Below are 53,249 nucleotides of genomic sequence, written 5' to 3'. Positions count from 1 at the left end.
GCGGTCATTTGTCCGCTGTCAACACGAATGCGGACAAATGACCGCGAACGCCGCTTAAGGCTTTGTGCCGAAAGTGGTTTTTTCTTGCTTTACTGAGGGGTGATTCGTGGTCGCGGCGCTCTAATCGCGCAAGAGTCGTTCAATCGGCATCTGTTTTCCGTAGATGCGGCTGTAGATTTTTTCCGCCTGATTTATGGCGGTGCGACGGTCTGAGTTCGTAAGGGGCTTACAGTCTGCTTCGTAGCTCCAGCGGTCGGCAGCATCTTTCTCATTCTCTGCCGCCTGGATAATCATGCGCCAAGAGCACGCTCCGACGGCGTCGATTTTTGTCGACCCGTCGCAGCCGTTTTTAAGGCAGAAGGCAACATTCCGTTGACTTCCATAGTCTCCATTGTTCGCCCGCTTCCAGTCGCTCGCCATCTGTTTTGTCTGCGCCATACAAACGGTATGGTCTAGGGAGGTGCTACAGTCCGCCTTTTGGAACCTAGTGGCCTGCGCAAATGATGCGGCTGGGAAGATGGCTAATGCAGCAATGGCAATCAATGCGCTGGATCTCATCTCAGACTCCAAAAAGCTCGTTCATTGTAAGGACTTTATGCATCGAGATGAGGGTTGCTCTCGAAATCTCGATTTCTGCCCTCGGATTGTGTTTTTGGATAACAATCCAATCGGTTGAGCGTCGAAGAAAGATGCCGATCGTCGCCTCTATCGCACCATTTCCGGTTAGCTGGCTTTGTATAACCACAGGGTCGCCGACTTTGACTGGTTTATGCGGACTGATGAACAGCAAATCGGCGGGCCAGAACTGAGGGACCATCGACTCGCCCTCAACATACAACGAATAGATATCCCTCGCACCCATGAGAGCGGGCGGCCTCCTCACAAAATCAACCGGGTCTGTTGTCAGCTGGAACGCGCCGCGCAAATGTGATCCTGCTGCGGTGCCAAGTACTGGCACGTCGTTCGGCATTTCGTGCCGATCCGGTATTCTGAGGGTTTTGTAGCCGTTCTCATTCTTGTCGGAAGATCGGGCGCCTCCAGAGAGTCGGTCTAGCGGAACATCAAGGCCGAGCGATATTTTCCGCATTGTGTCGAGCTTCGGCGTAGTGCCTCGCTCGAAAAGCTTCCGAAAATAACTCCGCTCAAGGCCGCTGCGCTTGGCGGCTTCCTCGGGTGTTATGCCAAGCTCATCAATGACTTGTTTGATTGTATCTAACACTTCGTTCTCCATGTGCGGATTATCAGCCGCGATGCGGTCAAACAAAAGCGGTCTTTTGGTCTTGACATTTGCGGACAAAAGACCGCATTTAGCCCGCATGGCTATGAAAGATCAGATTGTCCGCATCGCAGACTTGTATGCAGCTTCCGCCGGTATCGGCCGAAAGCGCTTGTCAACGATTGTCTTCAATCGCGGCGCAAAGCTCGACGGCATAGCCAGTGGTGGCGATCTTGCGACCGGCACCTTTGAAAAGGCGATGCAATGGTTTTCCGATCATTGGCCCAAAGATGTTGCGTGGCCCGCTGATGTGCAGCGGCCTGAAGTGACTAGGACGCAGGAGGCCGCAGAATGATTGCGCTCCAGTTTTTCCGCAGCGTAGGGAAGCGGTCATCCCGCGTGGTTCATACCCACGATGTCGCAGGTTCGAATCCTGCCGCTGCAACCAATCCCGGCGCTTTCCCGGCAGTGCGCGCACGGGATACCGGACGGATGGAGCTTCTGACCATTCCGCCATCCGTCCGGATCGTTTTTCCTGTTGTGCGAGGGTTACTCCTTTCCCCTCTGCGCACCCGCCGTGACGCCTTTCCTCCCGGATCCGGCGGACTTTTTCTTTCGTTGCGTTCATCTTTGTCTCTCCAGCTTACGCCACCGCTGATGTGGCGGGGCTGTGGTTGATCTGATGGGCAACGAATAGGCCGCGCCCGCGCGGGCTTCACCGAATCCTTTTCCGTTTTTCTTTCCTTGACGCGTTTTCAGGGGTGTTTTCGTGCGCACTATTTCCGAAGAAGAAATCCGCAGCCTGAAAGGTGCGACAGACGCCAGCTACAAGCTGGGGGGCGGCGTGACCGATTTCCCGCTGCTGACCCGCGTCAATGTCTCGACGCTCTCCAAATATGCCAGCTTCAACGATGAAAACCGCGAGGCTCTGATTCCGGTCGATGTCGCCATCGAGGCGGACCGTCGCGCGAAAAGCCCGGTCATCATCGGCGCCATGGCCCGCAAGCTTGGTTACCGGCTTGTCGTTGATGACGAGCGTCAGCCCGAAGCGCGACCGATCAATGAAGCCGACATGATGGACTTGATGTCGGAGTTTGCCGATGTCATCAAGGTTGTTCAGGAAGCCAAGCAGACCGGAACCCTCGGCACGGCTGCCGTAACGAAGCGCATCACGAAGGAAGTTCACGAGCTTATCCGTGAATTGAAAGAGCTGATGGTCAATGCGCCGCAGAGGCCGGACCTATGACGCTCTGCATCGCCGAAACCAGCCGCTCCAAACTCGTCCATGAGGCCCGCACCGCGCGGGTGATGGAGCTTTGGCGCGCTGGTCAATCCACCCATGAAATCGCTGAAACGCTGGACCTCGCCGAATGCGAGGTTTGCCGCATTGTCGAGGAGGCAGGACATTGAGTGCCGCTGTTTCTCTTTTCACCCATCCGCTTTCGGATCGTGATCGCGGTTTTCTGCGACACGTCGCCCAGGCAGACGACTGGCGCGAGATCCGCCACGGCGAAATGCTGTCCGCAGTCCAGTGCATGCGCGCCGGATACATCCGTCTGTCCAACGACAAGCGGCAGGCGATCATCACCAGCAGCGGGCAGGCCTATCTCCGCCAGTTGAGAGGGGTCCACTGATGGAACTGTTCGATACGCTTCCGGCCCCGATCCGCACGGCAATAAATGATGCCGGTTTCGAGTTCGTGCCGCGCTTCGCTGCTCGACTGCTGGCGCGCGGCGTATCGGTGGAACGTGCCACCGAGATCATCCGCGAAACTGATCTGCGCCTAATGCGCAAAGGCGGTGCGGCATGACGCTCGGATCCCATCAAAGATCGGTCGGCAAAAGCCAGACGCATTTGACACCCCCATTTATTCTTGAAGCGCTTGGTGCATTCGATCTCGACCCATGCACACCGGATACTATGCCATGGGAAACGGCAGTCCGGCGCTATACCAAGGCGGATGACGGTCTTGTTCAGCCATGGTTCGGCAGGGTCTGGCTCAATCCCCCATTCGACCGCCGCATCGTCGGACGGTTTATCGATCGGCTCGTTGCGCACGGCGATGGTATCGCCCTGGTGCATGCTCGGACAGAGGCGGAATGGTTCATCCCCATCTGGAAAGCGGACGCAATTCTTTTCCTGGCGGACCGAATTCATTTCTTTGACAAGGACGGGGTGAGGCAGAAAGCCAATTCGGGTGCGCCGCTGGTTCTGGCTGCATTCGGGCAAAGCAATGTCGATGCCCTTCATCGCTGCGGCCTTGGCGGTCACCTGGTTGAAAAAGCCGTTCGCATCGGCGCCGCGAAAGGCGGTGCGGCATGACCACACCATCTCTCCAGATGCCGAAAGACGCCGGACTGAACATCATCGCATCGGCGCTGCGCGAAGGCGAATACCGCTGCCAGACATCACAGGAAGTGCGCACCGCCTGCTCGGCAATGGCCCACCGCTATCTCACGCGCGATCCGAAGGACGGCAATCTGTTCCGTCCGGGGGACCGGGCGGCTGCTGTCATCGAGCGCGCGAAAACCGAAGGGAAGCTGCCGGAAGAAAATACAAGCCGCATCGTGGTGACGGGGCCTTACCAGCTTCTGCCACCACTCTCCGATGACGACTTCAAGGCGCTTTACGATGATATCGCAGCGCACGGCGTCAAGGTGCCGGTGGAATATGATGAGGCCGGTGAAATCCTCGACGGTCACCACCGCGTCGCCATCTGCAAGATGCTCGGTATTACCGACTGGCCGCGCTTTATCCGCAAGCAACTGACGGAAGAAGGCAAGCGATCTTTTGCTCGCTCCCTTAACTTCGCGCGCCGTCATCTTTCCGGTGCGCAGCGGCAGGCAGTTATTCAGGAGCATCTGAAGGACGCACCGACTGCGTCCAATCGTGCCATAGCCGCGCAGCTTGGCGTCGATCACAAGACGGTATCGGCGGCGCGAAAACGCATGGTTGATGGTGGGGAAATTCCCCACCAGACGACAATTGTGGGCCGTGACGGCGTTTCGCAGCCGGCGGTAAAGCCGATCCGTACGATGTTCCTGCCGGAACCGGCGAACTTCCGGGAATTGAAGACAGTTGCCAAGATCAAGCGCGCCGAGGATCAGAAGATACGTCACGCGGTTCGTACCGATCTCGCCGTCCAGATCGCCGCGCGCCAGAACGTTGCACCATGGTGGCAAGGTGTCGGGCAGGGTGAGGGCAGGGCGTTCCCGATCATTTACGCGGATCCGCCGTGGCGTTTCAAAACCTATTCTGAGGTGACCGGCGGCGAAAAGAGCGCCGAGAACCATTATCCGACCATGTCGCTCGACGACATCATGTCGCTGGGTTGCCCGGGCGCTCATAACTCGGCGATTTTCATGTGGGTGACGGATCTTGCCAATGGCGTCAGGGCGCTGGAGCGCTGGGGTTATGCCTACAAGAGTTATTGGGGCTGGAAGAAAATCTACCCCGGCGAGCAGACAGGGACCGGATACTGGAGTTTCGATAACCTCGAACTTCTGTTGATCGGCACGCGCGGCGATTTCCCCGCACCCATTCCCGGCACCCAACCCATCAAATGCACCGAACATCCGGTCGGACGCCACAGCGAAAAGCCCGCCTGGTTCGCCGAACAGATCGACCGGCTCTACCCGAGCATGCCCAAGCTCGAAATGTTCCAGCGCCGCGAAAGCCTGGCGGATGGCGACGTGCGCCTGAATGGAACGTGGGAGTTCTGGGGAAATCAGGCCGGCGCGCCGGAAGGCGGTGCGGAATGAGGTCTTTGAGAGTCCTGATTGCTTGCGAGTTTTCTGAGACTGTCAGGAATGCTTTCCTTGATAGGGGGCACGATGCCTGGTCTTGCGATTTGTTGCCAGCTGACGATGGAAGTAACCGCCACATTCGAGGGGATGCGCGCGAACTGTTGCACGAAGGATGGGATTTGCTCATCGTTGCCCATCCACCATGCACGCGGCTCTGCAATTCCGGAATCGGCTGGCTCACTCATGCGCCAAAGGGCAAAACGGTTGATCAGGTTTGGCGAGAATTGGATAGCGCGGCTGATCTGTTCTCTGCATTCTGGAATGCGCCTGTTGATCGCATCGCCATCGAAAATCCGATCATGCATCGCCATGCTCGCGAGCGCATACGGGGCTATGCGCCGCCAGCACAGACTGTAGCGCCTTGGCAGTTTGGTGAGCCACTACAGAAGAAAATCTCTCTTTGGCTTAAGGGTTTGCCGGAGTTGACGCCGACAACCGTCGTCGACATCCCGGAACCCAAATTCTGTATACGCAAAACCGGCCCAAGAGCGGGGAAGCCGTATCGATATTATTTCCATCAAGGAAAGTCAGGCCACGAACGTTCACGCTTCTTCCCCGGTATCGCCGCTGCAATGGCAGATCAGTGGGGCGGATTTGCGATGGAGGCTGTGGCATGAGGGCGCTCAAGGTTCTGGTTGGCTGCGAAACCTCCGGCGTCGTTCGCCGCGCCTTTGCGGATCTGGGCCACGATGCCTGGTCCTGCGACCTGCTGCCAGCTGATGACGGCAGCAACCGGCATATCGTCTGCGACATCCGCGACCTTTTGTATGAGGGTTGGGATTTGCTCGCCGTCATGCATCCTCCCTGCACTCGGCTTTGCAACAGTGGTGTTCGCTGGCTGATGGAGCCGCCGACCAATCCGCCAGGTGAAACGACCGACGCGGAGAAGCAAGCGTGGGCATCATTCAGCCGCGAAGAGAAGCTGTCAATCATGTGGCGTCTACTGGATGAGGGTGCAGCGCTGTTCTCGGATTGCTGGAACGCGCCGATACCGCGCATCGCCGTGGAAAATCCCGTCATGCACCGGCATGCGAAGGAGCGGATTCGGAACTATCACAAGGCCGCGCAGACGGTGCAGCCTTGGCATTTCGGCGATCCGTCCTTCAAGGCAACATCCTTTTATCTTCGGGGCCTGCCGTCACTGGTGGCGACAAACAGGCTGGTTCCGCCCAAGGCGGGAACCGACGAACACAAGCGATGGTCCGTTGTTCATCGAGCATCGCCAGGGGCTGACCGCTGGAAAATCCGGTCGCAGACGCAGCCGGGTATCGCTGCCGCCATGGCGCTGCAATGGGGCGGATACGCCCTTGAGGTGGCGGCATGACGGTGCGCGAGCAGGAAAACCGCCAGCGTGAAAAGGCTCGCGTCGCGCGGCTGGAGGATATCACCCGACGCTGCAAGGGCGACAGGTGGCGGTTCGATACCGATGGCGACCAGACGCATATCATCGCGCGGCGCTCGACTGGTGAGAGCGTCATCCTCGGCACGCTCTATGCGGAAGCCCTGCCGGACGAAATCGAGCTACTGACCGGGGCGCTGGAAAATACCATCCTGTTCCTGACCCTGCGGGAGCGCGCCAAGATTGCCTTCCGAAGCGGTCAAAGCCCGCCGCCAGATCGACAGCAGACGAGCCGCTTGCGCGATGGAGACTTCGCCGCGAACGCGGCCATGTTGTGCGCGGACACGCTGTTTCATCGATTTCTTGAACGGCGGCAGCATCCCTCCCAGTCGCACACCATTCACAACAAGGAACACGCCGATACGGTCCTGAAAAGCCTGATCGGCATCACCAGCAAGACACAACTCAATCGTGAGGAACGTGCGCAGGCGGCGTTTATCGACCTGCGCTCGGATTTCGAATTATGGAAAGGGGGCCGGTCGTGACGGGGATTTCGCCGGTTATCGAACAGTTACAGGATTGCAGGACGGATGCGGAGCGGGCGCGGTGGCTGCTCAACATCCCGACGTTCACCTTCTATCGCGAGCAGACCGCCATATACCGTGCCCTGCGAAAGGCCGGCTTCATGCGTGGTGAGCAGCTTGTCGATCTGGAAATCTCGGCGCTGCTGACGGTGCGGGACCGCTTCGGGCGCATGCCGGCCGATGTTGAGGACCTGCTCAACGCTGCTCGCACCTTCATGGAGACGCTGGCGCGGAAAGGTGGTGTGAAGTGAGCATTCTCATCATGAGTCGCCTGTTTCGCGCGCAGCTTGGCTCCAGTAGCCGCAAGATGCTGGCGGTACGGCTTGCTGACTTCGCCGACGATAACGGCAAGGGCATCTGGCCGTCCGTGGAGACGCTGGCGCAGGAAACAGAATTGTCAGTCCGGACCGTGCAGCGCCTTCTTGCCGATTTCGTCAATGAAGGCCTGTTGATCATCGTCAGGAAGGCCACCGGTCGCCCTGGTGAGGCGACACGATATGACTTCGATATGCGAGCCATTGATCGCCTTCCGGACGCAAAACAGCCGGAAACGACGGGTGACACCATGTCACCCGTCGACCCGGCAGAACAGACGGGTGACACCATGACACGGGTGACACCGACGACGGAGACGGGTGACACTGACTGCGTAGAGGGGTGTCACCATGTCACCCGAACCGTAATAGAACCATCAATAGAACCTTCAGTAGAGAGAGATGCGCCTGCGCGCGGCAATTTGGGGGATGAGGAAGAAAATCCGAAAGCGATCGAGACGGCGTTCAAGCGGTTCTTCCTGTCGTGGAAGACGGCGATCCACGACAGCGAGCCGGATGCGCGCCGGGAGTGGGGCGCATTGTCGCCGGATGAGCGGGTAAGAGCGCTTGCTCACTCGGAGAGCTATCAGGCCATCGCCCTGTCCACCGGTCGAAAATATCTCTGCTCTGCCGCCAAATACCTGAAGGAACGCCGTTGGGTGAAGCTTGCGGAACAGAGCGTGCAATCACCGCAGACCGAAACGACGGAGATGGTCTCGGTGTTTTCCCGCGCTGGTCGCGCTCTCCTGATGACGAAGCTTTTTCTTCCTGTCCGGGCGCTCTCCCTGACGCCTATCGAGCAGAATATCATCGAGACCAAGCCGGAAAAGAAGGACCTGATCTGGCGCGACAAGAAGGAAAAGCAGGGTTGGCCGGAGGCCGTCCAGCTTATCGAGCGGAAGCGCTTTACGGTAACGAACCGCATTGTCGAGATCAGCAAGGACTTTGAGCGGGTCGCGGTCAACGGGCCTGTATGGGAGGCGTGGAAGCGCGCCTATGCGGAGCGATGCTGGCCGTGGCCGCTTGCTCCGGAACGTCTGGAGTTCGCCCAGTTCCCGCCGATACCCGCTGACGTGAACGACCTTGACGAGGCCGTATCCATCGCAATCGAAAACTTCCAATCCAGACTGAACGAGGGACGGAACGATGATGCAGCATAAGTTCGAAGATATCTGCGGTTACGTCTCACCCAAGGGCTTAGCGAAGCTAGACCGCATCGCGCAAGAGGCGGCGAGAGTGGCCCATGAGCGCGAATCAGCATCAAAGGAAAGGGCGCATGGTGTCTCTGATTCGAGATGGATTATCGCTCGGGTGGACTATGGGCGCGAAAAGGCTGTTGAAAATGCAATGATCGAAGCCGGTATTGAGGCGTGCGTCATCATGCGAATGGGGCCAGAAAGGAAGAGGCATAGACGACGCCTTCCTGCTATCAAGATGCCAGTGTTCAATGGATTGCTGTTCGTGTTTTGTGTGCCAGACAACCATGCGCTTCGAGGTATCCTGTCATTCGATTACGTCAAAAGCATCGTTATGGGTGGCGATAAAGCCATCAGGCTAAGTTGCGAAACAGTCAATGAATTCAAAGAATTGGCTGAGAGCGGCGCATACGATTATGGGCGTCGATCAGATGCAATCAAAAAAGGCGACAAGGTCAGGATCACAAGCGGTCCATTCGTTGGTTATGAGGTATCGGTTGATGCGTTCGGTGAGGCTGGGCAAGGTGACGTGGTTGTCACTATCGTGATTTTCGGAAGACCGACAGTATTCAACATGCCGCTTGCAATGCTTGAGAAAGTGTGAGTACAAATCTGCCCACGGTCGATGCGGTTCTTAGTGGCGGTTACGCTCGCGCCCGCACCCAGCCCTGACGGTCTCCCAAGCGAGACACCGATTCAGGGTCAGTGCTACAGCTATGAGATGATGGATGACAGGGCGGCCAGATGGTCGCCTTTTTACATTGTAGGTATGGGCGACATTCTCGCCGCAGAATTACCAGCCCGCCTCGCTCTGGGCAGATGCCTGTGAATGACCGATGGTTTGAGCCTAACGTTCAACGGTCGCCATCGCCATGGCAGGATTGAGCAACCCTTGGGCAAGGCATCCTCATGACCGTCGAGGAGAGGGACGGATGCCACCCCCCCTGGGTCAAGGGACCGTACCGGGCTTTCTCCCCCTGCGGGCCGGGACGACCCCGAAAACCCGCCAGTCAAACAGTTGAAAAAATTGGGTTAACGGGGTTAACGGCGTTAACGCATGGGTTAACGAACGGGTTAACGATGAGCGATGTGATGTGGTCCATCGCGCAGATTGCTGCGCGGGACGGTGTTTCCAAGGCTGCCGTTTCCAAAACCGTAAAAAAGCTGGCGGAAGATCGCCCGGACACTCCGATTGAGCGTGGCTCACAGGGGCAGGTGGTCGCTGTATCTCTTGCCCACTATGACCACTATCGCCAAAGGCATGTGAACCCTGCCAAGGCAACTGCGCCACTTCGGTCTCCAGATGGTCGGGCGGAGGGTAAGTCTCCTCCAGATCTGCCGTTCCGCGATGAGAGCAGTTTCGATGAAGCGCGCCGGCAATCGGAATGGCTGAAGGTCGGGCGCGAAAAGATCCGGCATCAGGAAGATTGCGGAGCCCTTATCCGCAAAGACAAAACCGACCAGGCGGTTGCGATGATCGGTGGAGAAATTCAGTCCATCGTGAAGCGCCTTCCCAATCGGGCTGACACGATCGCCTTGGCTGTTTCGAAAGAGGGGGTCCATGGGGTCCGCGTTCTTCTCAGGCAGATCGCGATCGATATTTGCAATGACATCGCCGACAAGCTGGAAGCACTGGCGGAAAAAGCGCCCGAGAGCGACCCGCTGATTGAGGATGAAGACGCATGACTGTGCATCCCGGCGCCTTTCGTGTTGTTTCATCGGCCTTGGCACGAACAGTCCGGAGCGAGCCTCCGGTTCCCTTTGATATTTATCTTCCGCAGAACATCGTTCTTGTGGATGGTCCGAAAAAGGGAGATTTATGGTCGGCCGAAGACGCACCGTATCTTGTCGAAATCGCGCAGTGCCTCAGCCTGGAGCATCCATGCACAGAGGTGACGGTTCGAAAATCGCAGCAGACCGGTGTTTCAATTCTGGCGCTGGCGTGGATGCTCTACATTGCAGAGACCTGCCCGGACAATTCGATTTACGGCGTGCCCGGTCTCGATACCCTGCAGGATATCAATTCCGGCAAACTTCAGCCGCTCATTGATGCATGGCAGAAGCATACCGGAAAACAGATCATCATGCCGACGACCAGCCGGTCCGGCGTAGGGTCGACGACCTACGAGAAGAAGTTTCCCGGCGGTTCGCTGTATCTGGCGAACGCCAATACCGTCATGGACCTTTCGGCCAAAACGACCCGCTTCGGGGTCAAGGACGAGGTTTCGAAATGGCAGACGCTTCCTAACGGCGCGGATCCGGAAAACCTGTTCTTCGGCCGCTTCACGGCGTTTCGTCGGCAGAAAACCTACAAGATATTCGGGCTTTCGACACCGGAACTCGATAGCGGCGACGCGCTCGGAGAAGGTCCGGGCCATTGCCGCATTGACCGAGATTTTCGCCGTTCGGATCAACGTTTCTGGTACATCCGCTGCCCGGAGTGCGGTACCGAGCAGGTTCAGGAAGACGCCAATCTCCTGATTGATCGGGAGCATCTGCATAAGACGGTTATGCGGTGCATCAGCTGCACGCATCACATTTCGGAAATGGAGCGTGTCCCTGCCGTGCAGCAAGGGCGCTATATTCCGACGATGACGGGGCCGGACAGGCATCCCGGCTTTCATGTCGACGCCTTCATGTCCTTGATGATGTCATACGAGGCAATCGCGGAGGACAAGATCAAGTACGAGGCGAAGGGCGAGGCGGGTGCAAAGGATTATTCCAATCTGATTTGCGCCAAGCCCTACCAGATGAAAGGGAATGCTCCCGATCATCAGCGCCTCATGGAACGCCGCGAAGAATACCTCGCAGGCACAATACCCGCCGGCGGCTTGCTGTTCGTTGCTGGCGCTGACGTGCAGTCCTACGGAATCTACTGTGAGGGCGTTGTCTTCGCGGAAGATCGCCAGAGCTGGAATGTTTTTGCCGAGTTTTTTGAGGGGGCAACCGACAATCCGCAAGCCGGTGCGTGGCTCCTCCTCGAAGAGTTCTGCGAACAGGAATTTCCTGATAGTCACGGTGTCCTGCGCAAGATTGAGGCCCTGGCTGTCGACAGCGGTTATCGGCCCACGCAGGTTCTGGAATGGTGCCGGCGGCGTCCGAATGCATATGCGATCAAAGGGATGCCGGGACGTGGTGTGGCCGCGATCAGCCCACCAGTGCGCAAATCGGTAAACAAACGCGGCAAACGCAAGAGGCACGGTTCGGCTATGTCGTGGCCGGTTGGCACTTGGGCCTTGAAAGCGGAGTTTTACGGAAACCTTCATAAATCCGGGTTGCGCTCGGGTGAAGCTACCGATCCACCTGGTTATTGCCATTTCCATATGGATCTGGGTGAAGAATACTTCCAGCAGCTTACTGCGGAGTATTTCAGCCAGAAGATGGTGAAGGGCAGGTTGCACGAAGAGTGGATGCCTCGTCGAGAGCATAACCACTTTCTCGATTGCCGCATCTACGCGATGGCGATGGCTGAACACCTCGGCATTTCTCGCCTGACCAAAAGCCAGTGGGCTGCGCTCCGCGCGAAATATGAACCTGCAACACCGGTCGACCTTTTGTCGCCGGAAAGCCAGCAAGTGGCAGAGAGGGTGTCGTCGGAGGAATCTCCCAGCGTGCCTCCTCCGTCGGTGAAGAAACCAGTCGAAAACAGGTGGGCGAAAAGACGATGACGGAAAAGATGCGGGTACGGGTGAAGGCCGGCAGTGTTGCTGTTCCTGCCGGAAATCCGTCCCGTCATCAGGCTGGTTATCTCCGCGATACACAGTCCGGCATCATAGCTTCCCGTCCTGCATCGCTGAGAGAGCATCGGGATGAGATCCGCCGCGTCTGGTGGAGGGCCGCAGCCCTTGCCATGGATATGCTGCAGAATTCCGGAAGGTTGCGCGGCGCGGCTGACCAGATCCTTGCCGACACGGTCGGCGTTGAACTGCAGTTGAACCCGCGTCCCGACCTGACGAAATTCGGTTACGACCGTGCCGAGGCTGTTTCCTGGACACGAATGGTAAAGGGGAGTTTCAAGGTTTGGGCATGGAACCCGCTGGAATGCGACTTTCGTGCGAAATTCACAATCCCGCAGCAGACCGATGTGGGCCTGAGACACTGGCTCGCATTCGGAGAAAGTACGGGCATTGTGTCCTATTTGCCGGAAGCGCAAAGACTGCCGGGAACCAGAACAGGCACAAAGTTTCTGCTCGTTTCCCCGCAGAAACTGGTGCAGGACACGAACGAAATCGAAGGGATGTATCAGGGCGTCATCCATGATGCCTATGGACGCCCGACGCATTACCGCTTCCAGGAGCGCCGCGATGGCATGACGACGAAAATCGATTATGCCGCACGGGACGCAGACGGGCGACAGCTCGTTATGCATGCGTTCGACCCGTTCTCTTCGGACGATGTTCGCGGCCTGTCCCCTCTCGCCACAACATTCAGAAAATATCTGATGGCGGAGAACACCGATGACGCTATGGCCCAGGTCCATTTTTTGCAGACGATTTACGCTGCTATCCTGAAAAGCGACAAGCCGAGCGCGGAAGCGTTCGAGGCGCTGGAAAGCATGAAGGAAAGCGGCGCCACCGGTGTGGAAGATATTGCGTCTGACTTTGCGCAATATTTCAAGGCGCAATTGGATCGTGCTGCGGAATCGGAAATTCGCCTCGGTGCCGGAGCTGGCGTTTCCCATCTCGCTCCGGGTGAAGATCTTGAGTTCAAGTCCATTTCCACGCCTGGAAAGGAATCTCAAAGTTTCATGGCCTCGCTCCATCGTGAGACGGCGCGGGCGCTCGGCATGTCATATGGCGGGTATACCTTGGACTATACCAATGCCACCTATGCCAGCACGAACATGGAAAATTCGGCTCTATGGCCAATCGCCCAAAGACGTACGGACCGCATTGCGGCACCACACGTTCTGGTTCCATACGCGGGGTGGCTGGATGAAGAAATCGGCGAGGGACGTATACCGTTCAAGGGCGGATATGAAGTTTTCCGCCAATTTCGGGAGGAAATCCTTTGGGCAATTTGCCAGGGGCCTTCGAAACCGACTGCCGATGACGAGAAGCGTGCAAAGGCTTCCAGTGAGCGTATCGCCAACGGTACAGGAACGCTGGAACGCGAATGTGCCGAACTCGGCGACGATCCGGAGGAAGTGTTCGAGAGCCGGCTCATGTGGCACGAACGTTATGTGAAAGCCGGTATGCGGAGCCCGTTTGAACGTGGATACGGTTCGAAGCCGGCATCCGAAACGGCACAGAAGGAAGGTGCGCCCGCATGAATACTGTGAAGATTGCGGGTGTCGTTGTCGATGTAGAGGATCCGTGTGCTCTCTATGCAGCGCTTGCTGCTGCGAAAGCGAAGCGCCTCGCAGGCGAGCAAATCGAGGAGAGCGAAATTCGCTCTCCCGTTATGCAGCAGCGGGTAAAGGTCGCGTCGTCCAGCATCGCCGATATTGATAAAGAGCTCGTCCGCCTGCAGGCGGCCTGCCAAGCGAAGATGACCGGTTGCCGCCCGTCGCGTCGTTGGCGGCTTAAGTTTTAGGATTGAGAAAAGTCATGAGCTTGAGTTATGCCCATATCGCCCAGCAGGTTTTTAATACGCCACTGATGTACGACGCCCGAAAAGCTGAGGCTTTTTTGCATGGACTGGGCAGTAGAATCGCGGGCGACACCGTTGTGGTTTCCAATCCCGGCGATGCTGTCAGTCATGTGGCGGGAGGAAACGGGCGTCCCTTGGCGGGAAAGGTTGGCAACCGTCTTGAGAGGGCCTACACGGGCGCCAATCTGCTACCATTTGATCTCTACCAGGGCGTAGCGATCATTCCGATCGAAGGCACCCTTGTGCACAAAGGCGGGTGGATTGGTGCTAATTCAGGGCAGACGAGTTACCAGGGGCTGCTTGCCCAGATCGCCATGGCCCGCCGAAGTCCTGATGTCAGAGGCGTCGTGTTTGAGGTCGATAGCTATGGAGGCCAGGTGAACGGTGCCTTCGAGGTCGCCTCGGCCATGGCTCTTCTGTCGAAGGAGAAGCCTACCATCTCGATCCTTACGGACTTCGCTTATTCCGCTGGCTATTTACTGGCCTCGCAGGCTCGTTCTGTCGTGATGCCGGAGTTCGGGGGGGCCGGTTCTATTGGCGTCATCATGTTGCATGCTGACTATTCCAAGGCGCTGGACGATTCCGGGATCAAAGTAACGATCATTCGTGCCGGAGGAAAAAAGGCTGACGGAAACCCGTATGAGCCTCTTTCCGCCGATCTGGCTGACCGCTGGCGTGGGCAGGCCGAAGTGATGCGGCAGAAATTTGCTGAAGTTGTCGGCAAAGGCCGCTCCGGACGCATCACAAGAGCATCCGCGCTCGCGACTGAGGCGGATATCTACGAAGCGAGTGATGCTTTGAAGATCGGCCTCATCGACGCTGTCGGTGACCCACTGGCAACCTTCGACGCCTTTGTGAAGGCGGTCCAACGGAGATGAACGCAATGTCAAGTCTGATAGATGCCATTCGGGCGGCGGTGCTTCCCGGATCGACGGCCGACGTTCTCATGATTGAGAACGAAGGTGAAACCGGCGCGAAAGCTCCGCCTTCCGACCCGCCGCATTGCGCGGCTCAACCCACCACTGGAGGTGACATGACTGTCCAACAGTCCCAGTCCGGCCCGGCGTCCGCCGCGGCTGGAGCACTCGCCGCCGTCGTCGCAGCTGCTTCCGGTGGCGACGACGGTTTCGCCGCGGCCATGGGCCGCATCAACGCCATTGCCTCCGCTGAAGGCATCAAGGGAGACGCCGGCCGCCTGAATGCAGCAATCGAGCTTGCCAGCGCGTCTCCGCAGATGACAGCGGAAGCCGTTATCGCCTTCGTGTCCGCGAATGTTCCTGCCGCACAGGCTGCATCCGCGAAAGCGGGAGAAGGAGAAGCGGGCTCTGCGAGAAGCTACGAGCAACAGCGTCTCGCGGCGGCCAACTTGGCCATGCCGGGTCCAGCCTCATCCGCTGCAAAGGCATCGCCGAAGATCAATCGCGACGCGATCTTTGCGGCGCGCCGTAACCAGACCAAGGGAGAATGATCCATGGCCACTTCCATGACTGAAACTCCGCGCGATTTGGCCGTCCTGCTTTCCGAAGCGAACGGATATCTTTCTCGCGAGGTTCTCACCATTGCATCCGGGGCCGGCAAGCTTCTTGCGGGCACCGTTCTCGGGAAGGTGACGGCGAGCAACAAATATGTTGCTTCTCCAAACGCGAGCGTCGTCGGTAAGGAGGGGGCGGAAACCGCCGTCGCTATTCTCGGCTACGAAGTCGATGCGACGTCAACCGACGTTAAAGCGGTCTGCGTCACCAATGACGCCGAGGTGAAAAATCCGATGCTGGTGTTCGACGCCAGCGTCGACGACGCAACCAAGCGCGCTGCGAAGCTGACACAGCTTCGTGCCGTGACCATCAAGGCCCGATAAGGAGATCTGATCCATGGCCGCACCAAACGCACATACCGGCGATCCTTTCAGCCTTGAGAGCCTCACCGCCGCCGTCAACGCCGAGCCGTATCGCCCCGGTCAGATTTCCGCAGCGGCGCTTTTTGAAGAAGACAGCGTTTCGACGACGAGCGTCTCGATCGAAATGCGCAACGGAAAACTCAGCCTCGTCGAGCCGACCTCTCGTGGTGGTTCCGGCGAAACGACAGGCGACGACGATCGTAGCAAGCACATCATCGGCGTCCCGCATTATCAGCGGGATGACAGTATCGCCGCTGACGAAGTGCAGAATGTCCGCGAGTTCGGTACTGAAAGCAGCCTCGAAAATCTTGAGGGTCGCGTCAATCGCAAGGCGCAGCGCCATGCACGGGATCTGACGATGACCCTCGAACACCAGCGAGTGGGCGCAATCAAGGGTATCGTCACATCCAAGTCCGGCGGTGTGCTCGTTGATCTCTATAACCTGTTCGGACTGGCAGTGCCGGCGGCTGTATCTCTGGAACTGGATGTCGACAGCACCGTCGTAACCAGTCTCTGGCAGGATGTGATTTACTCTCTCGAAGATTCTCTCGATGAAGCCTATGGCGGCATCAGGGTTTTTACCGGGCGCGATTTCCACAAGGCTCTCTGGCAGCACAAATCGGTCCGGGAAACATTCCTGTACAATTCCGGCGCAGCCGTTCTTCGTCAGGATGTCCCGGACAGTTTCGTCTGGGGCGGCGCGACGTGGGAGCGATACAAAACCGGTGCCAAGGCGACGGCAGATCTCGGTTCTCCCTACATCGCCCACAACGAGGCTCGGGTGGTGATGGAAGGTGTACCGGACCTGTTTATCACCAGGTTCGCGCCGGCCGATTACAATGAAACGGTCAACACCCCCGGACTGCCGTTCTATAGCCGTGCGATCGAGAAGCGCAACGGCAAGGGTTATGATCTCGAAGTGCAGATGAATGCAATTTCGGTTTGCACGCGCCCTCAGACGCTGCGCAGGTTGACCCTGACCTGATCGACCATCGATCCGGAAATACAGTCGAACAGGAAGCCTTATGGGCTTCCTGTTTTGCAGCGTCATGTTGTTTGGCGCGGTGAAACAGGAAGAGGAACTTTCCATGTCCAAGAAAACAATGTCGATCGCGTTCCCGCGCGGGGGGATTATCCCCGCTGCGGTATTGTCCCTTAAGGAAGATAAAGTGTGCTCGCCGCATGAGCCCGTCAAAGTGCCGATAGAATATGGCCAGCACCTTGTTGATGATCGTTTTGCCGTCGCTGTTACAGGCAAATCTTCCGACAGCGACGAAAAATCCGAAACCGACGCCGCAGTAAAAAAGAGGGCCGAGGCGGACGCAGCTGCAAAGAAGAAAGCCGAAGAAATCGATGCGGCTGAAAAGAAGGTCGAAAACGCGAAGGCTGCGGTAACGGCGGCTGGGACAGATACCGTCGCGCTTGATACGGCTCAGATCGATCTCAGGGCCGCCGAGGCGGAACTTTTGCTCCTGAAAGCTTGATCGCAATGGTTGACTGGGAAGCCGCACGGGCCTTCACGGAAGACGCCTGCGCGGCGACCTTCGACACGAAAACCGGCCGCCTGATCGGAAGGCGACCGGGTGCCACCGTCAATCATTCAGAACAGGATGATCCGGCGCGCGCGCCATTTGATTTCATGTGTTCTGTCGATCTCGAGCCGACAAGCGACATCATCCGGCGGTATCCGTCTGCTGACCCGCAGTCGGGCAACGGGGTCATCTCTTACGACGCCGTCATCACCGCCCATGTGGGATCTTGGCCATGGTCGCCCAGAATGGGCGATCATATCGTGATTGGCGACAAGACCTGGCGCGTTGAGGCCTCACGCAAGGACGGATCGAACAGGCCTGCGTGGTTTGTCTCGGAGGTGAGGAATGTTGGCGGCTGAAGCTGTGCGGCTGGTGGCGATCGAGCTACTGAGGCCGAGTGATATTCCCGAAGGCGGGAATTTTCCGACGCTGGCCGGCTCGCGTGTATTTGATAGCCGCGGGCCTACGTTGACCGAAATTGATCATGAGCGGAGATACACGCCCGTTCTCTCGGTCTATACGCAGAAAAGCAGTGCGGACGCCGCTGGCGCAGCTTCGGGTTTCGATGACACTGAAGCTACTGTTTCGCTGCTTGTCATGGCGGAGCTTGCGGTCATCACTCGCGAAGGCAGCACGGATTATGTCGACGCCATGACGGCAGGTACCGATGTTGAGGCAAGACTTGTTCTTGCTGCCCTGGTTGCGCAGGTTCGACGCCGTCTTGAATTCAGCGCAGCCGGAGCGCCATGGAGAAAGCTCGTCAAGCAGGTGTTGCGTGTTGACGAAGAGACCCACGCCGTCCCAGAATTCGGCCTTCGCTGGCAGCGGATTTTCTGCACCTATAACCTCGCAATCGGCGATGACGATTTCGACATGAGCCGCCCCGGCCTTCCGGAGCCGCTCGGGTCGGTTGCGGCAGCATTGCCTGACGGCAGTTACGCCAAACAGAAGCTTGCCGAATTGGCAGCCTGTTTTGCTGCTGAAAACCCCGATCAGTTGACCACTATCCATGGTGTGACGGCTGGGCCGGGCGGAACCTCGCTTGAAACAGGTCAAGACGACCTGATCCCCTGACCGGAGATTTCCAATGTCCAAGATTTACGTGGCGGCCGAAGGGTGCGCCATCCCCGGCGGCTGGCCGGAAGGTGGTCGCCCCATCGATCCGCTCTCGCGCCAGCATCGCCGCATGATCGAGACCGGTGACCTGGTCGAAAAAGAATCGCCCGTGGAAACGCCGGCCGAACCCGTGAAACCGTCCAGGAAGGATTGACCCCGATGGTGAACAACATTCCCGACAATATCGTCGCACCGCTGCTCGCCTTCGATATCGAGTCCGGCGGGCAGTTCTCGTCCGAACTGAACGAAATCCTGCTCGGTTTCGGCATCGCCGGCGGCGCTCTTGCCGAAGGCCAAATCGCCATCTGCAGCACGGTCAATGAAGCCCGCCGTCTTGCCGGTCGCGGTTCGATGCTGGAAAGCATGTTCATCCGTGCTCGCAAGAATGCGCCAGCTCAGGTTATCTATCTTGGCCGCGTGGCCGATACCGGCACGGCGGAAATCCGGACGTTGACCGTTGGCGCCATCCCTGCGGCGGGTGGGCAGGCTGTGGTTCAGATCGCCGGCGAAAGCGTGTCGATCGATATCGTGGCCGGGACATCGGCGAACGATACGGCTTCGGCGCTTGCTGCGGCGATCAACGCCTATTTCAACGCGCTCACGAAGAAGAGCCTGCCTTTCACGGCGACGGTGGCAACGAACGTTGTCACCCTTACGGCGCGGCACAAGGGTGCCTATGCGGGCCGGCTCGACATCTATATTCCGGTTCTGGAGGGCGGGAACGTCTTTACCAGCGCCAACCTGACGGCGGCGACGACCACGGCAGGTGCCGGCAATCCGGACCTTTCCACCATCCTCGCAGCGATGGGCGACGATCCTTTCGAGGCGATCGTTTCCGCATTCAGCGACGATGCCGCCGTGGCGCTACTCGATGCGTTCGTGACATCGCGCTGGGGATATGATCAGCAGCTTTATGGCCACGCGTTCTATCCCTTCACGGACACCGACAGCCAGGTGAGCACCAAGGGTCTGGCGCGCGATACCTGGCATCTGTCGCTAATCCCGATCCTTTCGGGTGGTGGCAATGGCACCCCGGATTACGAGGCGGTCAGCGCCGTTGTGTCACGGGCGTTGCCCATGCTCGGCTCCGGCTCCGACGGTCGCGTTTCCGCAAACCAGTCTGGCCTTGTCATCAGCGGCGTGATCGCCCCGCGTGATCGCAACTATTGGCCGGACTACGCCACCCGCAATGCATGGCTGCAGAATGGCGTTTCGGCATGGAAGGTGGATCGTAGCGGCAATGTGCTGATCGACAAGATCATCACCCAGCAGCAGACGACGAACGGCGTGCCTGACACCGCGCTTCGCGATATTCAGGCGGTCTATCAGCTGACCTATGCCCTGAAATTCATTCGCGCGCAGCTGGCCTACGAGCATTCCAACAAGGCTATCGCCGACGACAATCCGGCGAACCTTCCGACGGTCGTCACGGTAGCCGATATCAAGGCGACGCTGGTGCATGCCTGCATCGACCTTTCGCGGTGCGGCGTTCTGGAGTTCGGCAACGATATCGCGGCGCAGATCACGGTCACCCGCAACCTCGACAATCCGAACCGGGTGGACATCGTCCTGCCGATGGATCGCGTCAACCCGCTCGACATCTTCGCCGGTCTTGCCCGCGTCTACGCTCAGCTTTGAGGCGGTCTCCGCCTCTTCCTCTCTTTGATCCTATCTGCGGAGAACACAAATGGCAGGCAATGATTTCGGCGGGCGGATGACCACCCGTCTCGCGAGCGGCTCCCTTCTGTCGTTGCGCGGCAATTTCACCGTGATGTCGGCAGGCCAGTCGAACGAAGCTATCACCAACCAGGACGGCTCGACGGATCGTGTCGGTACGCCGACCGCGCCGCGCGCCGAGGTAACATTCAAAGACGCCAGCGATCTCGACTTCAATGCACTGATGACAGCGCCGCGCCAGAATTTCACGGTGCATGAGGAGTTCACCGGCGTGACGCATTATTTCTTCAATGCGTTTTTCAGCGGCGAACCGAGTTCGAACCGGCTCAACGGTGAATTGTCCGGTCTCCAGATCGTTGCCGAAACCTACCGGCGCGGATAAGGGGCAATCATGGCAGAGAGGATTATACCGCTCTCCCGGAAATATGAGTTTCCGGGCGTCGAGCCATTCTCGGAAGTGCGGCTTCGGGCGCCGACGTACAAAGAGATTTTCATGGATGGTATCGGCGAGCCGCGTGAGACCCATGTGGTTGCCGGTCAGCCGATGGTGGTGACGCATTACGAGGCGATTGACCGTCATCTCCTGAATATCTGCCGCTCCCCTTCCTATGACGCCCTTTCGGTGCTGGAAGCGCATGATGCAATCGAGGTTGCCGAGGCGGTGTGCGATTTTTTTATGCGGCAGCCAGAGTTGCCGAAGCCGTCGACCTGATGGTGTTCCAGTTCGGCTGGGACGCCACGATGGTGCAGGGCATGACATACGCTGAAATCGCGCATTGGTGCAATCGTGCTGTCATCTTCGACGAACGAAAGCGGAGCCGGTCATGAGACTGGAAATGAACAGCAGGGATTTCGAGGAACTGGAGCGCGCATTCAGGCGTCTCCCCGGCGAAATCCGGACCAAGGCAATGCGCCGGGCAATGACGCGCGTCGCCCAGACGGCGCGATCCCGCATCGTTGCGCGCCTCGGGCCGCACACGCAAATGCCGCGCGAGCTGGTTGCGTCGCTGACGACGGCGCATTTCAACGCCGGCGGCAACACTTCCAAAGTGGTTGCCGAGTCCGGCTGGATACCCTTGCAGCGTCTTGGCGCAGTGCAGAATGCATCCGGCGTCTATGCGAAGCTTCGCGGCTCATATCGGCACGCCTTCATAGCCGCCATGAAAAGCGGCCATGTTGGTGCATTTCGCCGGGTGCCAGGTACGCAAATGTCGTCTGCGACCGGCAAGCGCGAGCAGATCCGCGAATTGTTCGCGGCGAACCCGGCCCATGCCATCACCAACAATCCGGATGTCTATCTCGATGTCCTTGCCGGCGTGATCGAAGACTACTTCTTTCCGCGTGTCGTTCACGAGATCGAACGCCTCTTACCTCGATAGGATGCATCCATGGCCAATCGGAAAATCCGGGCGGAGCTTGAGATTGATGGCAAGGATAGCACCAGTCCGGCTTTCCGCTCCGTTGCCACCCGCATGGGCCAGATCGAGCGACAGATGTCGCGGTTCAATAAGACCGCTTCCGACTTCGACCGCAAGGTCGCGTCGATCAATCGGCATTCGGCTGGAATGCAGCGCGCCGCCGAAGGCTTTAACAAGGCCGGCACGGTGCTGCGAACCGGTATCGCCGGCTATGGTGCCTATGAGGTAGGCCGCGCGATTGCGGGTACGGTCAAGGATTTCGCCGCGCTCGAACGCCAGATGACTCGTATCGGCATCACGGCCGATGCTTCGGCCACGCAGACAAAAGAGGCTTTCGCGCAGGCGCAGCAGATCGCCAAGGAGCTGAACTACGATAGCGTGCAGCCCGCAATCGAGGCGATTGATACCCTTGTTGCCTCCGGCAAGTCGCTGGATGAGGCGATGGCGTTTCTGCCTTCCGTACTCGCCACGGCGCAGGCCACGGGTGCGGCAACGCAGGACATCGCCAACACCGGTCTCAAGGCCGCCGACGCCCTGAAGATCGAAACGAAGAATATGCAGCGCGCCTTTGACATCATGGTCATGGGCGGCAAGGCTGGTCAGTTCGAACTTAAGGATATGGCGCAGTACATACCGGGGCTGGCAAACAGCTTCGCGACGCTCGGTTACAAGGGCGAGGACGGCCTGAAGAAACTTGTCGCTATCCTTCAGACGATCCGCGAAGACACCGGCGATGCCAGCAGCGCCGCCACCCAGGCGCAGAATATCTTCGGCAAAATGTATTCCGAAGAGACCGGAAAAAAGTTTGCCAAGTTCGGCATCGATCTGCGTAAGGAGATGGAGGCGGCCAAGAAAACGGGTGAGGATGCCGTGACCGCCTTCATTCGTCTCTCGAATGAAGCGATCAAGGGCGACCTTTCCAAGCTGCCTCTGTTGTTCAGCGATCAGGAATTTCGTCTGGGTATGCAGTCCCTGATGACCAGTAGCGACAGCCTGAAACGGTTTATCGACACGATGAATTCCGCTGAAGTCAATGGCACGGTTTTCCGCGATGTGAACCGCATCTTTGGCGACACCCAAGCGTCAATCGACAGGATGTCGAATAGTTGGGAAAAGCTCAAAACATCCATGGGTGAAAGTGTGGCTCCTGCTGTCACACCGCTGATGGATGGCGCCGTAAAACAGCTGGATCGCTACAATGCTCGTCAGCGAGGAATGGAGAAGCGAGGCTGGGGCTGGTTCCGCAGGAACATGGGCATCATCACCAATCAGGAGGAGATGGATCTTGCCTATGAAGGTGGATACCGCGATGAGAAGTTTCTCGGCGAATATTGGGCGTCCAGATATGGGGCGGGCCGGGATGATCCTCGTCGCCCACGCGCCTCGACGGGTCGCCAGGGGCGTCCGGTGGTTATCGGCGATTTCCCGGGCGGTGGGCATGGGTATACCAACCGGACGTTGCCGGCAGGTTCTGCGCCAGTTCCTTCGCCTCGCCCCAGAGAGATTCCTTCCGGTCCATCAGCAACTAGCGATCTCCAGCGACAGTACCGCGAGTATGGGCAGGGTCGAGTGGCGGGACAGAAAATATCGACCGAAGTTGCGAACATGGATGTTTTCCGTGGAATTCGCGAGCGTCTCGAGCAGTCGACAGAAATTGCCGGTAATCAGGCAGGAAAGTCGATTGCCGACGGTGGCCAGACGGCTGCTGCCGCCATTGAAAGTGGATCGCAGAAACTACAAAACGCTGGCGAGAGTTTCCTATCTGGGCTGACAAGCGCCGCACAGACGCTCCTCGATGCAGCAAACCGGCTCCAGAATATTCGGATCAATGCGACCACGGTTGGAGCACAAGGTGGGAGAGCACTCGCAAATGCCGATACCGGCAGGACCTTCCCTCCCGAAATCAGCAAGCCTACCGGTGGTGGGTGGTGATTATAGTCACCGTGTCGCTACGATGCTTTCGATCCTGCATGTCGCTTTGACAGCGAGATCGTCGAAGCTGATGGATTCCGACGCTATTTCCTGTTGGGGCGGCACAGCGTTTGCCGCCCCGTTTGTTGCCCCGATGATCTTGTCATGGGCGTCAAAGAGAGTGCAGGCGTAGTTCGCGTTAAATGGTGTATCAGCGCGATTGGCGATGGACACGATTATCACGCTGCGGTTTTTTGAAATCGCTTTTACCTTCAGGGTCTTTATCGCGGCGCCATCGGTAAAAGAATAATCCGTCGGCCTGAAATCTTGCGCCAAGATGAGTGTCGGCGACGTAACCAAAGCGGCAGCAAAAATCAGTCGTTTCATACTCTGAGCTCCTCGTTCGGGCGTATTGAAACATTCGAATTGATGAATGTCGAGATTTCTAAATTTAGGTGGAACTTCAAATGCGAGACTGGGCATCAACGCTCCGGCCTGCCAGCTTTCGCGGTGTCCGCTTCTGGGTGGATTTCGAAGGCTTGTCGGGAGGCAAACGACTGGCGCGGCATGAATATGCTGGCGGCAGGCGCACGCGCATGGAGGAGATGGGTCTCAAGACGCCTTCCTTCAGCGTCACGGCGTATCTCCTTGGTGATGCCAGCGATGTTTCGGCAGCGTTGCTGTCGTCGGCCTGTCTGGCGGCGGGTCCCGGACGGCTGGTTCTCCCCATGGATGCGGGACAGCTTGCATACGTCGAGGATTTTCACCGGTCCCGTGAGCGGGATCGCCGTGGGTATGTTGCGTTCGAATTCACAGCGGTACCCGCTAGCGGCGAGGTTCTGGCCTCACTTAGCCTCGCCGATGTCGATACCACCTTTCTCGGTGCCTTGTCGGCGGCCTCGTATGCATTCGGAAGGTTGTTCTGATGGCTGCTGACAAACAGGCAATATGTGACTGGCTTGGCAGTCTCGCGACGACCCTTGTTGCCGATACACTCGACATGGAGAACATCGCTGCGCGCCTCGATGCAGCGCCGGCGCTTTCCGCTGATGATTTCGCGACGGAAAGCCTGTCGATAATGCGGGTCGTCGCCGAGAGTGTTTCGTCGGCATCCGGCTTCGATACCCTCCGATCCGGGCAATTCGAGGATGCGGAGACCACAAACGCAGCCTCTGTCTTGCTTGCCGTCGGACTTGCGATTGCAGGTGGGCGCGCGGATTGGATTTCCCGACCGCAGGCGCGCGCGGGCCGCGACCGGATTGCTTCCGCTGGCGATGCTGCCCTGACGGTTGTTTCGGCTATGGGTGCAGACGGTGTCGATCTTTATGTGTGGCTCTCTGCTCTGACAAATGTCGCGGTCCGACTGGTGTCGGATCAGGCGGCAGATGCTGTTCCGGTGGTTCGGGTCGAAACAGGTATATCGCTGCCTTCGACGTTTCTCGCTTACCAGCTTTACGGTGATGCCGGCAGGGCCGCAGGCCTTGTCGAGATCGCCGGCGTTTCCACGCCGATGCTTATGCCTTCGGCCTTCAGTGCTCTGGAAAGATGATGCAGGAAAGCTCGATAGGCCCATTTGAGACGGTTTTATGTGATGGGTTGCCTCCCGTCATCCGGATCAATATCAGGGTATCGGCTGAGGAGGCAGCGCGCAGCGCTAGCGCCGATTTCGTCATCACGGGACCGGGTCTGCCGGTCGCACCCGGAAAGCCGACCAGGATCACTGCAAGCGGAGACCTGTTGCTTACCGGCTATGTCCGTGATGTTGACACCGGTTACGATGAAGAAAGCCGGTCGCTCTCCTGCGGCATCGTCTCTCGCACCGTGGATTTTGTCGAATGCTCGGCTGAACATGCGAGCGGGGAAATTCTCGATAAGAGCCTCGACGACATTGCCAGGGATCTGGATAGCCACGGAATCGGCATTGAGACGGATGGCAGCGAGTTGCCGAAAGAAGCGCGCCACAAACTCATGGTCGGGGAGAGCGCGTTTTCCAGCATTGAGCGTCGTTCGCGGGGTCGCGGTGTTCTGATCCACGACACGCCGGATGGTCGCGTCAAGTTGGCGACGAAGCCTGCCGGAAAGCATGCGGGCAGACTGAAACGGGGTGTCAATATTCTCCCAGGCTCCAGCGCCAGCTTTACCGAAAAAGGCCGGTACAGCGATATCAAGGTTCGTGGTCAGGCCACGGAAGGCAGCGATAAGCAGCAGTTTCGCGGGCAGTCGTCGGCGAAAGATAACGGCATCAGCCGAAAGCGGACGCTGATCTTGCGGCACGAAGGTGAAGCATCCACCGGCCGCATGAAAAAACGTGCGGCATGGCACGCCAGACGGGCGGCAGGAAACGGTACTACCGCGAGTATCGTCGTCAGCGGTTGGCGCGATGAGGCGGGCAAGCTCTGGCAACCGAACTTTCTCGTCTATGTCGATGATGACTGGCTTGGCTTGGATGGCTGGATGGTCATCAAGGATATCGATTTCGAACAGGCTGACATGACGAAAGCGACGCTCTCGCTCGCTGATCCTCGCGCACTCGGCGGGGAAAACCCGCGAAGCAAGACGGCATCCGGTTACTCCGCCACGGCGGTCGATGAAGGGGACTTCGAGGACGAATGAGCGGCTTCATACGTTTCGACTTCGATGGCCGCCTTGAAGAAAAGGGCGGTCAGCAATTTGTCTCCGGGCGGGGCATGTTCAATGACGGATACACCCGTATCCATCGCCCCGAGCCGCATGGCTTTGCATCTTCGCCGCCTGCGGGATCGAAAGGTCTTCTGCTGCCGTCGCCGGGCAATCCGGATTTCGCGGTTGTTCTTGGGTTAGAGCATCCGGGCCACCGTCCGGCTGACATACCGGGTGGCGGATCGGCTCTCTACGATGCCTCCGGCAATATCATCAAGGTCGTCATGGGCGACGGCATCGTGGTGGATGTCACCGGAACGGCATTCCAGATCCACAAGGGCGGCGTGACGTTCACGGTTTCCGCCGCGGGCGTCGATATTCAGGGCGGAGCCGTCAGGCACAACGGCAAAGATATCGGCGATACACACCGCCACACCGGCGTGGTTCCGGGCGGTGGTCAAACAGGTTTCCCGGTATAGGAAAATCCACATGCTTCGCATCATACCTCTTGACGAGGCGGACGAAATCTATCGTTCGCCTGATCTCGGCTGGGACGGCCTTATTGGCGATCTTTTGCTGAACGATCTCGATCATGGTTCTGCGCCGGGTGATTTGCGCGCAGAGCAGGGTCTGGCAACGCAGGTACTGATCCTGCTTATGACGGACCGCCGCGTCGAGGAAAGCGAGTTGCGGGATGATGAGCAGAACCGGGGATGGCTCGGCGACAGCTTCGATCGTCTCGACGGCGAAGATGTTCTCGGTTCCCGCCTTTGGCTGCTGAGGCGGCGTTCGATTTATGACGGCATCGAGGTAGACGCGCAGGACTATGCCCGCGAAGCCTTGCAGCCCCTCGTGACACAGGGCGCAGTTGCACGCATCGATGTGACCGCCATCGCCAACCGGGCGGAAAACCGCCTCGACCTCGATATCGCGCTCTACGGCCGGGACGGCGAGACCGTGTTCAACCAGAAATTCGGACTGTTATGGAGACAGATAGATGGCGTGGAATATCCGCTCGCTGGATGATACCTCTGCTGCGGTGCGTGGCGCCTTCAGGCGATATATGACCGGCACGGATACCGCGCTGAAGAACAATTTCGTGACGATCGTTGGCAAGGTTCTGGCGTCGATCTCCTACGAATTTGAACTGCGCATGGGCTGGTTGTCGAAACAGATCCTTTTATCGACCTCGACAAGCCTCGCGTGGATCAAGCTCCATGCCGCCGAGGTGGGCATCTATCAGCGGTCCGCAACGACCGCGCGCGGAGAGATTATCGGTACGGGGGCAGCTTCGACGACGTATCCGTCAGGCATCCGCTTCATCTCCGGCAATGTCACATATGTTTCCACATTGCCGGTCACCTCCGGCGCTGACGGGGCACTGGTGGTGCCTATTGTCGCTGAGGTCAATGGTTCGGTGGGCAATCGTGCGAGCGCCGGCCTTCTGTCTCTTGCTGATCCCGGTCTTTATCCCACGCTCGGCACCAGCTGGGTAGTCGACGATGACGGGCTCGGGGGGGGGGCGGATGCTGAAGATGGGGACAGTCTCAAGGAGCGCGGACTACAACGAAAGCGCAATCCTCCTGGTGGCGGCACGCTGACGGACTATGAGCGGATTGTGATGGGTGTCTCCGGCGTGCTGAAGGCGTGGGCCTTTCGTGTTCCCGGTTCCCCCGGCGGCATCGTCGTTCATTTTCTCTTCAACGGACGAGACGACAATATTCCGCTTCCTTCCGACGTAGAAGCGGTGCAGGCGGTCATTGATGAGCAGAGGCTTATCCGCGTCGACGATAGCGTCGCCACCGCTCCAGTGCCTCGCCCTGTGGATGTGACCATCACCGGACTGTCCGGTGATACGGCTGAAATTCGGGCGGCTATCAAGAGCGGCATCACTGCAATGTATCTTGCCAGATGCCGACCCGGCCTTACCGGTGACAGCTTTACCGTCTCCCGCAGCTGGTATTCGGAAGTCATATCCGGCGTGACCGGAGAAGATCGGCACACCCTTGTCGAGCCGTCCGCCGATATCGTCCTGACCGGCGGGCAGTTTCCAGTAAACGGGGAGTTTGATTTTGGCTCGTGATCCGGGATTGAACACCATAACGACAGAGGCCAGCGCAGGCGCGCCTGCTGGCGGCGTTCCGTCTGCATGGGACAGTCTGGCCACGCCATCGAATGATGACCTTATCGGTGGCGCTGTTTCGCTCTGGCCGCCTGGCGCTGCCTTTGGCACGCCGGACGGGCAGGCAATGTCCCTGTCAAGCCTGCTTGCCGGTTTCACACGAGTGCTAATTTCGCCCTGGGAGTGGCTGTACGCGCGCGCGTTCAAGCTCGTCAGTGAAAGCACGGTCTTCGGTGTCGAGGAGATGCTCGCCGACTGGGAGATTGAGTATGGCCTTCCGGATGCCTGCGCCGCCGACGAGGAGAGTGTGGCGGCAAGGTTGCGGGCACTCGAAGCGAAATTGATGGCCGTCGCCATCGTCACGCCTTCGGACTTCATACGGCTCGCAGCATCTTACGGGTTCACCATTACGATTGAAGAGCCGGCGATTTTCGAATGCGGTTTCTCGGAATGCGGTGGCGAGCACACCGTCGGAAACGTCCGGCAGGAAGTTTACTGGCTCGTGACGGTGACCGATCTGGCGGTTGACTATTTCCGGGCCGGTGAAAGTGAGTGCGGGTATGACCCGCTCTTTTCCTATGGTGATGCGGAGCGGTTGCTTTGCCTCTTGCGCCAACATTCGCCCGCATGGGCGATCCCTGTTCTGGGAAATTAATCGGAGCCATCTACCATGAAATATCACGCCCCATACGGATCGACCGATCCGGATGCGTCTTACGTTGACAAGGATGTTCCGGGCGCCGTGCGCGGTTCGGCCGTGCCCGCGAAAGCAATTGAAGATCCCCAACGGGAGATCGTGAATGTCATCACGAAATCTGGAAAGGTTCCGGATAACGGAAACCAGCTGGCAAAATCGATTCAGTCGGGCTGGTTGAATTTCAGCGCTGTCGGCGGGACAGCGAACGCCCTCACTATGACCCTGTCTGAGGTTCCCGCATCGTGGGCCGATCTTGTGGGTACCCCTCTGCGGGGAATAATCACAGCCACGAATACCGGCGCTTGCACGCTCAACGTCAACGGCCTCGGTGCTAAGTCCATCAAGATCGACAACGGCAGCGATCCAATTGCTGGCGATCTGAAGTCCGGCTCCGTTGCTGTGTTTGTGTATGACGGCACGAATGTGCAGATACTGTTTTCTTCTTCGATGCTGAAGAACCGTCTCAACGCTGGGGCCACCATCGTAACCTACGCAGCAGCAGGTTCATTCCCTTGGGTAGTTCCTGCCGGTGTTCGCAGCGTGTTCGTGCGCGTGTGGGGTGCTGGAGGCGGGGGTGGCGGCAGCCAGAATCCTGGCGCTGCTGGTGGCGGTGGGGGCGGTGGCTACGCAGAGGGATATGTCGCCGTCACTCCGGGGGACACTGTGATTGTCACTGTCGGGCCAGGGGGAACAGGCGGCCTTAGTGGTGGATCCTTTAGCAACGGCGTTGCTGGTGGAACTTCCTCATTCGGACCGTCCATTTCAGCTACTGGCGGGGGCGGCGGAGAGCGTGCTGCGGCGAATAGCCAGGGCGTTAGTGGCGGTGGCGGGACAGGCACCGGCGGGTCAAGGCAAGCGTCAGGGGGAACCGGTTCATCTGGCACTTTTGTCCCAAACGCCACGAATGTTCAGCTTGGTGGCTCCGGTGGTGCAGCAGGCGGCGGCGGTGGTGGGGGCGGCGGCGCATCGTCTGGACTTGGTTCTGTCGGGCAGTCCCCTGGTGGCGGCGGCGGTGCTGGCGCGGGCGGCCAGGTTGGTTCGGCTGGTGCTCCTGGCACCGTGATCATCGAATATTTCGCTTCGTGAGGTGAACATGTCCAAACTTGCTCGATGTGAAAATGGCGTCGTCGCCGAGGTCGTTGAATTGCCAGATGATGTGAAGGTCGAAGATGCTTTCCACCCTGATCTTGCAGTTCAGTTCGTGGAGTGCGGAAACGACGTTGTCCCTGGCTGGCTCTACGACGGCAAGAAGTTCAAAGCACCGTCCATCCACGCAGCAACGCAGGATGAGTTACGCGCATACTCCGCTGTAAAGCGCTTTGCTGCCGAAACAGGAGGCATTGTCGTCAATAGGGTTCAGATCGACACCTCCCGCGACAGCCAGAATATGATCGCAAACGCTCATTCCTACATCGTCAATTCTGGAGCGGCTTCATCGCGGTTCAAATCACGGTCGGGGTGGATAGTCCTCTCCGCCGACGAGGTAAAAAACATTGCGCTCGCGGTAGGGGCGCATGTTCAGTCGTGCTTCGACCGTGAAGCAGAAGTTGACCAACTGATTACAGCAGAGACCATCAACGACTTCGCGATGGTCGATGCTGCATATAACAACCGACAGGAGACGTGACATGGGCATTCACTGGTTCCGGCATCCGAACAAGCTTATTTGTCGTAATCTTCTCAATTTCTCGATGACGGCCGACAGACAGGGCATCTTGGATGTTGATGCCTTGTATCCAGACCTCGTGCCTCCCGAAGCTAAAAGGCTCATGATCACGATGGAGCGAGGCTTCCTTCAGGTGCCGAGCGGTGGTTCTGGTTGCGTATCTCTGCGCATAATGCCGTTCGGCTACGACCTGGCAAACCCACTCGACATCGCAAAGTCGCAGCAGTGGGTGATCAACGGCATGGGCCTCGATGTAACCGCCCACCACATTGGACTTCCAGTGGAGCCTGATCTCAGAAAGTTCTTTTACGCCCTTCAAAGCACATGTCCGAATGAAGTTAACAAAATGATCATTGTTGACCTCTGGGGATATGAAACGTGACAATCATGGCGAGGGTGACCTCACAGTCCATGACGCCTGTCTTGGAGGCGCGGCCTGCCTTGACCTTCTAATATTCGGTGTCGTATGCCTCTCTTTGATACTAACACTGGTTGCATTTAGCGGGGGAATATGGGTCACCATCAGATATTCGGGTCGTTTGAAAAGTTCGGTGGCGTTTCGAATGAGAAGTTTCATTTTGACTTCATCGGAACGCAGATTGATCGGACCTTTGATAATGTCTCGTTTGAAATGGGAGGTGACCACACTGTTGCCTTCCCAACCATCAATGAGGAATACTTTGAGTGGATCGACGTCCTCCAGGCCGCCAAAGAGGCCAAAGGTAGTTTCGCAGTTGTTGAGCTAGGTGCGGGCTACGGGCGCTGGGCCGCACGTGCTTGTCTCGCCGCTCGGCAGTTGGGCATTGCAGATATCAACGCCATTCTGGTTGAAGCTGAGCCGGTGCATGCCGAGTGGTCCGCCCAGCATATGCGCAACAACGGTATCGACACTTTCAAAGTGTTTCAGGCCGCGATTGGGCCGGCAGTTGGGAAGACACAGTTTGTCATCGAAATGCCTGATCAAAATGGCGCAACAACCCCCGACGCATGGTATGGCCAGGCGCTCAATTGGACGGATGCGAGTCACCACAAACCAACAGGTAGGAAGTACCGGGGATTTGACGTTCATGACAACGGTACGGGCTGGGGCGTCATTGACGTGAGCGTGCTGCCGCTGGATCAAATCATCGCGGGAATAGAGATCGTAGACATCATCGATATGGATATCCAGGGTGCGGAGGCCGACGTAATCGAAGCATCGGTCGACCTAATGTCGGAGCGCGTAAAGCGCGTCCACATCGGCACTCATTCCCATCAAGTCGAAGATCGCATCCGGAAAGTCATGACCGAAGCCGGCTGGCACAAGGTATGGGATTTCTCCTGCGGAGCCACGTCGATCACGCCATACGGGGCTGTCGCCTTTCAGGACGGAGTCCAGAGCTGGCTAAATCCCAAGCTGTGATTTTCTCGTAACTCAATCTCGAAAAGGCTCGCTTCGGCGGGCCTTTTTTATAGGTAGCGTAACCCGCCACCATAACCCACCATCAGGATCATCTCATGTTCATCCGCAACTGGCGGCGCGTGCTTCTGCGCGCGTCCTCGATGTGGTGCGTCTATATCGCCGCCATCCTTCAAGTCGCCGAGAACGCCATTCCCTATATGTCGGATTACCTCCCTTGGTGGATGCCGATCGCTGTTCTGGTGCTCGCCCCTCTGTTCCGAATTTTGTCCCAAGGAGGCCTCGATGCCGATAAACAAGATCACGCCGACGAAACGCGCTAAGGCTGCGATTGCGACAGTGCTAGCCGGTATCTCGGCTGGCAGCTATGCGATCTACGACCGATACTCACCGTCTGGGAAGATGGATCCGGCCGTCGTTCTGGCTGTCGAAAAGGCGATCATTCCTTGGGAAGGGTTGGCTCTCAAATCCCATTGGGATCCTTTCGCCAAAATTTGGGATATTTGCTACGGCGAGACGAAGGGCATCGGCCCCGGCATGACGCGGACGAAACAGGAATGTAAGGATATGCTCCTGCGTCGCGTCTATAGCGACTTTCAACAGCCGATCCTCAAATGCTCCCCCAATCTGGCGAACGCTCCCGTCAGCGTGCGGGCTTCCATGATCTCAGGGGCTTATAACTTCGGCGTTGGCGCATGGTGCCGATCGACGGCGAAAGCGCGCGTGGAAGGGGGGCAATGGCGTGCCGCATGTGAAGCTCAGACGGCGTTCAACCGCGCCGGCAGGCAGATCGTGCGAGGGCTGGTCAATCGTCGTGAAATGGGTGACGCCCAGCGCATCGGCGAGGCTGAACTTTGCGTGAGTGGCCTCTGATGTTCGGTATTCTGGATTGGCTAAAAATCGGCGCCGGCGCCTGTGTCGGCATCGTCATCACCTCCATCTACTGGCTCGGCGTGCCGCTGCTGAACGATTATCCCGGTCTGAAAAATATTCCGCTGATCGGCAACCTGGCCGTCGGTCATGTCGAGACCGTCAAAGCTGAGGTGCTTAAGGGCTATGTCGTTCTCTCGGAAAAAACCGCAGCAGAAGCCAGGGCGCGCGAGTTGGAGCGGCAGATTAATGCTGCCGCCCGATCCCTCGAAGAGTATCGCAAACGCGCTGTAGCGGCCGAAAAGGCGAAGGAAGAGGCAAATGAACGACTGGAAAAGCTCATTGCTGAAGACGGCGGCGATGACGGCCTTCGCTGGAACGATGCTGATGTCGAATGGCTGCGCCAGCACTGAAGAGCGATTGGTGATGGCCGCCGAAATACAGGCAAAGGCTGACGCAGGTATTGCTCTCCCGGATCTGCCTGCAGAATGCCGCAAGCACATCGGGCGCGTTATTCCTAAATCTGGCGAGAAGGTCCGCTGGACACAAAAGCGTTGGGAATATAGCGCCGACGTGGCTGATCGCCAGATAGACGATTGCGCCGCCTTCTATGACGACACGAAAAATCGTTTCGAGAAGGGGCGCTGAGATGGCAACCGTTTCCGGCTACAGAGGTGAGGCGATGTGGGTTCGCATTCGTCATCGGTTTGGCCCTCGAATGATGGAGTGGTTTCTGGCGGGGCATATGATCCTGTTCGGATATGTCCTGCTTCTCCCGTCCCAAACATTTAACCAGCCGGCCTTTTCGGCATTCGTGGCCCTGGTGCCATCCGAAACCTTTCTCGGCTGGTTAATGTCGCTCATCGGTTGCCTTCGTATCATTGGCCTTGTGATCAATGGCGCGCGCAAAAATGTAACGCCGCAGATCCGGCAGTTCTCTGCGATGGTCGGCTGCCTGTTGTGGACTGGCATCTCCTACGGTTTCGCGTCTTCGGGTGTCATCAGCACCTGGCTCGCTATCTATCCGCTTTTTGCGGTCAGCGAGCTGGTCAATATCAATCGCGCTGCTCATGACCAGGGAGAAGCAAGGCATGGAACAAGTAGAGCTTCTGAGTAAACTTCCGTTCCCTGCTGTTCTGATGTTTGGGGCCACCCTTGCCGTCATTTTTTATGTCCGACATTTCGGCCTGAAGGCCGGAGAGAGTGCAGCAAGGCCGCAAAAACAGTCATCTGCCGAAGTTGCCGCCGTCATCGTCGACCCGACCGCCCTCAACAATGCAACCGAGGCTGTAAAGGCGCATACGGCCGAAGCCATAAACATGCGGAAATCCTTTGAGCGCGGTACCGAAAAGATCTGCGACGCCGTCGACCGGCTGAGCGATCAGATAGACGATCTCCAGAAAGAAATGATCCGCCGAAAGGCGTGATGTGTTCTCACCCCTTCGAGACCAAAGAGGAAAAGATGACCAACACGTTTCGCGTGGCCGGCGCCACGGATTACCAGCTTGTGGCGGACGGTGCGAATTACGCGCGCGTCGGACTTCAGGTAAATACGGTTTATCCTGTTTCGGTGTTCATCGGTATGGCTGCGCCCGCTAACGACACCGAAGATTTCATTTTAATGACGCCTGATCGGACACGCGAAATTGTCGTCAATCTGGCGGCTACCGATAAGGTCTATATCCGGACCGGCACGGCCACCGGCGTCGCCGCCCGTGGTTTTCGTGAGAGCCGTACATGAGTGGATTTTCCCTTGGATTTGGCCTGTCTCTGGGGTTGGCTGGCGGAAGTTCGGGTCGTTCCGCTGAGCGCTTTACCATGCCCATCACTAATTCCGGCGTCGCAATCATTTCTCCCGGCCGCCTTCTGTCAGTCAAAGTGGCCTCTGGTTCTCCGCCATTAATATCGATCTACGACAGCCCGTTCGCCGGTGCTGGTGTCATGCCGTATCAAGGCGCACTTGCCACTGGGGAAAAAGCCTCTGTCGATCTACCCATCATCAACGGTGTCTATGTCGATATGACATCAGCGCTGGGTCCTGAACTCGTTACCAATGGGAATTTCAACACCGACGTTTCCGGCTGGGCCGCGCAACTGTCTGGCGCGACGGTTACATGGCGCGATGGCAAGATGGAACTGTTCGGCGGCTCTGGCGGCGGTCGCGCAACGCAGACAGTCTCTGGCCTTGAGATTGGCGAAACCTATGTTTTCCGCGCCACAATGCTGGAGCCGAGCGCGAATTCTATTTCGTGCCGCCTGACGACAGACACGGCCGGTTCTTCCACCGGTCAGATTTATGGATCGGCCAACGTGTCGGCAGGGCAGTTGCTTCCGATTGTCACCTCGTTTGTCGCCGCAGCAACGAGCATAACCATTGCCGGTTCTGCATCGGCCGGCGTGACCGGCTGTTTCGACAAAATCAGTTTGCGGAAGCAGACGCAATCAACCGGAACCGTCGAACTGGAGTTCGCAGCATGAGCATCAAGACAGGAACTTCAGTTGGCAACGGCTCGCGGCGCAGCGTCTCCATCGGCTGGAAACCGGAAGTCGTCATCTGCATTCCCGATGCTCCGAAAATGGTTGGCGTCAAGATGCATGACCTGTGGGCCGGACGGACAAACGTGCTGGGCGCATCTAACAGCTATGCAGACGGCGCGACCTTCACAGAGGACGGCTTCACCGTTTCGCAGTCGCCCAAATGGAATGACGAGGGCATCACTTATCATCACCTCGCCATATCGCGCTCTGCTGCGTTGAAAATGGCGCTTGCCGGTTCGCAGGGCAACGCTATTGCCAGTCGGGTGATCAAGTTCGATGACAGCACCATCAACCTCGCCGCTGTGATTGCCAAGCGCGACAGCACGCGTGACGGCGTTCTTCAGGTGGGGTCGTCCACCACCGCGTTGCTCGGCGGAACAGCCCTAACGGAACCTGGAGCAATCAGCAATCTGACCACGGGGCAGTGCACGGTCTCAGCCTCTGGCTATGTCAACGAATATGACGCGGCGCAGGAGCTGGGCGAGGGTATTGACTTTATCGGGCTCGAGAGCGGTGCGAACTTCGCCACGGCGACGTATACTGGCTCCGGTGCAAACCGTGCTGTCAGTCTCGGCTTCCAGCCAAAAGCCGTCATCGTCGCCAAGATCAGCGGCACGCTTCAGGCCGCATGGATCAAGACCGACACCATGTCGGCCAGCGGTGCCAAGCAGATGTCTGCGGCGGCCGGTATCGTGGCGTCCGGTATTTCCTTCGACACGGACGGATTGCAGCTTACAGCCGGTTCTGCGCTCAATGTCAGCGGCGCGAACTATGTCGTCATCGCCTTCCGAGACCACACGGAAGCGCCAATTGCGGCACCAGCCGTCAAGAAGTCCGGTAAGAAAGCCATTTTGCTTTCTGCACGCGGCACAACGTCATGGATCAACTGTGGCACGGATAGCAGCCTGGTTATCGATGGCGCCATGTCGATGGAGTGGATGGGCGGTATCGAGCCGACCACCCGCGCCAACGCCAGCGTCATGATGTGGCGAGGTGCCGGCACGGCTGTCTCGGCGCTTCAGCAGTCGCTATTCATGGGCGCTATAGGCTGGGTTGGCCTTGCCGGCAACTGGAGCGGCCCCATCATGGCGGTTGGCTGTTCTGACCGCATGGACTTCGCCACCTCGTCAACCAACATCCTGAACCCGTTCCGAACAGGTCTCATTCCCGACTATGGCAATCTGATCCATTGGATCGCCACACACGATGGCTCGGGCGGGTGGATGTTATATCGCAACGGACAACTGGTGCGCCAGCGTGCGCTTGATCTGGTGGCAATAAACGGGCAACCGAACATCGACGGGCAAACAAGCCACCGCATGGTTCTGGGTGCCGCCTATAACGCTGGCGCACCGGTTCAGATGTCTCGGCAGCGCGTTTCTCTGGCAAGGCTCTACAATCGCGCCCTGACGCCTTCTGAGGTTGCCAGCCGCTTTGCTCGGGCCGGACTTAGCAGCTCTGAGGCCGACGTGACCAGCGGGCTTGTTGAGGAATGGGACGCTATCAACGCATCCGGTTCCACGCTTCCTGCGACAGTCTCTATTGCAAACAATGGGGCCATAGTTGGCGGCTCAATAGTCAACCTCTGAAGCTGTCGCCCTCGTCCTGTGGCCGGGGGTGCTCTTACTCATATTGATGACGCAAGCGTGTCTGTACTTGCAAGGCGCGACAAAAGGCGAGTGACACGCCGTATTGAAATTCCTCGCCGTTCTCGAAGCTTCCCAAGCTGAATATCGGTGGGGAGCTTCACACCCAACGAGAGGTGGCTAGGACGTCTTGAGCATATCTCTCTGCGGATAGTGTTCCCAACAATGCCACGATGACCTCTCGGCCTTGGACCGACTGAAACCGAAGCCTCCCCACTTCGTGCAACCGGGATGCTCGCAATAATGCTCTTCAATCACGCCGTCGCCGGCCTTACTGTTCTGGTCGCTCATTGATGGGCATCTCCGACTATGTCGACTGGTCCACGCGACGTTTCAATCAGCGGCCAGCGAACCTTCTTCTTCCATTCGGTTAAGGCGTCATCTGGTGAGGTGCAAAACACCCACTCTATGAAAGCGTCGGAAATGTTGGGGTGGTCGTAGAGAAGGGCGGCAATGCTCTTTCGTTCGCTGAACAATAACTCAATCCTTGCGCCGGTAGGTATGTCGTCGTCATCGGCCCAGAGTTCCATCGCGACATATCCGGAATATGCGGTGAGGTCCGATTCTCGATCGACCTCCGCGACAAGGCGCGGGTCTAGATCTTCGTGAATGGCTTTCTGCACGCCGAAGAAGTCACCGTCTTCCAGCGACGCCGTCGGGTAGACACCATGATTTTCCAGAATGTAAGGACGGATATGCATATTCGCCTCCTATTCGAATAGATCGGCCGTCTTGGCCTCGTCTTCGACGGGCAGTAACACGAGGCTGTCGTCAGGCAGCGGCCGCTGAAGCTCTTTCGCCTCTTCCCATGGCGCGGTCAGCCACATCTCCACATTATCCTTGTTTGTCAGAATGACCGGCATTGCCTTCGGGTGGATCGGTTTGACGATGCTGTTAGGTTCTGTCGTCAGAAATGCAAAGAGCTGGTGGTCGCCCTCGCGCGGGTTCTTTATCGAACCGCGGACGCCGTGCCAGTCTGTCCAAATGCCGGCGAAGAAGGCCAAGGGCGCTTCCTCATTCATCGCAAACCAACGCTTCGTCTTACGAGGCTTGGTGTCTTCCCATTCGCAGAAGGTCGTCCACGGCACCACGCAACGGTTCTCCGGCCTCAGCCACCGGCGCCAATGCGGGGAGGTGACATTGCGGATGTTGGTCACGCCGGTATCTGGCTTGCCTTGTGTGACGAACTGTGGCGAGGGCATGCCCCACGTCAGCCCGACCAGCTCCCGGCCTTTCTCTCCATTGCGCACTACTGGCGCCGGCCGGTCTGGATAGACCTCAACGTCTGGCTCGAGGTTAAGCCGCTCCTCCATTATGCCCACGATATCGCGGATGGATTCCTGGTTGGTCTTCACGCGGTACAGATTACACATGCTCACCTCGGCAATTTTGCAATTGTGATGTAGGAGCCGCCCTTCTCGCCGCACTTCCGGCACTTCAGACGGGGCTGTAATTCCTTGAGGGGCGTATTACCCCCGACCATCTTTGAAAGCTTCCAGCGTGGTAACTCCGTCACATGCTTGCACGATCCACAACCTGCGACAACAACTTCCCAAGAGCGTAGATCGAACACTCGCACACCGGCAGACTCTTCTTCTTGCGCCGCTTTCGCTGATCGTTCCTCGGAGGTCCAATAGTAGCTCATCCTGCATCGAGGTCCGAAGTCTTCCTTCGATTTTGGGCAGCCTATGAGCTTCTGTGCGATCATACGGAGAGGGCTTGGGGCCGGTGTCGCTGCAAATTCCGTTTTTACTGCGTTGCCATCAAATGATCGAAGAAGTTCACAGTCCTCGCAGATGACCCATATTCTTTTCCGATCAAGCTCCTTGTAATCGTATGCGTTATCGTTTGCTGTCATCCCGGTCTTCATTCGGTATCCAGCCTCTCGTAAACCCTCTGCCCATCGCGGCTGTCGCCAACGCGAGCTGCAACCGCAAATGCTGAATATCTTCTACCAGGGTCTCAATGGCGGCTCGGCTGTCTCCGTCGTGCCATGCAATGATGTGGTCCACCGGATCGGCTTCCGGTTCTCTTGGTTGTGGGCGCACGTTCTCAATCTCCGTTTCAGAGCCACAAATCTTCCCTGTCATGAATTGGCGCGCGCCCCCGCGCCGGTAAATCAGTCTGGCATTAGGTCGGCAATCTGGCCGTGCGAGACCAGCAGACGTGGGTTTGCCATGCTGCCGCTCTCCTCATCTACAGTCACGGCATAGGCTGCGACGCCGATATGGCGCGGTGCCATGGCGCTCGCCATTTTCTCGGCGGACGCCTGGCTGGTTGCGGGCCGCATATCGCCCGGTACAATGCCCGCGCGCCCTTTTTTGAACTGCACTACGATGATCTTTTCGGCGTCAGACATATCTATTGACCTCTCATTTGTTCTACAAATGTTCTCATTTTAGAAAAGAGTCAATATCGCATTTCCCGGCTTTACGGGTCGCCGGTTCGTATCCCTTGACCTACACCATGGAAAAGAACATAAGCCGCACGCGGACCGATTGCGGACCGTTTCACTTGAATTTGCCGGAACAGAAATGGAACATATGCCCATATCTGCCCCGGAAAAGGTGGGTTTTCAGGAAGCAATCGCCGTTCGGGACGTGGGGGTCGGAGGTTCGAATCCTCTCACTCCGACCAGCTTGAAGCCCAATAGTTACAGCGGTTTGCAACTCATCCCGAAAATTCCAAGATCGAAATCTCGCACCGAAACCGGATCTGCGAAAACCTGTTCCGGCTGGGCTGCATTCGCCGATCGCGTCTGAAAATCAGGGCGCAGGTGCGAATAACTGCGTTCAAATTGCCGTTCTTGAACCGGTATCCGCTTTGGGAGGGAGTGTTTCTTTCCACATCCGCTCACGGATGCGAATCGTCGCCGTCAAACAGGGGATGGATTGCTTCGGCGAGCTTTTGTTGTCGCCACCCGGCATCCCAACAAAAGAGGCCCGTCGCTCCGCCAAGCGCCAGGCCTCAATGTCGCGGCCTGTTTCAGGGGACGCGCGACAGGAATCGTCTTAGAAGCCTCAATTCTTCTTCACAATCCGAGAAGTTATCCATCACCGTCACGGTCCCTGAATTTCAGGGGCATCGTCGCGATCAACTTATCGCGATCAAAAAAGAGGCCCGCTGCTTTTTCAAACAACGAGCCTCTGTTGGGCCGCTTGGCGGAGCGACCGCATGCAAATTCGCCTTTCGTGCATGAACGTCGAATGAACAAACAGCTTTTTATGCTGCCGAGAAACAACCCGTAAAAATCAGGAGAGCGGCATGGATCGGAAAGCCGCCTCAACCGTTATTCAACCATACAACAATGGAGGATAGCATGCTGAAGGGTATCGCATTGTGGGCTATGGGCGTTCCGATCTTCGTGATCATTCTGCTTTATATGTTCGTGTTTTAGGCCATCCGCAGTCTCTGACACGGAAAAGGCTCTGAAGCGAAAAAGGCGACCGCTTTGACGGTCGCCTTTTGTTTGTCTGAGCGGGTGCGTGTCAGCCCAGATCGCCGATCAGCCGCGCGGCGGTTGCGCCGTCCGTGCGGCGGATGTCGATCTCGTCGCGGTGCTTGGCGAGGAGCTCGCTGGCCAGCAGTTTTTCCGCAAGATCGGCAGGCAGCGAGAGAATGACCCGGTCGCCCTTTTCTTCCGTCGCACCGACGCTGCGCTTGCCGGCGATCATGCCGCCCGCAACCGTGTTGTTGGTGTCGGGATCGATCAGGATGAAGGAACCGGTCGAGCGGTTCTGTTCATAAGGATCGAAGATCGCCGTCTCGTCGAAGGAAAGCCGCACCTTGCCGATGGCGTTCATCGGCAGCGAGGTTTCATGCGCCTGCCATTCGCCTTCCTTCAGGTTCAGCTGGCTGACAGGCTGTACGCTGACGCGCTGGCGGCGGCTGCCGCTTTTCAGCCAGTAGCGCTTGCCTGCCTCGATGCCGCCCGGCTGCAACGCCACGATCTGGGCGTCGAAGGCAAGGCCGGTCTGCGGCTGCGCCTCGATGGAGACGATCATGTCGCCGCGCGACACATCCACCTGACGGTCGAGGACGAGCGTGACCGCATCGCCCGCGACGGCGGCGTTGCGCACCAGATCGAAGGTGACGATCTGCTTGACATTCGCGACCATGCCGGAAGGCAGGACAACGACGCTGTCGCCCGGCTTCACCGAACCGCCGGCAACCGTGCCCTGATAACCGCGGAAACTTTCACCGGGGCGCGAGACGCGCTGCACCGGCAGGCGGAAGCCGCCGGATTGCGCGGAGCGCACCGTGGCAAGCTCCAGCGTCTCCACCAGCGTCGGGCCTTCATACCAGGGCATGGAGGCCTTGCCGGAGAGAACGACGTTTTCACCCTTTAGCGCCGACATCGGAATGGCGGTGATCTGCTTGATGCCGAGATTGGACGCGAAATCGCGGAATTCATGGGCGATCAGCTCGAAACCGGCCTTGTCGTAATGCGTCAGGTCGATCTTGTTGACGGCCAGCACGAATTGCCGGATGCCCATCAGCGCCGCAATGGTGGCGTGGCGGCGCGTCTGTTCCAGAATGCCGGTGCGCGCATCGACGAGCAGCACGGCGAGATCGGCGGTGGAAGCGCCGGTCGCCATGTTGCGGGTATATTGCTCATGGCCGGGCGTGTCGGCCACGATGAAGGCGCGCCGGTCGGTGGCGAAATAGCGATAGGCGACATCGATGGTGATGCCCTGTTCGCGCTCCGCCTGAAGACCGTCGAGCAGCAGCGCGAAATCGGGCAGGCCGAGATCGTTCTGCTTGCCGCTGTCGCGGTGCAGGGTTGCGGCCTGGTCTTCCTTGACGGCCTTGGTGTCCCAGAGAAGACGGCCGATCAAGGTCGACTTGCCATCATCCACGCTGCCGCAGGTGATGAGACGCAGCGGGCGCGTATCGCGCGCCGCCTTCGAATGTTCGGCAAAGGGCAGAATGGTTGCGGAAGAGGAGGGGGTGTTGGCGGCGGCAGTGCTCATCAGAAATACCCCTCGCGCTTCTTCTTCTCCATCGAGCCGGACTGGTCGCGGTCAATCGCACGGCCCTGCCGTTCGGAAACGGTGGCGATTTCGAGTTCCGCGATGACTTCCTGAAGCGTCGCCGCCTCGGAACGGATCGCGCCGGTCAGCGGGAAGCAGCCGAGCGTGCGGAAGCGGATCGAGCCATGCTTGATCTCTTCGCCGGGCAGCAGTTCCAGCCGCTCGTCTTCGGCCAGAATCATCATGCCGTCGCGTTCGACATAGGGACGTTCGGCGGCGTAATAGAGCGGCACCAGCGGAATGTTTTCCGCCTCGATGTAACGCCAGATATCCACTTCGGTCCAGTTGGAGAGCGGGAAGGCGCGCACGCTTTCGCCCTTGCGGACCATGCCGTTATAGATGTTCCACAGTTCCGGGCGCTGGTTGCGCGGGTCCCATTTATGGTCGGGCGTGCGGAAGGAATAGATGCGTTCCTTGGCGCGGCTCGCCTCCTCATCGCGGCGCGCGCCGCCGAAGGCCGCATCGAACTGGCCGGCATCGAGCGCCTGGCGCAGCGCTTCGGTCTTCATGATGTCGGTGTAAAGCGCCGAACCGTGGGTAAAGGGCGTTACGTTTTCGCTCGCACCGCGCGGGTTGGTGTAGGAAATCAGGTCGAGATCGTATTCCTTGACGATATTGTCGCGGAATTCGATCATTTCCTTGAACTTCCAGCCGGTATTGACGTGCAGCAGCGGGAAGGGAATGCGGCCGGGGAAAAACGCCTTGCGCGCGAGATGCAGCAGCACGGATGAATCCTTGCCGATGGAATAGAGCATCACGGGCTTGTCGAATTCGGCGGCGACTTCGCGGAAGATGTGAATGGCTTCGTTTTCAAGCGCCTTCAGATGGGGATCGAGCGGCGGCTTGGATGCGACAGTATTCTTGCTGTCCGTCTCGTGGACTGCGTTGGACATTGTGAACTCCGGGAATGTACTGAATGATTATCGTTGCGGGATGGCAGAAACGGCGGATGTCTGCTCCGCACCAGCGACGTGAAGACCGCATTCGCGTTTCTCGTCGTTTTCCCACCACCATCGTCCGGCGCGCTCTGGCTCGCCGGGCTTGATGGCGCGCGTACACGGCTCACAGCCGATGGAGGGGTAACCGCGCTGATGCAACGGATTGACGGGAATGTTCTCCTGGGCGACATGCGCCCGGATGAGGTCGATATCCCAGTCAGCCAGCGGATTGATCTTGATGAGATTGCGCTCCGCATCGAACTCGGCGAAAGGCGTCGTGGCGCGATTGCCCGACTGGCCGCGTCTGAGGCCGGTGATCCAGAAGGCGGCGCCTTCCAGCGCCTTGCCGAGCGGGATCAGCTTTCTGACATGACAGCAGGCATGACGGGCTTCGACGCTTTCGTAAAAACCGTTCAGACCGTATTTTTCGGCGTAAGCGTCGATATCGTCCTGTTCCGGGCGGAAGCGGCGGATTTCGATGCCGAAACGCTCTTCGGTCTCATCGATGAGATCGACGGTTTCCTTGAACAGCCGTCCGGTTTCGAGCGTCACGACGTCGATCGGCAGGCGATGCGTGCCGATGGCGGCCGTAATGACCTGATCCTCGATGCCGAGGCTGGTGGTGAAGACCGCCCGCCCGCCGAGGCCGGCGATAAACGAAAGCCGACCCGCCAGATCGAGCCCGGCAAGCGTGGCGTCGAGGGAAGCGGCATCGGCAGAGGCATTTGCTGAATTGATCGTCATTGTCACGTCCGGGATTTCCATGGCCGATTATTGTTGAAATCCGGCCTTTGGAACAGAAATGACAGTCTTTGTGCGCTGCACTTGAGAGCAAAAATGCCTCACGCGCGCAGGGTATGAGCAAAAGATACCCGTTCACCTTCTTCGCAGCTTGGATTTGAATTGTGACAACTTCTGCGCTAAGCCGGAATTGCCGGGTTTCCGGGCTTGTGGTCTACTGGTTTTACGATGATTTCGCAGAAGGCAAAATATGCGCTGAGGGCGCTCCTTTCGCTGGCCAAGGCCGACGGGGCCTGTCCTGTGCAGATTTCCGACATCGCCCGCGAACAGGCCATTCCGAAAAAGTTTCTGGAGCAGATCCTTCTCGAAATGAAGAAGGAACGCCTGGTCGAAAGCCGGCGTGGCAAGCAGGGCGGTTATCTCTTGGCGCGCCCGGCTGCGGATATCACCTTCGGCGAGGTGCTGCGCCTCATCGACGGGCCGCTTGCTCCCTTGCCCTGCCTGTCGCAGACCGCCTATCGCCGCTGCGAGGATTGCGACGGCGAGAAGCAGTGCGAGATCCGCCACGTCTTTGCCCGCGTGGCCGATGCCACCCGCAACATCCTTTTCAACACCACCATCGCCGACGCCGTGGCCGGTGTCGAAGTGCCCGAGCTTTTGACAGCCTGACGAAAAAATCGTCTAAAACCCCGTAATATTTTTCGCCGCCAGCGCAAAAAATCGTCAAAAATGTGAAACGGTTTTGCATTCAGCAAAGTTTTACACGACGCTTGTTGCGCCTTTCGCTTATGCTGCGCTGTATTTGTTGCCTGGGAAAACGCTCTCGGGAAACACTTTTTCGATCGTATTCGGCCTCATTGACCAACTCTACTCAACCGGTAGAGTTAAGCCATCGCAATCAGGAGGGAATACCGATGTCCAAGCTTCTGTCCGGTTTGAGCGTTGTTGCGCTTAGCCTCTCACTGGCACTTGGCGGCGCTGGCTCGGCCGCCGCTCAGACCAAGCTGCTCAACGTATCCTACGATCCGACCCGTGAACTCTACAAGGACTTCAACGAAGCCTTCGCCAAGAAGTGGAAGGCCGATACCGGCGAGGACGTCACCATCCAGCAGTCGCATGGCGGCTCCGGCAAGCAAGCGCGTTCGGTCATCGACGGTCTGGAGGCGGATGTTGTGACGCTGGCGCTGCAGAGCGATATCGACGCCATCGTCCAGAATTCCGGCAAGATCAACAAGGACTGGCGCACCCGCCTGCCGCATAATTCCTCGCCTTACACCTCGACCATCGTTTTCCTGGTGCGCAAGGGTAACCCCAAGGGCATCCATAATTGGGGCGATCTGGTGAAGGGCGACGTGCAGATCGTGACGCCGAACCCCAAGACCTCGGGCGGCGCGCGCTGGAACTATCTGGCGGCCTGGGCCTGGGCCAATGAAGAATTCAAGGGCGACAAGGACAAGATCAAGGCCTATGTCGGCGAGCTCTACAAGCGCGCCCCGGTTCTCGACACCGGCGCCCGTGGCTCCACGGTCACCTTCGCACAGCGCCAGATCGGCGATGTGCTGCTCGCCTGGGAAAACGAAGCCTATCTCGCCGGTCAGGAATTCGGCGCTGACGCCTTCGATATCGTCGTGCCGCCGATCTCGATCCTTGCCGAACCGCCGGTCGCCGTGGTGGACGCCAATGTCGATGCCAAGGGCACCCGCAAGGCGGCGGAAGCCTATCTGCAATATCTCTATTCCGACGAGGGCCAGAATATCGCGGCGAAGCACTTTTACCGCCCGTCGAACCCCGCCGTGGTCTCCAAGGATCTGCTCAAGCAGCTGCCCGACATCAAGCTCGTCACCATTGACGACCCGCAGTTCGGCGGTTGGGCCAAGGCGCAGCCTGAACATTTTGGTGACGGCGGCATCTTCGACCAGATTTACAAGCCCGCAAAGTAAGCGGATGATAGGCTGAAAAGCGATCGTCCGTCCGCTGGGACAAGCGAAACGAAAAATCGATCGACCGGACACAGTGCCGGTCGATACTTTATAATAAACGCCGGGGAACACCGGCTCCCAGAGAGCATTTCCAGGAAAAGTGGACCCCGGTTTCCTGTCCGGAAATGCGCCAAACTAAAGATTTATCCGGAGCCTTGATGAGCAATAATACATCCGGAAACAGGTGGAAATGGCGGCAGTCGAGCGTCATACCGGGCTTCGGCCTGACGCTTGGTTACACAGTGACCTATCTGTTTCTCATCATTCTTATTCCGCTTGGCGGCCTTGTCTGGTCCACGGCGAAACTGGGTTTTTCAGATTTCATTGCGATTGCCACGGATAGCCGCACGCTGAATGCGCTGCGTGTCAGTTTCGGAACGGCATTTCTTGCTGCGCTGGTCAACGCGGTCTTCGGTGTCATCGTCGCCTGGGTGCTGACGCGTTACCGTTTTCCCGGCCGCCGCTTCGTCGATGCCATCGTCGATCTGCCTTTCGCCCTGCCAACGGCGGTCGCCGGTATCGCGCTGACCACGCTTTACGCCAATCGCGGCTGGGTCGGTTCGCTGTTCGAACCCTTCGGCATCAAGATCGCCTTCACGCCGACCGGCATCGTCATCGCGCTGATCTTCATCGGCCTGCCCTTTGTTGTGCGCACCGTGCAGCCGGTCATGGAAGAAATCGACCGGCAGGTGGAGGAGGTGGCCGCCACGCTTGGCGCCAATCGTTTCCAGACCATCACCCGCGTTCTGCTGCCGAGCCTCACACCCGCGATCCTCACCGGTTTTGCGCTCGCCTTCGCACGCGGTGTCGGCGAATATGGTTCGGTCATCTTCATCGCCGGCAATATTCCTTACGTCTCGGAAATCGCGCCGCTCCTCATCGTCATCCGGCTGGAAGAGTTCAATTATGCGGCCGCGACCGGCATCGCCACCATCATGCTGATCATCTCGTTCGCCATGCTGTTCCTCATCAATCTCATTCAGGCCTGGAGCCGCAAGAGGTACGGTTATGTCTGAGACCGCTTCCCGCACGTCCCCCCGGCCGTTCCGCGACCCCGCCAGCGAGAGCTTTCCCGCCCGGCTGGCGTTGATCGCCATCGCCTTCGTCTTCCTCGCCGCTTTTCTGGTTCTGCCGCTGGTCTCGGTCTTCTTCGAAGCCTTCCGCAAGGGCACGGAAAGCTTCTGGGAGGCGATTGTCGAGCCGGATGCACTCTCTGCTATCCGCCTGACGCTGCTCGTCGCCGCCATTTCCGTGCCGCTGAACCTCATCTTCGGGGTGATGGCCGCCTGGGCGATTGCGAAGTTCGAGTTCAAGGGCAAGGCATTCCTGATTACGCTCATCGACCTGCCGTTCTCGATCTCGCCGGTCATATCGGGCCTCGTCTATGTCATCCTGTTCTCATCCCACAGCGTGCTGGGGCCATGGCTGAAGAGCTACGGCATCGAGATCCTCTTCGCCGTGCCGGGCATCGTGCTCGCCACCATCTTCGTCACCTTTCCCTTCGTCGCGCGCGAACTGATCCCGCTGATGCAGGATCAGGGCAATGGCGACGAGGAGGCGGCGATTTCGCTCGGTGCTTCCGGCTGGCAGACCTTCTGGTATGTCACGCTGCCGAACATCAAATGGGGCCTGCTTTACGGGGTGCTGCTCTGCAACGCCCGCGCCATGGGCGAGTTCGGCGCCGTCTCGGTGGTCTCGGGCCATATTCGCGGCGAGACCAACACCATGCCGCTGCATGTCGAGATACTCTATAATGAGTACAATATGGGCGCGGCCTTTGCGGTGGCGACGCTGCTCGCCGGTCTGGCGCTCGTGACGCTCATTCTCAAAACCATTCTCGAAATACGCTTTGGCGCGGGCAACGCAGCCGGCAAGCACTGAAAGGCATCTTCATGGAAGTGAAAGTTTCCGGCATCACCAAGCAGTTCGACCGCTTTCCGGCGCTGAACGATGTGTCGCTCGACATTCGTTCCGGCGAGCTGATCGCGCTGCTCGGTCCTTCCGGCTCCGGCAAGACGACGCTGCTGCGTCTCATCGCCGGTCTCGAACAGCCGACGCAGGGGCAAATCTTCTTCGGCGACGAGGATGCGTCCCACCGCACGGTGCAGGAGCGCAATGTCGGTTTCGTGTTCCAGCATTACGCCCTGTTCCGCCATATGACGGTGGCCGACAATATCGCTTTCGGCCTCAAGGTGCGCCCCTCCGCCAACCGCCCGCCGAAAGCCGAGATCCGCAAACGCGTATCCGAACTTCTCGACATGGTGCATCTCTCCGGCCTCGAAAAGCGCTATCCGACCCAGCTCTCCGGTGGCCAGCGCCAGCGCGTGGCGCTCGCCCGCGCCGTCGCCATCGAGCCAAAGGTCCTGCTTCTCGATGAACCTTTCGGCGCGCTGGATGCCAAGGTGCGCAAGGAACTGCGCCGCTGGCTGCGCGAATTCCACGACCGCACCGGCCACACCACCGTTTTCGTCACCCACGATCAGGAAGAGGCGCTGGAACTGGCCGACCGCGTCGTCGTCATGAGCCAGGGCAAGATCGAACAGGTGGGCACGGCGGATGACGTCTACGACACGCCCAACTCCCCCTTCGTCTTCTCCTTCATCGGCGAATCCTCCAGCCTGCCGGTGACGAGCCGCGATGGCCATGTGCTGTTCCAGGGCGAAAGCATCGGCATCGATGAAAGCGGTTCTGGCGAGGGCGAGCTTTTCTTCCGTCCGGAAGATGTGGTGCTGACGCAAGAGAAGGATGCGCTTTACGGCAAGGTCACCACCTGTCGCCGCCTTGCCGGCACCCGCATCGCCGAAATCGACATCGCCAATAACGGCCATGAGCCCTATCACCTCGAAATCGAGGTGCCGCTCAACGCCGCCGTGGCGGTGGGCGCGGAACTGCGCTTCCGGCCGACGCGGTGGAAGGTATTCGGGAAGAAATAAGGGGAGAGGTGACCGCAATTGACGGTCGCTGATCCGGCGCTCTCCCCAGTTCTCCGTCATACCGGCCTTGAGCCGGTATCCAGCCAGCCCAAGTCTTTGGGCTGAACGGAGTCCTTTCGTCGCGCAGACGCGCGCCGGCTGGATGCCGGGTCAAGCCCGGCATGACGGAAGAGGCGTGTCACGAGTACCTCGAGCATCGAGCTTGCCGCACCGGCACTCGAGGCGCAGATTTCCCCAATCGTCGAAGCAATACGCAAAAACGGAAAAGGGCCGCCTAAGCGACCCTTCCATGAGTTTGGTCCTGTTTACAGACCCGGGACTGTTTCTCAACGTTCCGAAGGCAGAAGAGGTTTACAACGAGGGCTGCCCCGTCGAAAACACACCCTTTCCATTGCCTGCACCAGAGACCGAAATCTCACTAGACATTGGATCACCTCCTTCCGATACGTTGAACATAACTAGAAGGTAGTACGATTCGTCAGTAATGCAAGTTCTTCTCCTGAAATTGCTCACTGCCTCCTAATCGCTTGCCAAAATAAACTTGAATTAAGTTCTCATGTTAAATAAGTATTTATCATTATTTTTTTGGAGGTTGCGCGAGGTATATTCGTTTTTTTTACTATTAAAATAAACAATATTAGAATACTTCTCTATTTATCGTCCATGTTTTCTATTATTCCCAGCGTAAGTTACGCTCAAGAAGTGCCGCGAGAGCAGGATGGATTGGGATTTGCGCTCGAAGAGCTGCTGACGGACAAGGGTAAGCTACGTCTCGATGTCGGTATGACCTATAATGCCAAGTCTGGCGACGATATCTCTGCTGCTTATCAAACAATTGAAACGGGAGCTGGAAAATTTGTATCCGTTCCAGTCAATGTCGGATTAGGCAAACGGGAAGCGGACATTGCGATAGGCACCGTAAGCGCGCGTTACGGGTTGACATCGAAAACGGAGCTATTTGCTCGCACATCGTTGTACACCGCGAATATCCGGATGTCGGGTGGCATTATCGATTTCAGTAAAAATGAAACAAATTCCGGATTTCTCAATCTGGCCCTCGGTGTAAATCAGAGATTTATTGAGGAAGGTAAATATCCGGGCCTTATTGGATTTATTGATGTAACGGCTGCAGAAAAAGCGGATTCAGCAGGTTCGACCGTAGTGTTTGGAAAGTCAGGTGCCATCGGTCTGACTGCTTACAAAACCTTGGACCCGGTCGTCTTGTCGTTTACCGCCGGCTTTCGACCGTCTCTTTCTCGCTCTGTCAATGGCGACGACATCAACCCCGGCGACACCGTTTTCGTTAATCCAAGCATCGCTTTTGCAGTCAACAATGAATTGACCCTGACAGGTGGACTCTCTCTCCGCTTTCAAGGGGCAGACGAAGTCAACGGCAAATCCCGCTCGGTCCGTCAAACACGAGGCGAACTGGAATTCGGGGTGGCCTATGCTGTGAATCAGACAACGACATTTAGAGCCAATGCCCAAGCCGAAGTCGTTGGTCAGAACGGACTTACCCTTGGCGCTTCTATTGCCAAAAAATTTGGTGGAGCAACGCCTTAACCCAGAAAGGAGCAGTAGAATGAAGTTTATTGCGCATGCCTTATTGCTATTTATTTCGCTTGTAGCCGCGCCAGCGATGGCTGATAAACTTAATGCAACCGATATTCAGTTTGCATTCGGTGGGGTTCACGCTACGGCCAAAGAATCTCGTTCTCTGAAGCCCGTAAAGATCAAGTCAGAGGCGGCCCAGAAGCGAATTCAGTCCTTTGAAGTAGTTTCTGCGACTCCGCTTTCGCAAAAGGAAATGAAGGAAACCGAGGGCTCTGCATTTAAATTGCTCAGTCCGGGCGGCGGTGGAAGGATATGCGGCGTTATTTGCGGTGGCTATGGCTTCCGAATGGACTATCGAGCCAATCCATCCCCGACGATGCTACATTTTCACTTGGGAGCTATTTCTAGCCGCGATTGGGGCGGGCACCGACCATGGAACGCTCCTTGGCGGACATACTGACAGTAACACTTGGAGCAATTTACGTGTGGGATGACGAAAGTTCCGCACCTTAAAGAATAATCTCCCGGTTCCACCGGGAGCCTTTCTAACTTACGGAGGTAAATATGCGCGTAGTGAAGTCAATCGCACCGGAGTACTTCGACGAAGTCCGAAAAATGCTTATGGAAACGAAAGATCAATGGAGAATAGTTATAAAAAAAAATAGTGAGAAAATTCTGCCTATCGAAAAAAAATTCATAGACGAGATAGTTGATAAAGATCTTTGGGGAGAGATTCCAACTGTCATAGCGACTAAAGGAACCCCTGAAGTTCCCGTCAATTACAGAGAATATCTGGAGAAGAATGCACAAGATACATTATTGTTCAGATACGACGATGATAGTTTCATCCTCGTAGCCAATCCGGATGACGATATAGCTCGCAGATTTCCCCTTGCCGACGCGAGTTGGTACTATTCAAAATGATAAAATTTGAGAGTTTGGCGATTGCAGTAATTGGATTTATTGCAATCGTCTCTAATCCGATGTCGAGGGTTGTCGCTGCCGATATTGGCAACCCGCAATATGGGGGACGAATAAATGTAACGTCCTGGAAAGCGCTAAGGGACTTTAAGGTCGTAAAGCAAGAGCTGGACTATTCTTGCGGGGCAGCATCTCTGGCTACAGTTTTTAATAGTTTCTACGGTATGGCTACTACCGAAAAAGAGCTTCTTGATTCCATAGGCAAGGACGGTAAGGCATCTTTTGAAGATATGGCGGCGGTGGCTCCTCAATACGGGTTCAAAGGCGCTGGTTTGGCCCTGTCGTTTCAAGATTTGAAACAATTGAAAATACCCGCTATCGCATATCTCAAATATCGGGGAGAGGACCATTTCACCGTTATTCGAGGCATACGCCTGGATGGGGTGGTAAATCTGGGTGACCCGTCTTGGGGGAACCGTCAACTTACAGAGCATCAGTTTCGCAGCATGTGGGAAACCCGCGAGGACCCCAAAGCACGTGGGAAAATCCTTTTGCTAGTTCCATTGAACATACAAACCACGAAAATAAACGAGACTTTTTTCAGCCCCCCAAAAGGCTGGCGGCTTGCTTTAGAAACTATCCCTTTGTCACCATAGAAACATTTGCGCCCTTACATCGGCACCTCCGGGCGCGAGGCAGGTTGGACGCTCTTGTGTTTTTAGATGCATCGATAACCTCACGACACCCGCATCAAGATCTTGCCGATATGGCTGCTGCTTTCCATCAGCCGGTGCGCTTCCACGACCTCATCCAGCGTGAAGACCCGGTTGATGACAGGTGCCAGCTGACCGCTTTCAATGAGTGGCCAGACCTCTGCGACGAGGTCGTCGCGGATGGCGCGTTTTTCGTCGGCCGTGCGGGGGCGCATGGTGGAGCCCGTGACGGTGAGGCGTTTGACCATGATGGGGGTGAGGTTGACCTTTTCGGCCACGGCGCCGCCCAGAAAGGCGATGATGGACAGGCAGCCGTCCTTGGCGAGTGCCGAAAGGTTCTTTTCGAAATAGGCCGCACCGATCATGTCGAGAACGACATCGACGCCCTTGCCGCCGGTTTCGGCTTTAACGACTTCGGCGAAATCCTCCTCGCGGTAGTTGATCGCCCGTTTGGCGCCGAGCTTCACGCAGGCTTCGCATTTTTCCGCAGAACCCGCCGTGGCATAGACTTCCGCGCCGAAGGCTTTGGCAAGCTGGATGGCCGTCGTGCCGATGCCGCTGGTGCCGCCATGGATAAGGACGCTTTCCCCTTCGGTGAGGCCCGCCATCTGGAAGAGGTTGGCCCAGACGGTGAAGAAGGTTTCCGGCAAAGCCGCGGCTTTGACGGCGTCGTAACCCTTCGGGAAGGGCAGGGCCTGCCCGGCCGGCACGGTGCAATATTGCGCATAGCCGCCGCCATTGGCGAGCGCGCAGACTTTGTCGCCCAGCTTGAATTCGGTAACGCCTTCACCCAGAGCAACCACCTCGCCGGCGATTTCAAGGCCCAGGATCGGGCTTGCATCCTTCGGCGGCGGATAGGTGCCCTGCCGCTGTGCCACATCCGGCCGGTTGACGCCCGCCGCCTCGACCTTTACCAGAACCTCGCCTTTTGCGGGCTTCGGCAAAGGCGCTTGCGAAAGCCGCATCACCTCCGGGCCGCCATGGGAAGGGAGGTCGATGAAGCGCATTGTTTCGGGCAGGGTCTTGGTGTCGGGCATGGTCAGTGGCAACTCCTCACGTGTCGGCGTCGCCTGAAGATGTAGGTCAGATGCGCCGCTTAGGGAAGGAGGCCGTTTGTCACGAGTGTCAATTTGTCTCGCCGAAGACCCGGACGACGAGACCGCCTTCGTTTTCCTTCGCAGCCGCCTTCACGCCAGCGATCTCGCTGCCGATCCGCTCGGGATTGGCGATGATCAACCCTTTCGGCAAGGTCAGAACGCCAATGGAGCAGCGTAGCAGCGCGAAG

Annotated in this window: 71 protein-coding genes and 1 tRNA gene (1 of these 72 cut by a window edge); 60 read left to right on the top strand and 12 right to left on the bottom strand. The window is 57.8% G+C overall.

The annotated features are described in order from the left end of the window. Positions 1–120 precede the first annotated feature (120 nt). Both PIB16_RS15870 and PIB16_RS15865 read right to left on the bottom strand, forming a co-directional pair. Positions 121–558, bottom strand: a complete 438-nt coding sequence (locus tag PIB16_RS15870; protein WP_271045887.1) for a hypothetical protein — start codon at positions 556–558, stop codon at positions 121–123. 1 nt (position 559) lies between these two features. Beyond that, a complete protein-coding gene (locus PIB16_RS15865) occupies positions 560–1,264 on the bottom strand; it encodes an XRE family transcriptional regulator (RefSeq protein ID WP_271045886.1) in 705 nt (234 codons plus the stop codon). A 52-nt stretch (positions 1,265–1,316) separates the two neighbouring features. Between PIB16_RS15865 and PIB16_RS15860 the strand changes: the two genes are divergently transcribed. From PIB16_RS15860 to PIB16_RS15710, 31 genes are all read left to right on the top strand, one after another. Continuing rightward, positions 1,317–1,571, top strand: a complete 255-nt coding sequence (locus PIB16_RS15860) for a hypothetical protein (protein WP_271045885.1) — start codon at positions 1,317–1,319, stop codon at positions 1,569–1,571. Positions 1,572–1,588: 17 nt separating this feature from the next. Next, positions 1,589–1,664 (top strand) — tRNA-Met (locus PIB16_RS15855). A gap of 321 nt (positions 1,665–1,985) precedes the next feature. Then, positions 1,986–2,462 (top strand): phage regulatory CII family protein, encoded by a 477-nt coding sequence (locus PIB16_RS15850; protein ID WP_271045884.1) that lies wholly within the window; start codon positions 1,986–1,988, stop codon positions 2,460–2,462. Continuing rightward, positions 2,459–2,626 carry a hypothetical protein gene (locus PIB16_RS15845; protein ID WP_271045883.1) on the top strand — a complete coding sequence of 56 codons (168 nt, stop codon included), beginning with the start codon at positions 2,459–2,461 and terminating at the stop codon, positions 2,624–2,626. The genes PIB16_RS15850 and PIB16_RS15845 overlap by 4 nt, the downstream gene beginning before the upstream one ends. Beyond that, entirely contained in the window at positions 2,623–2,850 is a 228-nt protein-coding gene (locus PIB16_RS15840) for a hypothetical protein (RefSeq protein ID WP_271045882.1), read from the top strand. The genes PIB16_RS15845 and PIB16_RS15840 overlap by 4 nt, the downstream gene beginning before the upstream one ends. After that, entirely contained in the window at positions 2,850–3,026 is a 177-nt protein-coding gene (locus PIB16_RS15835; protein ID WP_271045881.1) for a hypothetical protein, read from the top strand. The genes PIB16_RS15840 and PIB16_RS15835 overlap by 1 nt, the downstream gene beginning before the upstream one ends. Continuing rightward, positions 3,023–3,538 (top strand): DNA N-6-adenine-methyltransferase, encoded by a 516-nt coding sequence (locus tag PIB16_RS15830; protein WP_271045880.1) that lies wholly within the window; start codon positions 3,023–3,025, stop codon positions 3,536–3,538. The genes PIB16_RS15835 and PIB16_RS15830 overlap by 4 nt, the downstream gene beginning before the upstream one ends. Beyond that, positions 3,535–4,977 (top strand): MT-A70 family methyltransferase, encoded by a 1,443-nt coding sequence (locus tag PIB16_RS15825; RefSeq protein WP_271045879.1) that lies wholly within the window; start codon positions 3,535–3,537, stop codon positions 4,975–4,977. The genes PIB16_RS15830 and PIB16_RS15825 overlap by 4 nt, the downstream gene beginning before the upstream one ends. Continuing rightward, on the top strand, positions 4,974–5,639 hold the full coding sequence (locus PIB16_RS15820) for a hypothetical protein (protein WP_271045878.1): 666 nt from the start codon (positions 4,974–4,976) through the stop codon (positions 5,637–5,639). The genes PIB16_RS15825 and PIB16_RS15820 overlap by 4 nt, the downstream gene beginning before the upstream one ends. Next, positions 5,636–6,346 carry a hypothetical protein gene (locus PIB16_RS15815; protein WP_271045877.1) on the top strand — a complete coding sequence of 237 codons (711 nt, stop codon included), beginning with the start codon at positions 5,636–5,638 and terminating at the stop codon, positions 6,344–6,346. The genes PIB16_RS15820 and PIB16_RS15815 overlap by 4 nt, the downstream gene beginning before the upstream one ends. Beyond that, positions 6,343–6,906 (top strand): hypothetical protein, encoded by a 564-nt coding sequence (locus tag PIB16_RS15810; RefSeq protein WP_271045876.1) that lies wholly within the window; start codon positions 6,343–6,345, stop codon positions 6,904–6,906. Before PIB16_RS15815 ends, PIB16_RS15810 begins: the two co-directional genes overlap by 4 nt. Then, on the top strand, positions 6,903–7,196 hold the full coding sequence (locus tag PIB16_RS15805) for a hypothetical protein (protein ID WP_271045875.1): 294 nt from the start codon (positions 6,903–6,905) through the stop codon (positions 7,194–7,196). Before PIB16_RS15810 ends, PIB16_RS15805 begins: the two co-directional genes overlap by 4 nt. Then, on the top strand, positions 7,193–8,419 hold the full coding sequence (locus PIB16_RS15800) for a helix-turn-helix domain-containing protein (protein WP_271045874.1): 1,227 nt from the start codon (positions 7,193–7,195) through the stop codon (positions 8,417–8,419). Before PIB16_RS15805 ends, PIB16_RS15800 begins: the two co-directional genes overlap by 4 nt. After that, a complete protein-coding gene (gene nusG / locus PIB16_RS15795; protein ID WP_271045873.1) occupies positions 8,406–9,059 on the top strand; it encodes a transcription termination/antitermination protein NusG in 654 nt (217 codons plus the stop codon). The genes PIB16_RS15800 and nusG overlap by 14 nt, the downstream gene beginning before the upstream one ends. 476 nt (positions 9,060–9,535) lie before the next feature. Continuing rightward, positions 9,536–10,141, top strand: a complete 606-nt coding sequence (locus PIB16_RS15790) for a hypothetical protein (RefSeq protein ID WP_271045872.1) — start codon at positions 9,536–9,538, stop codon at positions 10,139–10,141. Then, positions 10,138–12,123, top strand: coding sequence for a terminase gpA endonuclease subunit (locus PIB16_RS15785; protein ID WP_271045871.1), 1,986 nt, complete (start codon positions 10,138–10,140; stop codon positions 12,121–12,123). The genes PIB16_RS15790 and PIB16_RS15785 overlap by 4 nt, the downstream gene beginning before the upstream one ends. Further along, on the top strand, positions 12,120–13,727 hold the full coding sequence (locus tag PIB16_RS15780) for a phage portal protein (protein WP_333779996.1): 1,608 nt from the start codon (positions 12,120–12,122) through the stop codon (positions 13,725–13,727). The genes PIB16_RS15785 and PIB16_RS15780 overlap by 4 nt, the downstream gene beginning before the upstream one ends. Further along, positions 13,724–13,990, top strand: a complete 267-nt coding sequence (locus PIB16_RS15775) for a hypothetical protein (protein WP_271045870.1) — start codon at positions 13,724–13,726, stop codon at positions 13,988–13,990. The genes PIB16_RS15780 and PIB16_RS15775 overlap by 4 nt, the downstream gene beginning before the upstream one ends. A 14-nt stretch (positions 13,991–14,004) precedes the next feature. Further along, the gene (locus tag PIB16_RS15770; RefSeq protein WP_271045869.1) at positions 14,005–14,925 is read left to right on the top strand and encodes a S49 family peptidase; all 921 of its coding nucleotides are present in this window, start codon (positions 14,005–14,007) and stop codon (positions 14,923–14,925) included. A gap of 155 nt (positions 14,926–15,080) precedes the next feature. After that, entirely contained in the window at positions 15,081–15,515 is a 435-nt protein-coding gene (locus PIB16_RS15765) for a hypothetical protein (RefSeq protein ID WP_271045868.1), read from the top strand. A 3-nt stretch (positions 15,516–15,518) separates the two neighbouring features. Then, positions 15,519–15,902: a head decoration protein gene (locus PIB16_RS15760; protein ID WP_271045867.1), complete on the top strand. Its 384-nt coding sequence runs from the start codon at positions 15,519–15,521 to the stop codon at positions 15,900–15,902. Between the two features lie 13 nt (positions 15,903–15,915). Continuing rightward, the gene (locus tag PIB16_RS15755) at positions 15,916–16,926 is read left to right on the top strand and encodes a major capsid protein (RefSeq protein ID WP_080819385.1); all 1,011 of its coding nucleotides are present in this window, start codon (positions 15,916–15,918) and stop codon (positions 16,924–16,926) included. Positions 16,927–16,966: 40 nt separating this feature from the next. Further along, positions 16,967–17,425 (top strand): hypothetical protein, encoded by a 459-nt coding sequence (locus tag PIB16_RS15750; RefSeq protein ID WP_271045866.1) that lies wholly within the window; start codon positions 16,967–16,969, stop codon positions 17,423–17,425. Between the two features lie 5 nt (positions 17,426–17,430). Continuing rightward, complete coding sequence (locus PIB16_RS15745; protein ID WP_271045865.1) at positions 17,431–17,832, top strand: hypothetical protein; 402 nt, start codon at positions 17,431–17,433, stop codon at positions 17,830–17,832. Further along, the gene (locus PIB16_RS15740) at positions 17,819–18,547 is read left to right on the top strand and encodes a hypothetical protein (RefSeq protein WP_271045864.1); all 729 of its coding nucleotides are present in this window, start codon (positions 17,819–17,821) and stop codon (positions 18,545–18,547) included. Before PIB16_RS15745 ends, PIB16_RS15740 begins: the two co-directional genes overlap by 14 nt. A 13-nt stretch (positions 18,548–18,560) precedes the next feature. Next, a complete protein-coding gene (locus PIB16_RS15735) occupies positions 18,561–18,743 on the top strand; it encodes a hypothetical protein (protein ID WP_271045863.1) in 183 nt (60 codons plus the stop codon). A gap of 5 nt (positions 18,744–18,748) precedes the next feature. After that, positions 18,749–20,227 carry a hypothetical protein gene (locus PIB16_RS15730; RefSeq protein WP_271045862.1) on the top strand — a complete coding sequence of 493 codons (1,479 nt, stop codon included), beginning with the start codon at positions 18,749–18,751 and terminating at the stop codon, positions 20,225–20,227. Positions 20,228–20,276: 49 nt separating this feature from the next. Beyond that, positions 20,277–20,648 (top strand): phage tail tube protein, encoded by a 372-nt coding sequence (locus tag PIB16_RS15725; RefSeq protein WP_271045861.1) that lies wholly within the window; start codon positions 20,277–20,279, stop codon positions 20,646–20,648. Positions 20,649–20,657: 9 nt separating this feature from the next. After that, positions 20,658–20,978, top strand: coding sequence for a hypothetical protein (locus PIB16_RS15720; RefSeq protein WP_271045860.1), 321 nt, complete (start codon positions 20,658–20,660; stop codon positions 20,976–20,978). A gap of 112 nt (positions 20,979–21,090) precedes the next feature. Next, entirely contained in the window at positions 21,091–21,645 is a 555-nt protein-coding gene (locus PIB16_RS15715; protein ID WP_271045859.1) for a hypothetical protein, read from the top strand. A 9-nt stretch (positions 21,646–21,654) separates the two neighbouring features. After that, positions 21,655–23,616, top strand: coding sequence for a phage tail tape measure protein (locus PIB16_RS15710; protein WP_271045858.1), 1,962 nt, complete (start codon positions 21,655–21,657; stop codon positions 23,614–23,616). Positions 23,617–23,622: 6 nt separating this feature from the next. On the opposite strand, the gene PIB16_RS15705 is transcribed toward PIB16_RS15710, so the two are convergent. Beyond that, complete coding sequence (locus PIB16_RS15705) at positions 23,623–23,982, bottom strand: hypothetical protein (RefSeq protein ID WP_271045857.1); 360 nt, start codon at positions 23,980–23,982, stop codon at positions 23,623–23,625. Between the two features lie 80 nt (positions 23,983–24,062). Between PIB16_RS15705 and PIB16_RS15700 the strand changes: the two genes are divergently transcribed. The 20 genes from PIB16_RS15700 (at position 24,063) to PIB16_RS15605 (ending at position 37,095) form a co-directional block, all read left to right on the top strand. Continuing rightward, complete coding sequence (locus PIB16_RS15700) at positions 24,063–24,521, top strand: DNA circularization N-terminal domain-containing protein (protein ID WP_271045856.1); 459 nt, start codon at positions 24,063–24,065, stop codon at positions 24,519–24,521. Next, complete coding sequence (locus PIB16_RS15695) at positions 24,521–25,144, top strand: hypothetical protein (protein WP_271045855.1); 624 nt, start codon at positions 24,521–24,523, stop codon at positions 25,142–25,144. Before PIB16_RS15700 ends, PIB16_RS15695 begins: the two co-directional genes overlap by 1 nt. Continuing rightward, positions 25,141–26,208 carry a phage baseplate assembly protein gene (locus PIB16_RS15690; protein ID WP_271045854.1) on the top strand — a complete coding sequence of 356 codons (1,068 nt, stop codon included), beginning with the start codon at positions 25,141–25,143 and terminating at the stop codon, positions 26,206–26,208. Before PIB16_RS15695 ends, PIB16_RS15690 begins: the two co-directional genes overlap by 4 nt. Then, positions 26,205–26,693: a phage baseplate assembly protein domain-containing protein gene (locus PIB16_RS15685; RefSeq protein WP_271045853.1), complete on the top strand. Its 489-nt coding sequence runs from the start codon at positions 26,205–26,207 to the stop codon at positions 26,691–26,693. The genes PIB16_RS15690 and PIB16_RS15685 overlap by 4 nt, the downstream gene beginning before the upstream one ends. A 10-nt stretch (positions 26,694–26,703) precedes the next feature. Beyond that, on the top strand, positions 26,704–27,240 hold the full coding sequence (locus PIB16_RS15680; RefSeq protein WP_271045852.1) for a phage GP46 family protein: 537 nt from the start codon (positions 26,704–26,706) through the stop codon (positions 27,238–27,240). Continuing rightward, complete coding sequence (locus PIB16_RS15675) at positions 27,212–28,297, top strand: baseplate J/gp47 family protein (RefSeq protein ID WP_271045851.1); 1,086 nt, start codon at positions 27,212–27,214, stop codon at positions 28,295–28,297. The genes PIB16_RS15680 and PIB16_RS15675 overlap by 29 nt, the downstream gene beginning before the upstream one ends. Further along, entirely contained in the window at positions 28,287–28,991 is a 705-nt protein-coding gene (locus PIB16_RS15670; RefSeq protein ID WP_271045850.1) for a putative phage tail protein, read from the top strand. The genes PIB16_RS15675 and PIB16_RS15670 overlap by 11 nt, the downstream gene beginning before the upstream one ends. 15 nt (positions 28,992–29,006) lie before the next feature. After that, positions 29,007–30,119 carry a glycine-rich domain-containing protein gene (locus tag PIB16_RS15665; protein WP_271045849.1) on the top strand — a complete coding sequence of 371 codons (1,113 nt, stop codon included), beginning with the start codon at positions 29,007–29,009 and terminating at the stop codon, positions 30,117–30,119. A 7-nt stretch (positions 30,120–30,126) separates the two neighbouring features. Next, a complete protein-coding gene (locus tag PIB16_RS15660; protein WP_271045848.1) occupies positions 30,127–30,660 on the top strand; it encodes a DUF4376 domain-containing protein in 534 nt (177 codons plus the stop codon). Position 30,661: 1 nt separating this feature from the next. Next, positions 30,662–31,081, top strand: coding sequence for a hypothetical protein (locus PIB16_RS15655; protein WP_271045847.1), 420 nt, complete (start codon positions 30,662–30,664; stop codon positions 31,079–31,081). Between the two features lie 129 nt (positions 31,082–31,210). Continuing rightward, positions 31,211–32,101 (top strand): FkbM family methyltransferase, encoded by an 891-nt coding sequence (locus tag PIB16_RS15650; RefSeq protein WP_271045846.1) that lies wholly within the window; start codon positions 31,211–31,213, stop codon positions 32,099–32,101. Positions 32,102–32,196: 95 nt separating this feature from the next. Then, positions 32,197–32,421 (top strand): DUF7940 domain-containing protein, encoded by a 225-nt coding sequence (locus PIB16_RS15645; protein WP_271045845.1) that lies wholly within the window; start codon positions 32,197–32,199, stop codon positions 32,419–32,421. Further along, a complete protein-coding gene (locus tag PIB16_RS15640; protein WP_271045844.1) occupies positions 32,384–32,971 on the top strand; it encodes a lysozyme in 588 nt (195 codons plus the stop codon). Before PIB16_RS15645 ends, PIB16_RS15640 begins: the two co-directional genes overlap by 38 nt. Then, entirely contained in the window at positions 32,971–33,381 is a 411-nt protein-coding gene (locus PIB16_RS15635; RefSeq protein ID WP_271045843.1) for a hypothetical protein, read from the top strand. Before PIB16_RS15640 ends, PIB16_RS15635 begins: the two co-directional genes overlap by 1 nt. After that, entirely contained in the window at positions 33,356–33,616 is a 261-nt protein-coding gene (locus PIB16_RS15630) for a hypothetical protein (protein WP_271045842.1), read from the top strand. The genes PIB16_RS15635 and PIB16_RS15630 overlap by 26 nt, the downstream gene beginning before the upstream one ends. A gap of 1 nt (position 33,617) precedes the next feature. Beyond that, positions 33,618–34,085 carry a hypothetical protein gene (locus tag PIB16_RS15625; protein ID WP_271045841.1) on the top strand — a complete coding sequence of 156 codons (468 nt, stop codon included), beginning with the start codon at positions 33,618–33,620 and terminating at the stop codon, positions 34,083–34,085. Continuing rightward, a complete protein-coding gene (locus tag PIB16_RS15620; protein ID WP_271045840.1) occupies positions 34,039–34,395 on the top strand; it encodes a hypothetical protein in 357 nt (118 codons plus the stop codon). The genes PIB16_RS15625 and PIB16_RS15620 overlap by 47 nt, the downstream gene beginning before the upstream one ends. Before the next feature lie 35 nt (positions 34,396–34,430). Next, on the top strand, positions 34,431–34,709 hold the full coding sequence (locus PIB16_RS15615; RefSeq protein WP_271045839.1) for a hypothetical protein: 279 nt from the start codon (positions 34,431–34,433) through the stop codon (positions 34,707–34,709). After that, positions 34,706–35,446: a hypothetical protein gene (locus PIB16_RS15610; protein WP_271045838.1), complete on the top strand. Its 741-nt coding sequence runs from the start codon at positions 34,706–34,708 to the stop codon at positions 35,444–35,446. The genes PIB16_RS15615 and PIB16_RS15610 overlap by 4 nt, the downstream gene beginning before the upstream one ends. Further along, positions 35,443–37,095 (top strand): hypothetical protein, encoded by a 1,653-nt coding sequence (locus PIB16_RS15605; protein ID WP_271045837.1) that lies wholly within the window; start codon positions 35,443–35,445, stop codon positions 37,093–37,095. Before PIB16_RS15610 ends, PIB16_RS15605 begins: the two co-directional genes overlap by 4 nt. Positions 37,096–37,439: 344 nt before the next feature. Here PIB16_RS15605 and PIB16_RS15600 read toward each other — a convergent pair whose 3' ends face one another. From PIB16_RS15600 to PIB16_RS15570, 7 genes are all read right to left on the bottom strand, one after another. Then, a complete protein-coding gene (locus tag PIB16_RS15600) occupies positions 37,440–37,853 on the bottom strand; it encodes a hypothetical protein (protein ID WP_271045836.1) in 414 nt (137 codons plus the stop codon). Between the two features lie 9 nt (positions 37,854–37,862). Further along, positions 37,863–38,525: an SOS response-associated peptidase gene (locus PIB16_RS15595; RefSeq protein WP_271045835.1), complete on the bottom strand. Its 663-nt coding sequence runs from the start codon at positions 38,523–38,525 to the stop codon at positions 37,863–37,865. A gap of 468 nt (positions 38,526–38,993) precedes the next feature. Further along, the gene (locus PIB16_RS15590) at positions 38,994–39,242 is read right to left on the bottom strand and encodes a dehydrogenase (protein ID WP_442866782.1); all 249 of its coding nucleotides are present in this window, start codon (positions 39,240–39,242) and stop codon (positions 38,994–38,996) included. 29 nt (positions 39,243–39,271) lie between these two features. Beyond that, positions 39,272–39,511, bottom strand: coding sequence for a hypothetical protein (locus PIB16_RS15585; RefSeq protein WP_271045834.1), 240 nt, complete (start codon positions 39,509–39,511; stop codon positions 39,272–39,274). Between the two features lie 1,129 nt (positions 39,512–40,640). After that, positions 40,641–42,125 (bottom strand): sulfate adenylyltransferase subunit CysN, encoded by a 1,485-nt coding sequence (gene cysN / locus PIB16_RS15580; RefSeq protein WP_080856054.1) that lies wholly within the window; start codon positions 42,123–42,125, stop codon positions 40,641–40,643. Continuing rightward, complete coding sequence (gene cysD / locus PIB16_RS15575; RefSeq protein WP_003520470.1) at positions 42,125–43,078, bottom strand: sulfate adenylyltransferase subunit CysD; 954 nt, start codon at positions 43,076–43,078, stop codon at positions 42,125–42,127. The genes cysN and cysD overlap by 1 nt, the downstream gene beginning before the upstream one ends. Before the next feature lie 27 nt (positions 43,079–43,105). Beyond that, positions 43,106–43,888, bottom strand: a complete 783-nt coding sequence (locus PIB16_RS15570; protein ID WP_161987652.1) for a phosphoadenylyl-sulfate reductase — start codon at positions 43,886–43,888, stop codon at positions 43,106–43,108. A 204-nt stretch (positions 43,889–44,092) separates the two neighbouring features. On the opposite strand from PIB16_RS15570, the gene PIB16_RS15565 reads away from it, so the two are divergent. From PIB16_RS15565 to PIB16_RS15525, 9 genes are all read left to right on the top strand, one after another. Further along, positions 44,093–44,533 (top strand): RrF2 family transcriptional regulator, encoded by a 441-nt coding sequence (locus PIB16_RS15565; protein WP_003520468.1) that lies wholly within the window; start codon positions 44,093–44,095, stop codon positions 44,531–44,533. 245 nt (positions 44,534–44,778) lie between these two features. Further along, positions 44,779–45,804, top strand: coding sequence for a sulfate ABC transporter substrate-binding protein (locus PIB16_RS15560; protein ID WP_020009570.1), 1,026 nt, complete (start codon positions 44,779–44,781; stop codon positions 45,802–45,804). 197 nt (positions 45,805–46,001) lie between these two features. Then, positions 46,002–46,859: a sulfate ABC transporter permease subunit CysT gene (gene cysT / locus PIB16_RS15555; protein WP_003494311.1), complete on the top strand. Its 858-nt coding sequence runs from the start codon at positions 46,002–46,004 to the stop codon at positions 46,857–46,859. Next, complete coding sequence (gene cysW, locus PIB16_RS15550; RefSeq protein ID WP_080856056.1) at positions 46,852–47,724, top strand: sulfate ABC transporter permease subunit CysW; 873 nt, start codon at positions 46,852–46,854, stop codon at positions 47,722–47,724. The genes cysT and cysW overlap by 8 nt, the downstream gene beginning before the upstream one ends. Positions 47,725–47,735: 11 nt before the next feature. Next, positions 47,736–48,776: a sulfate/molybdate ABC transporter ATP-binding protein gene (locus PIB16_RS15545; RefSeq protein ID WP_080856057.1), complete on the top strand. Its 1,041-nt coding sequence runs from the start codon at positions 47,736–47,738 to the stop codon at positions 48,774–48,776. A 663-nt stretch (positions 48,777–49,439) separates the two neighbouring features. Then, positions 49,440–50,339, top strand: a complete 900-nt coding sequence (locus PIB16_RS15540) for a transporter (RefSeq protein ID WP_271045833.1) — start codon at positions 49,440–49,442, stop codon at positions 50,337–50,339. Positions 50,340–50,358: 19 nt separating this feature from the next. Continuing rightward, positions 50,359–50,790, top strand: coding sequence for a hypothetical protein (locus tag PIB16_RS15535; protein WP_271045832.1), 432 nt, complete (start codon positions 50,359–50,361; stop codon positions 50,788–50,790). A gap of 104 nt (positions 50,791–50,894) precedes the next feature. Next, the gene (locus tag PIB16_RS15530; RefSeq protein WP_271045831.1) at positions 50,895–51,254 is read left to right on the top strand and encodes a hypothetical protein; all 360 of its coding nucleotides are present in this window, start codon (positions 50,895–50,897) and stop codon (positions 51,252–51,254) included. Then, positions 51,251–51,907, top strand: coding sequence for a C39 family peptidase (locus tag PIB16_RS15525; protein ID WP_271045830.1), 657 nt, complete (start codon positions 51,251–51,253; stop codon positions 51,905–51,907). Before PIB16_RS15530 ends, PIB16_RS15525 begins: the two co-directional genes overlap by 4 nt. Positions 51,908–51,987: 80 nt before the next feature. Here PIB16_RS15525 and PIB16_RS15520 read toward each other — a convergent pair whose 3' ends face one another. Together PIB16_RS15520 and PIB16_RS15515 are read right to left on the bottom strand one after the other, a co-directional pair. Beyond that, positions 51,988–53,001, bottom strand: a complete 1,014-nt coding sequence (locus PIB16_RS15520; RefSeq protein WP_271045829.1) for an NAD(P)H-quinone oxidoreductase — start codon at positions 52,999–53,001, stop codon at positions 51,988–51,990. Positions 53,002–53,089: 88 nt separating this feature from the next. Further along, positions 53,090–53,249: the final stretch of a GGDEF domain-containing protein gene (locus tag PIB16_RS15515; protein WP_065654280.1), read on the bottom strand. Its footprint extends 1,643 nt past the window's final position; only the last 160 of its 1,803 coding nucleotides appear in the window; the start codon falls outside the window, past its right edge — the gene reads right to left on this strand; the stop codon is at positions 53,090–53,092.

It is taken from the genome of Agrobacterium sp. ST15.13.015 (genome assembly GCF_027871645.1).
GTDB lineage: Bacteria > Pseudomonadota > Alphaproteobacteria > Rhizobiales > Rhizobiaceae > Agrobacterium > Agrobacterium leguminum.
The sequence above is the reverse complement of the archived record's forward strand: the minus strand, read 5'-3'. Positions and strand labels throughout refer to the sequence as shown.

Coding starts and splice junctions, on each gene's coding strand:
- PIB16_RS15870 (WP_271045887.1), bottom strand. CDS start 558: ATGAGATCCAGCGCATTGATTGCCATTGCTGCATTAGCCATCTTCCCA.
- PIB16_RS15860 (WP_271045885.1), top strand. CDS start 1,317: ATGGCTATGAAAGATCAGATTGTCCGCATCGCAGACTTGTATGCAGCT.
- PIB16_RS15845 (WP_271045883.1), top strand. CDS start 2,459: ATGACGCTCTGCATCGCCGAAACCAGCCGCTCCAAACTCGTCCATGAG.
- PIB16_RS15835 (WP_271045881.1), top strand. CDS start 2,850: ATGGAACTGTTCGATACGCTTCCGGCCCCGATCCGCACGGCAATAAAT.
- PIB16_RS15830 (WP_271045880.1), top strand. CDS start 3,023: ATGACGCTCGGATCCCATCAAAGATCGGTCGGCAAAAGCCAGACGCAT.
- PIB16_RS15825 (WP_271045879.1), top strand. CDS start 3,535: ATGACCACACCATCTCTCCAGATGCCGAAAGACGCCGGACTGAACATC.
- PIB16_RS15820 (WP_271045878.1), top strand. CDS start 4,974: ATGAGGTCTTTGAGAGTCCTGATTGCTTGCGAGTTTTCTGAGACTGTC.
- PIB16_RS15815 (WP_271045877.1), top strand. CDS start 5,636: ATGAGGGCGCTCAAGGTTCTGGTTGGCTGCGAAACCTCCGGCGTCGTT.
- PIB16_RS15810 (WP_271045876.1), top strand. CDS start 6,343: ATGACGGTGCGCGAGCAGGAAAACCGCCAGCGTGAAAAGGCTCGCGTC.
- nusG (WP_271045873.1), top strand. CDS start 8,406: ATGATGCAGCATAAGTTCGAAGATATCTGCGGTTACGTCTCACCCAAG.
- PIB16_RS15790 (WP_271045872.1), top strand. CDS start 9,536: ATGAGCGATGTGATGTGGTCCATCGCGCAGATTGCTGCGCGGGACGGT.
- PIB16_RS15785 (WP_271045871.1), top strand. CDS start 10,138: ATGACTGTGCATCCCGGCGCCTTTCGTGTTGTTTCATCGGCCTTGGCA.
- PIB16_RS15780 (WP_333779996.1), top strand. CDS start 12,120: ATGACGGAAAAGATGCGGGTACGGGTGAAGGCCGGCAGTGTTGCTGTT.
- PIB16_RS15775 (WP_271045870.1), top strand. CDS start 13,724: ATGAATACTGTGAAGATTGCGGGTGTCGTTGTCGATGTAGAGGATCCG.
- PIB16_RS15770 (WP_271045869.1), top strand. CDS start 14,005: ATGAGCTTGAGTTATGCCCATATCGCCCAGCAGGTTTTTAATACGCCA.
- PIB16_RS15765 (WP_271045868.1), top strand. CDS start 15,081: ATGACTGTCCAACAGTCCCAGTCCGGCCCGGCGTCCGCCGCGGCTGGA.
- PIB16_RS15760 (WP_271045867.1), top strand. CDS start 15,519: ATGGCCACTTCCATGACTGAAACTCCGCGCGATTTGGCCGTCCTGCTT.
- PIB16_RS15755 (WP_080819385.1), top strand. CDS start 15,916: ATGGCCGCACCAAACGCACATACCGGCGATCCTTTCAGCCTTGAGAGC.
- PIB16_RS15750 (WP_271045866.1), top strand. CDS start 16,967: ATGGGCTTCCTGTTTTGCAGCGTCATGTTGTTTGGCGCGGTGAAACAG.
- PIB16_RS15745 (WP_271045865.1), top strand. CDS start 17,431: ATGGTTGACTGGGAAGCCGCACGGGCCTTCACGGAAGACGCCTGCGCG.
- PIB16_RS15740 (WP_271045864.1), top strand. CDS start 17,819: ATGTTGGCGGCTGAAGCTGTGCGGCTGGTGGCGATCGAGCTACTGAGG.
- PIB16_RS15735 (WP_271045863.1), top strand. CDS start 18,561: ATGTCCAAGATTTACGTGGCGGCCGAAGGGTGCGCCATCCCCGGCGGC.
- PIB16_RS15730 (WP_271045862.1), top strand. CDS start 18,749: ATGGTGAACAACATTCCCGACAATATCGTCGCACCGCTGCTCGCCTTC.
- PIB16_RS15725 (WP_271045861.1), top strand. CDS start 20,277: ATGGCAGGCAATGATTTCGGCGGGCGGATGACCACCCGTCTCGCGAGC.
- PIB16_RS15720 (WP_271045860.1), top strand. CDS start 20,658: ATGGCAGAGAGGATTATACCGCTCTCCCGGAAATATGAGTTTCCGGGC.
- PIB16_RS15715 (WP_271045859.1), top strand. CDS start 21,091: ATGAGACTGGAAATGAACAGCAGGGATTTCGAGGAACTGGAGCGCGCA.
- PIB16_RS15710 (WP_271045858.1), top strand. CDS start 21,655: ATGGCCAATCGGAAAATCCGGGCGGAGCTTGAGATTGATGGCAAGGAT.
- PIB16_RS15705 (WP_271045857.1), bottom strand. CDS start 23,982: ATGAAACGACTGATTTTTGCTGCCGCTTTGGTTACGTCGCCGACACTC.
- PIB16_RS15700 (WP_271045856.1), top strand. CDS start 24,063: ATGCGAGACTGGGCATCAACGCTCCGGCCTGCCAGCTTTCGCGGTGTC.
- PIB16_RS15695 (WP_271045855.1), top strand. CDS start 24,521: ATGGCTGCTGACAAACAGGCAATATGTGACTGGCTTGGCAGTCTCGCG.
- PIB16_RS15690 (WP_271045854.1), top strand. CDS start 25,141: ATGATGCAGGAAAGCTCGATAGGCCCATTTGAGACGGTTTTATGTGAT.
- PIB16_RS15685 (WP_271045853.1), top strand. CDS start 26,205: ATGAGCGGCTTCATACGTTTCGACTTCGATGGCCGCCTTGAAGAAAAG.
- PIB16_RS15680 (WP_271045852.1), top strand. CDS start 26,704: ATGCTTCGCATCATACCTCTTGACGAGGCGGACGAAATCTATCGTTCG.
- PIB16_RS15675 (WP_271045851.1), top strand. CDS start 27,212: ATGGCGTGGAATATCCGCTCGCTGGATGATACCTCTGCTGCGGTGCGT.
- PIB16_RS15665 (WP_271045849.1), top strand. CDS start 29,007: ATGAAATATCACGCCCCATACGGATCGACCGATCCGGATGCGTCTTAC.
- PIB16_RS15660 (WP_271045848.1), top strand. CDS start 30,127: ATGTCCAAACTTGCTCGATGTGAAAATGGCGTCGTCGCCGAGGTCGTT.
- PIB16_RS15655 (WP_271045847.1), top strand. CDS start 30,662: ATGGGCATTCACTGGTTCCGGCATCCGAACAAGCTTATTTGTCGTAAT.
- PIB16_RS15650 (WP_271045846.1), top strand. CDS start 31,211: ATGGGTCACCATCAGATATTCGGGTCGTTTGAAAAGTTCGGTGGCGTT.
- PIB16_RS15645 (WP_271045845.1), top strand. CDS start 32,197: ATGTTCATCCGCAACTGGCGGCGCGTGCTTCTGCGCGCGTCCTCGATG.
- PIB16_RS15640 (WP_271045844.1), top strand. CDS start 32,384: ATGCCGATAAACAAGATCACGCCGACGAAACGCGCTAAGGCTGCGATT.
- PIB16_RS15635 (WP_271045843.1), top strand. CDS start 32,971: ATGTTCGGTATTCTGGATTGGCTAAAAATCGGCGCCGGCGCCTGTGTC.
- PIB16_RS15630 (WP_271045842.1), top strand. CDS start 33,356: ATGTCGAATGGCTGCGCCAGCACTGAAGAGCGATTGGTGATGGCCGCC.
- PIB16_RS15625 (WP_271045841.1), top strand. CDS start 33,618: ATGGCAACCGTTTCCGGCTACAGAGGTGAGGCGATGTGGGTTCGCATT.
- PIB16_RS15620 (WP_271045840.1), top strand. CDS start 34,039: ATGACCAGGGAGAAGCAAGGCATGGAACAAGTAGAGCTTCTGAGTAAA.
- PIB16_RS15615 (WP_271045839.1), top strand. CDS start 34,431: ATGACCAACACGTTTCGCGTGGCCGGCGCCACGGATTACCAGCTTGTG.
- PIB16_RS15610 (WP_271045838.1), top strand. CDS start 34,706: ATGAGTGGATTTTCCCTTGGATTTGGCCTGTCTCTGGGGTTGGCTGGC.
- PIB16_RS15605 (WP_271045837.1), top strand. CDS start 35,443: ATGAGCATCAAGACAGGAACTTCAGTTGGCAACGGCTCGCGGCGCAGC.
- PIB16_RS15600 (WP_271045836.1), bottom strand. CDS start 37,853: ATGCATATCCGTCCTTACATTCTGGAAAATCATGGTGTCTACCCGACG.
- PIB16_RS15595 (WP_271045835.1), bottom strand. CDS start 38,525: ATGTGTAATCTGTACCGCGTGAAGACCAACCAGGAATCCATCCGCGAT.
- PIB16_RS15590 (WP_442866782.1), bottom strand. CDS start 39,242: ATGACAGGGAAGATTTGTGGCTCTGAAACGGAGATTGAGAACGTGCGC.
- PIB16_RS15585 (WP_271045834.1), bottom strand. CDS start 39,511: ATGTCTGACGCCGAAAAGATCATCGTAGTGCAGTTCAAAAAAGGGCGC.
- cysN (WP_080856054.1), bottom strand. CDS start 42,125: ATGAGCACTGCCGCCGCCAACACCCCCTCCTCTTCCGCAACCATTCTG.
- cysD (WP_003520470.1), bottom strand. CDS start 43,078: ATGTCCAACGCAGTCCACGAGACGGACAGCAAGAATACTGTCGCATCC.
- PIB16_RS15570 (WP_161987652.1), bottom strand. CDS start 43,888: ATGGAAATCCCGGACGTGACAATGACGATCAATTCAGCAAATGCCTCT.
- PIB16_RS15565 (WP_003520468.1), top strand. CDS start 44,093: ATGATTTCGCAGAAGGCAAAATATGCGCTGAGGGCGCTCCTTTCGCTG.
- PIB16_RS15560 (WP_020009570.1), top strand. CDS start 44,779: ATGTCCAAGCTTCTGTCCGGTTTGAGCGTTGTTGCGCTTAGCCTCTCA.
- cysT (WP_003494311.1), top strand. CDS start 46,002: ATGAGCAATAATACATCCGGAAACAGGTGGAAATGGCGGCAGTCGAGC.
- cysW (WP_080856056.1), top strand. CDS start 46,852: ATGTCTGAGACCGCTTCCCGCACGTCCCCCCGGCCGTTCCGCGACCCC.
- PIB16_RS15545 (WP_080856057.1), top strand. CDS start 47,736: ATGGAAGTGAAAGTTTCCGGCATCACCAAGCAGTTCGACCGCTTTCCG.
- PIB16_RS15540 (WP_271045833.1), top strand. CDS start 49,440: ATGTTTTCTATTATTCCCAGCGTAAGTTACGCTCAAGAAGTGCCGCGA.
- PIB16_RS15535 (WP_271045832.1), top strand. CDS start 50,359: ATGAAGTTTATTGCGCATGCCTTATTGCTATTTATTTCGCTTGTAGCC.
- PIB16_RS15530 (WP_271045831.1), top strand. CDS start 50,895: ATGCGCGTAGTGAAGTCAATCGCACCGGAGTACTTCGACGAAGTCCGA.
- PIB16_RS15525 (WP_271045830.1), top strand. CDS start 51,251: ATGATAAAATTTGAGAGTTTGGCGATTGCAGTAATTGGATTTATTGCA.
- PIB16_RS15520 (WP_271045829.1), bottom strand. CDS start 53,001: ATGCCCGACACCAAGACCCTGCCCGAAACAATGCGCTTCATCGACCTC.